The following is a 46336-nucleotide window of genomic DNA, read 5'->3' as shown; positions in this document are numbered from 1 at the left end:
AAGGCCGATTGCCTCTTCTTTAAATTCTTTCGTATAAGTTCGATATTGACGTTTTGTATTCATATTCACCTCGATTGATTATCGTATTATCCACAATCAAGGTGTCCAGATCGATTAGACCAGAATAACCGTTCAATATCTAATTAATCAAAATATTGCGGTGTGCGTAGCTTCCAATGGACCAACCGCGAAGATGCAACAATCTCTTGAACTGACCGGAATGTTTGATCTTTTTGAAAATAATATCTTCAGTGCATTTGATATTAATTGCTGGAAACCCGAACCCGATTTACTGCTGTATGCGGCCATGCAGATGGGCTTTAAACTCGAAGAGTGCTTATTTGTGGATGATACCGAAAACGGAGTAAAAGCGGGTATCAATGCAGGGATCCAGACTATTCATTTTACACCATTAGAAGCTAAAGTGATTCAGCACCCATTAGTGAGTCATATTGCGAATTTATCTGAACTGCAAAAATTACCGCTATTTCATCATTAGCTAATATTATAAATACTCAAACTAATCAGGAGATCTATCATAATAGATTTGTGAGGATTGAACAAAGGGTCGAGTGTGATGTTATATCGCCATATTTCACTACCTATAAACGACCGTTTTGATCGTTAATTATGTTTTATCATCTTTAATATTTAAAGCTTCACCATAATCACCAGCAACCTTTTTCGCAGGTTTATGTTCATCGGTTAGCTCCGTTGAGATTGCGGATTCAGTTGTTGTCGCCTTAGTCTCATCAATATCAGTTTTTACTTTTACTACTGGCGTTGTAATTGGAAGATCACCACGCTGTAATTTGGCTTTCTTCAAGGTTCGATGTAGTAATTGGGTGTAAATAGGTTGTCCACCGAGTAACTGCGCCATGATGGTCGCGCCCAAAGTGGTAATGATCAGTGGCAAGATCAAATGATAGTTATTAGTCATTTCAATAACCAGTAAAATACCGGTGATAGGGGCTCGAACTGTTGCTGCAAACAATGCCCCCATACCTGCAATCGCAAACATTCCAGGTTCAATGGGTAAGCTTGGGTCAATATAAAGGGCAAATTGACCAAAGAAGGTACCAAATAATGTTCCTAGTGCCAGCATCGGAGCAAAAATACCACCTGGAGCACCAGACCCAAAACAAATTAACGTTGTGGCAATACGCGCAAGAAATAGGATCATTAAGAAACTAATACTGTAGTCACCATTAGTTGCACCAGGAATAAGCTCAACCCCACCACCGGTTAATTCAGGTAAGTAAATCAGTAATAAACCAAATACACCACCAATAACAGTACCAGTGATCAAGTAGCGTTTACGTTCATTTCTATGGATCAGCGCGAACATATCTTGCGCCCAAGTAACCAAGCGGTTGAAGGTGACACCAAAAATACCAAACATCAGACCAAGAACTAAGAAAAGCCATAAAGTGTGTAATTCTGGAGGGTTGTATTGCGGCATGGTGATCACCGCATCTTGACCCTTTATGCTGCGAAATACTAAGGTCGACATTACAGAGGAAATAATAACGGCTTTAATTGACAATAAGTTGTATCGAAAGTGAGGACGCATTTCTTCAACCACAAACATGATACCCGCGAGAGGAGCATTGAATGCGGCAGTTAAGCCACCAGCGGCACCACAAGCTAATAAAGAGTGTTGTCCATCAGGGTCTTTTAAGCGAAAAATATCAGAAACCATACGTCCAATATTTCCGCCCATTTGTACTGTAGGACCTTCACGGCCTAATACCATCCCCGATCCAAGTGCACCTAGACCACCAAAGAATTTTACTGGTATAACACGCCACCAGCGAACGGGGCGAATATCATCCATCGCGCCTTCTATTTCAGGAATACCAGAACCGGAGGCTTCAGGAGCAAAACGGTTTACAAGGTAGTAACCGACAAAAGCGAGTGCAGCACTAACAAGGATGGCGGTTAACCACAAAGGCACAGCGGAACCAACTTCTTGCTTTAACCATTCAGTACGAGTCTCTGATACCCAAGTGACGGCTATTTCAAAAAAGGTGCCGACAAAACCAGCTAAAATACCAACGATGGCAGATAATAACAAAATCGAAACGGGGGTTTTATCCCGAGTTAAAATTACTCCGACAAATTTTTTCGATTTGTATTGAGTAAAAGATTTTTTAAACGCTTTTGTTTTAGCCATTAGGGTTTGAGATTCCTATGATGATGAGGAAGTGATAAAAATGAGATCTAGATTATAAAATATTATGAAATAATTACATCTAATTGTTACGAAAAGTAAGTTTACTCATAAAGTAGTAAAATAGCACAGATTTTATCAGAAAATATTATTTTGGATCAGCTTGTAATTTGAAAGTTATGAACCATACTTTTTATAGGTAGAAGACATACTTTACAGGGAGGGAATAGCTTCTGCAGGCGAAAGCCAAATCGACACAGTAATACGTTAACTGACATAGCGCGAAACACTTCAATGTTGTTAGATATTTAGATTTATCGTGACAAAGTAAAAAGAGATACCGCAACAAATACACAGTAAACGCTACACAGAAAGACGTGACAAAGGCTACATAGTAAAAGGCTACATAGTAAAAAGTGACAAAGTAATATGTACACCGCTACAAAATAGATACAAAGCAACAAAGCAACATAACAACAAAGATAAGCGCTAGAAACACATATGTTAAAGACACAAAACGTTTCAAGATACATGCTTTAAAGTAAAAAACACGTGTTAGTAACAAAGAGTACAATGTGGAAAGTGTAACGTAACAAACTGAGAAATCCTCGACCTATGGTCAACAGGATATATTACCTGATTGACTCGCATACTCACGATTGAGTCTCGAGGGGAAAGCGCACTGCAATTGGTGCGCTTTTTACTGTCTAGCATTCGATACAGAGTCATTAATTGTTGTTGAAATATAGATGTTAGGGTGTAACCCGACCAATGGATTAACGGGATGAATTGTGGAGGTTATAACCGAGCCCTCCATCAACTAATACTGCAAATTCAAACAATAAAAGTATATACTGCCGGCTCTCACAAGGAGCATCTATGTCACAGCGAGTCGCTACAAATATCATTACCGGTTTTTTAGGTGCGGGTAAAACCACCACCATCTTACATTTATTAAAGAATAAGCCTAAAGACGAAAATTGGGCGGTTTTAGTTAATGAATTTGGTGAAATTGGTATTGATGGTGCCTTGATGACCGAGCAAGGCGCGATGATCAAAGAGATCCCTGGTGGGTGTATGTGCTGTACCGCTGGTGTCCCAATGTCTGTGGGTATTAATGCGCTATTACGAACCAAGCCCGACCGTTTATTGATTGAACCAACGGGACTCGGTCATCCCAAAGAAGTGACTTCCAAATTACTCTCTGAGCAATTCGCTCCTTATGTTGATCTAAAAGCGACCATTGCTTTAGTTGATCCTCGTCATATCTCAGATGAAAAATATACGGCTAATCAAAATTTTAATGACCAACTTGACTCCGCTCAAATTATCATCGCCAATAAAGCGGATCAATCATCTGAACAAGATATCGATAATTTAATCCTTTGGTTTGAACAGTTTAAACTCAAGCATCCATTAGGCGCTGAACGATTACAGCTAGTGACAACGTCACAAGGTTCAATTGATTTAGTTTTACTTAAACAGGTAAGAGTCGCAGAAGCGTTAACGGCATCAGAACATTCAAGTCATAGCCATGGTCATTTAGATCCACAATTTGGCTTACAACCAGGACAAGAATACGTTCGTAAAGAAAATAAAGGACAAGGTTATTTTAGTTGTGGTTGGTTATTTGGTGCAGAGTTTATTTTCAATTTTGATCAACTATTTTCTATGTTGTCATCGCTCACTGCCGAGCGAGTCAAAGCGGTAATGAATACCGATCAGGGCTGCTATGCGTTTAATATGTCGAATGGTGTTGTATCAGTCAATCAAATGACACTGGAAGGTTATGAATCTCGAATTGAAGTGATCGATAGCGAGTTAATGCCATGGCAACAACTGGAAGATGTTTTATTATCTTTAATTATCAATAAATAGACCAATGAAAAAAACACTTTCAAATAGCGAATTACTTATCGGTTCGTTGCAAACTGAATATAAAACCTTGCAAGCAATGACTGGCATTTATTGTCGTGCCCATCATGCTACTAACTTGGGCGATAAAAATCATCAGGTGTTATGCCAAGAGTGCCAAAGTTTGTTAGATTACGCAGAAATGCGCTTAGATCGTTGCCCTTATGGTGAAACCAAACCAACCTGCAATAAATGCCCAATCCACTGTTATAAACCAGAACCAAAAGCTCAAATGCGTGAGGTGATGATTTATGCGGGTCCTCGCATGTTAATGCCACATCCGATCTTGGCGATCCGTCATTTAATTAAAGAGCGTAAAAAAGCGGCAGGGAAACCCGCCGCGAATCAATCAAACCGTGCTAAAAGAAAAGCAAACTGCGAGCGCTCAGGAAATAACTAGCGTTTATTACGCAGATAACGTTTACGGCGCTCTTCTTTTTTCTTAATTTGTGCTTCTTTTTTACGTTCAGCTTCAATTTCTACATCAATCAATTCTTGAGTGATCATTTCTGGTCGCTCAAGAGTGATTTTTCCTAATGTACCGCTGCGTAATTCATGCAATAAAATTTCAGACGATTTGTGTAAATCAATTCGGCCACCAGCGCGCAATGCACCACGTTTACGCCCAATCTCTTCCATCAACTCAATTTCTGTTTGTGGTAATTCTTCAATATTGTAGCGCTCTTTCAATAAGTCTGGGTATTCCTTGGCAAGGTATTCCACTGTATAAAAAGCCACTTCATCATATTCCATTGCCGTATCTTTAACCGCGCCAGTTGCGGCTAAACGAAAACCACTGTGCGGATTCTCAACTTTAGGCCATAAAATCCCAGGGGTATCCGACAATACTATGCCGTTTTGTAGATTAATACGCTGTTGGCGACGCGTTACCGCTGGCTGGTTACCCGTTTGTGCAATCATGCGACCGGCCAACGTATTGATAATCGTTGATTTTCCTACGTTCGGTATACCCATGATCATGGTGCGAATATCTTTACCAATATCACTACGATGTGGCGCTAACTTTCGACATAACTCCATGATTTTAAACACTTCTTGTGGATTTTCAGTGGTGATCGCCATGGCTTTAACGCCTTGCTCTTTTTCAAAGTGATCGATCCATAACTGGGTTAGCTCCGGATCGGATAAATCACGTTTGTTGAGCACTTTAATACAAGGTTTATCACCGCGCAGATGTGAAATTAACGGATTCTCACTAGAGAACGGAATACGCGCATCCAGCACTTCAATAATTACGTCGATTTTAGGGATAACTTCTTCTATTTCTTTACGAGCTTTGTGCATATGGCCCGGAAACCACTGGATACTGTTGTTAACCATTTGAATTTATTTACCTTTGTTTTTTGTAATGTGCATTGGGGGTATTTTTGGGGGACTTTTCGATTTTTTTATGACAGTTTGTCCGGCCACTTCGTTAAAAGCGTTAATAACCCTGAAATGAGATGCACATATATTAACATTGTTTATGTTGGAGAGGGAGATAAGCTTGCTGAAAGCCTAACACTTTGGGTTGGAGTACATCCTAGCTGTTCTTGCCCATACTGATAAAAATCAAATTAGAGCTGCTTACAATCGAACAGATTACTTAGATCGTCGACGAGTTCTGATGAGTTGGTGGAGTGAGGACATATCGAAAAGTCTAGCTACGGAAGTTACAGTGTAGCTGATGGTGTGAGATTGAAGCAAGTCATGTGAATTTTATTTATATTAAATAAAATTTCCTTAGTGTGTGTAAGTGAGATTTTCACTTACACATAGCTAAATTAAAAATGGGACGATGATAATTTACAGCCTCACCACTCTTACATGGTATTTTCAACTTTTATACTTATCATTGATATCTAATTTTTTATTTTATTTCTTCTGGTGGTATGTCTTTTAATCTTTCAAATTCCGCATCAATTAACATCTCTAAGATTTCATTTTTGTTGAAAATACGCTTGTTCCAAGGCTCTGAATTCCCACTGTTGGCACGTTCTTCCCATTGTGATTTTATAGTGTTTATTTTATTTCCAATATTTTCATGCATTATGTAGTTGTAGTTTTTTTTGTTTTTTTCATTTAGCTTGTTTCTGTGTTTTTGCTGCTGCCATGCTTTTTTTAATTTTGTTAGTGATTCTGATTTTTCATCATTTGATATGGATGAAACATCAAATAGTAGAATGATGACATCTTTATAATGTTTTGCTGGAAATGACGAGGGGAATAAGTGACTTATATCTTTATATTTTAAAATGGTATCTTTGATGTATTCTAACGCCCAAGTTTCATCTGTTTTATCTAACCATGAAAATGAGTCAATTTTATATGCGCTTAAATATAGTTGATGTATACATTCTAAAAATGCCACTTTCTTGTGTTTATCAATGTTTAATATACTCATAAAGGCTAATGTTTCTTCCCAGCAAGACTGAGGGGTTGGGCTTTGATTGAGTTCCATGTGTGTATTATATTCGTAACCAAAAATAATCTCAGGAATTCGTGAGATTATAATATTATCTGGTAAATATATTGGCGGATTATGGATAGCGGAGTCTCCCTGTAATGTGGGTACTAGAGAGACTGATGTGTTGTAGATTTTAGATGTTATTTGAATTTTAATGCAGTTATACCAAATGAAAAAACACATTCTGGTATTGGCTATATCGAACCAAGGAATGTCTGATTCTGTGATTATTTTGCTATTGATGAATGAGTTTAAATTTTGTGAAATTTCTGATTCAAGATACTTACGTTTAGATATGAATTTTTTATAATCCGCTTTTAATTCTTCAGTTGATTTTGCCCCAAACAGTGGTAGATAGGGGTAATTTCTCATGTCTTTTGAGTAGGAAAGCATTAACTTTAAGTGAGCTTGTAACTTTGATTGAAATGCGGATTTACTGGTTTTATACATAGAACGTACTCTATATTTTTGAATTTAAAGTAGATAAAAAGTAAAAATATAGCTAATTTAAAGGCTTGTCAAAGTTATTATGAAGCTGTTTTTAAGTTACTTTAAAGTGATTGTATTTTTGTTGATAACTATCTATATAGCTTTATAGCGTTAGTTTGGCCACTTTGTCAGAGTGCTTTTCTATTAATTATTTTCTTAAATTGTGAGGTATAAAATACCTGATACGAGTATGACCTATGTCGGTTATGTTAATACTAATCTTTAACCCTATAGCTGAATCACAAATCACCTACCAACTAACCATTCAAGTAATCATCCAATCTAGAACAACTCATCACCTCCTATGAATTAATCACGTAGGAGCCTCAAAATGAAAACCATTCCTTTAAACCAATACCCACAACTTTCCGATCACAATGGTTGGAGTATTCTTGATAAGTACCCGAGTAATCCAAAATATCTTGATGTCATACAGGCTGTCATGAAAAAGGCATTGAATAATCATTCAAGGACGCTGGTGGTGAGGGTAGATCTACACACCCCTATTTCAGCATCTATCGATAGCCGAGTGATCAGTCGGTTCTTTGACTCACTGAAAGCCAAAATAAAAGCTCGTGAAAGAAAAAATAAACGTAAAGGGATACGAGTCCATAAGTCAGAAATGGAATATGTTTGGTGCCGGGAGTTTGGTGTAAATAATAACGTTCATTATCACCTTGGTATATTTCTTAATGGTGATGCTTTTAATGGTCTGGGTAATTATAGAACAGTGGAAGATAATTTGGCTGGAATGATTTATTGCGCCTGGGCGAGTGCAATGAAGTGTGACATTGAAGATGTATTCACATTAGTTCATTTTCCAAAGAGTGAACCTTTCTATTTGTTAAAAATATGGCAGGAATCTTTTATTTATAAGTTTAATTGCGTTTTTAATCGCCTTAGTTACTTAGCAAAATTTGAATCAAAAATTTATGGTTCAGGTAAGCGTAATTTTGGTAGTAGTCAAAAATAAGCAACATTTAAAAACAACTTTACCACTTCTCATGAAAATAACCATTCGAGGAATAAATCATGAGATTAATTAGATTAAAAGAAGTAATCAATTTAACCGCATTAAGCCGTTCAAGTATTTATAAGAAAATGAATAGCGATGAATTTCCAAAATCCGTCAGCTTAGGTGATAGAGCCGTAGCATGGATTGAGAGTGATGTTATCGAATGGATTGAAAATATGATTGAGCAAAGTCGCACCTAATCAATATCCATTGCAGTTATGAAGTTCATGACGAATAGCACGATAGTATTAAATTTAAAATTAAGGAATAAAAAATGAACAATCGATATTATGACATGTTAGACACGACTAAATACGCCATCTTTGTGGATGGTGCAGCACCGAATAATCAAGGTGGTTGCATCAAGGGCGGGATAGGGATAGCCATTTATGATGAGATGAATACGCTTGTGCATACGGAAAGCATTACGGTCGATAGGCTAACGAACAATGCTGAACTTGAACTCATGGCGCTAGTAGAGGGGTTAGAGCTGGCAAGCGATGGCGATACGATTTATTCAGACAGTGATTTTTGTGTGAAAGGATTCAATGAATGGATTAACGGGTGGAAAGCGCGTGGCTGGCGAAAATCAAATAAAAAACCGGTCGCTTATCGACACTTATGGCTAATGATTGATGAACTACGCTCACGTAAGTTTGTTCATGTGGTGAAAGTGAGGGCGCATGCGAGGATAGAGGGCAATGCTAAGGCGGATGAATTAGCAGTGCGTGCAGCAATGTAATAGCTTCATTGAATGTATGTGAATTGCGTAATGGCGCTATTGCCCATTTTCATTGTTCAGCCTAACGGTTGCCCTTTGTGATTTTTATCACACTATCGATTCATTTTACCTGTTTTGCAAATAGTGCCATCGAGCTCCTTATCATGATGACAAATTTACACGATAAAGAGAGAGCAGTATGTCACTTACTATTATTACCATTCCAGATAAGAACTACGATAAAGACCTTAACCCTGTATTAGAAAATGCGTCTAACGATGATTTAAGCGTGTTGGTCGATTACTTGAAAAAGAAACTATCGGAAGATTTAACCTCTAGCGAAGTGTACAAGCGTTATTCCCCGTACCATCAAAAATACTATGGCGTGATTGCCAAAGAAATCCGAGATATGGGTGGTAACTCGTTTGCCAATGCCTGGCGTAAACAAGGCCCTACTTATCAAGAAATCGTTTATGACGTTGCGAAGAAACTGAAAGCGGATGTCAGTAAGAGCGATCCCGTTGTTGTCATGGAAAATGCCATTATGGAGAAGGTATTAAAGCAAGCGATAGGTAAGATGTCGGAAGAAGAGCAATTATCGCTCGTGAAAGAGTTAGGCTATGAAAGTCTATCGAAAGGTGGCACTGCGACCATGATAGCTATTCAAGCATTTAGGATGGGAGGATTTAAGTCGTACCAATTAACCTTGATAGTGGCAAACCAAATTGCTCGCTTAATTTTAGGTCGAGGTTTGATGCTGACCACCAATGCCGCTATTGCTCGTTGGGCTTCAATATTAACCGGTCCAATTGGTTGGGTTATTGGCGGGGCGTGGACGGCTGTCGATGTGGCTGGTCCTGCATATAGCGTCACTATTCCTTGTGTTATTCATATTGCGATGCTTAGAAAAAAACAAAGTATGAAAACTTGTTCTAATTGCCAAATCGAGCTTGGCGATGCCACGGTAAAGTTCTGTCCTGAATGTGGAGAGAAACAGTAACCGATAAAAGCTTGATTGAATTAGAGGTCATTATAAGGAGTTTTCACATGAGTATTTTTAAAAAGAATAAAACTAAGGTCACGAAAGTTAAGAGAAAAATTGTTTACGATGAGATATCTAGCAGCTTACTGGATAACATGATCCAAAATCGACAATCGTTTGAAGTCGTGGCGGTTGGCGGCAATATGATGAAAGTAGTGCAAATGCTAGAACATGCAATTGAGCGTAAAGGGCTACGTTGTCGAGTCTATACTGTCGGTCGGGTAGCCGCTTGTGGATTAAGTGTTTGGGGTGGGGTTACCGGCGCTGTTGGTGTGGTATCCATGGGAGCTATTGCAATGCATAACCTGAGTACGTTTAATCCAGATTATGAGATAGGCAGAGATCTTGTAGATAATCAATTGGTTGTGGATTTTAAAAAAGGATAATCCAGCGATTATAGATAGTCAGATATTTTTACTGACTATCGATTGACAACTCAATTTATATCTTTGAATCATGCCCAGCACGTCGGTCGTTAAAGAATATAAAATGGGGAAGTAGTCAATGAGTAAAAAATCATGGAACCCATATACCTGTGTCATTGTTTGCGGAGTCAAAAAAGGGGAGCTCACTGACGATGGTTCTGGGTGTCAGTATTTTAATACCTTATTTGATGCACAAGAGACATTCCCTGATCTTAATTTAACCTGTAGCTCAGCAAGATTTACGAGTGCAATGGGCAATCCTAAAAAAGACGTAATACGTTTTGAAAGTTGGCTAGCGGTTAAAAAGTACAGTGGTTGAGGTTTTTAGATGTACTGAGTTGCCTTAATTTAAACAAGAACTAGCGCAATTATCTTCCTTCGAGTCTGTGACTGCCTGGTGATATCTGGTTAAGTATTAACTTAGTTTTGCCCATTGTTTGTTATCACTAAAGCTAATTTACTTCTTTTGAATGAAAGTTTCCCTTACCTGTAGTTATCCGAGGGAGTGTCGCAGTATGCTTTTTAAAAATTATGATTCATTTTGCAATCTAATATCCATTACCTCTCATTAATCTATTGATTATCAATTGAAAAGTAATTATAAAGACTGGATAGTAGGAGTATGCAAAGCGGCTAAAAGCCGCATAGAAAGCGTTAGGCATATTGTAAGGAGAAGGTGGTGAGATTTAATCCATTTAGCGATAGGCTTCGAGCTTTAGAATCAAATATTTTGAAATATCGTTCATATGAAGTTCTTTTAGTAGTCTTCTATGTCGAGGAAATTAAAAATTTCGCTATGAGGACTATTCAGTCTAATGACCAACGTAAGTTGGGAGAGCCAAGAATAACCCCTAAAACAAAGAAGAAATATCAGAAGCTATGGGATATTCTTGTTTCCGAAGGTGTGCTAGAGCAAAGTGATAGGATATTGATAGAAGACCTGATTGAGTTCAGAAATAACTCAGCTCATTCACTCGCAGATTTATTTTCTGATCTAAACACTGATGATGTGTCAAAATTTGTTTCACAAAAGTTCTCATATAATCATGGTGCTGCAGTAAAAGCTGAAAAAGTATATGAACGATTAGTCGAAAATATGAATGGTAATTATATCCTCACAATTAGTACTGATAGTTATATTTTTAGGAATGCTGAAAGTTTATACAAAAAAGAAATGAAAAAATTGGCAGATAAAATAAACAAGTTGTATGAGGAAAGAAAATTAGAAATCGAGCGTTTAAATGCTGAGCAAGATAGGTTTTCCTCAGAACATATACACCTATTGAAGCCTATACATCCTGACAACAGAAAGCGTAACAATCAAATCACTCCAATAGGGAAAGCGACAATAAAAAAATTATTTGATTTAGGTTATAGCAACTTGTTTATATCTTATTCGATGAAAATAAGTTTGAGAACTGTCAATGCTTATCAAAAGAAACTATATGCCTAACAAAACGTTTAAGAGTGATTCCCAACGCTCGGCGGCTTCAGTTCAAAGTTTAGCTTAAGTGTTTATGGTACAATGACTTAAGTTTTGTGGTAGCGTTGCTCATACCTTAACGTGGCGTTATGTTTTAAGAGGTAAATGATCGATGGACGCAGTGTTTGATGTGCTAAAAGTAGTGACTCCACTATTAGCAATTTTAGCCTTATTTTCGGTTCATAGGCTAAATCGTAGACAAAATACAATAGAACAAGAAATAAACAGGAAGCATGATCGGCATGAAAAATACATCGATAGAAATCACTCTGAAATGTTAGCTGCTATCAATCATGCGAACTCTAAAGAAGCACATACGTCAAACCATATTTATACACGCAAAGCTGTCCATTTAGAGAAGGCTGGTGAATTGATTGGAGAGTTGAAGTTTTGGGCTGAAAAATGTGTAGTTTCCAGAACGCGAACAAACTTTGGTGCTAAACAAGATATTGCTAAAAAGATGTCTATGGCTTTTGAAGACCTATCAAAATTAATTATGCAGTATCCTTTTGCATTTTGGGAGATTAAAGGGCTCCACGAGCTACTTGGAAATTTAATGACTACAGTCAATCATATTGAAAACTTAGTCAATTCCGATGAATTTAATAGCAAATCTCATTCTTGGACTAAAGCGGTGGAAGAGTTTCAGCAGCAATTAAGTCCTCTAACTCATGCAATCCAAAGCCAAGTTATCAACATGATGCAAAAAACCTAACAATCAATTCAAGAGGAATTCACAACGCTTGGCATTTTTGCTTCTACTTCAAATTTAGTGGCTATGGCATAATGCTTTAGGCTTGGATGGAGGCGTTGTTCACCCTTAATTGGGCTAGGTAAATTGAGGAAATATGAGCGTATTAATTAAAAGAATTGATAAGAATGCAATGATGCTTTCTAGTATTGTGAATACCTACTTTTTAGCAGACCAGAATCAAAAGCTACTTTCTCATCTTATTGGTGACTCAGAGCACCTGAAACTGTGGGATGGTTCTTATGCTGCCAGTGGCGCAAATACTTTGCGTTTCTCATTGTATATGCACGTCCTGTCTGAGATGCGTGCAATTATGTTTGATACTCAGCCTAAAGTGACTAGCGTACATAATGTTATAAAAGCGTTAGAAGACACTAATTTTAAAAGCCAACTTAAAAAATGGTTTTCAGACACCAAGGATTTAAATATCGTCTCATTGAATGGTTCTGTTTCAGATGAATCTGTCGAGTATTTGCGTGTGGAAGAAGCAAATCGAAAAATGAGTGCCTTTGATAATTTGGCTGAAGTAGCGATTGAAAAATACCGAACTCTAGTTACTTCTGAGCTTGGAATTCGAGTAAATAATGCTCGTAACAAAATGATCTCGCATAAACAGTTTCAATCAACTGAATCCGCTGGTCGAAGAGCTTTTGAAGCTACAGATTTTGGCTTGGTCTATTCTGATGCTGCTGACATTGTTGAACAATCACATGACATTATATTTTCGTTGTATTCTTTGTTTACTAAAGCTCACTTTGATAGTCAGAGCTCTTTGAAGCATCATGAGTTTGTAGCAAATGAGTTTTGGTCGAAGTGATTTCCCATACAAACGTTTAAGGCTTCAAGATACTTTTTCTAATCCGATAGAAACCTTCCGGTTACTAGTCCTGACACGTTTTTGTCCAAAAACATCACAACCTGAATTTTTACGCGTGGCATTTTTTAGCTCAAAAATGCCCCGAAATCACTTAGAGTTAATACTCATTCACATAATGTTAATATGAATTGGCACTACAAAAAGTTATGTGAATCTCACACACCTAAAAGCTATGCAACTCATAGCGATTTAACTTCTCTATTTTATTGATAAGTTTTGATTTGTAATTGAGTCAGTAGGTAAATGACGGCATTATATCAGCGTAAAATTCGGCTGTTGGCCGTCTAATTAGCGTTATGCAGCAGGAGGATATTTTAAATATGGCGCAACTTATCGCCTTGATTTTATTACCACTGGTCATGGCTTTCGGCCTGATTTTTGTTTTTTTATCGAAGGGAAGCAATTTTGTAGAGCGCACCCGATTTGTTTTGACTCTTCATCCTGAGCTAGGGCTAATTAAACAAGGGTTACTTTGGTTGGTAATTCTAGCTCCGATTCTATATTTTCTTGGAACAGGTTTTTTAGCATGGCAAGACTATGACGTGCTTTTGAATGCTGAAGGCTTTAATACGTTCTTACACATTTCAGTATTGCCCTTGGCTTTACTTTCATTAGCTATTCCTTTATCCGTTCTTATTAGCCGATTACACTCAACTGAGCAATCTGCCAAGCAGATTGAAATTGTGTCGCATAAAAACAATCTAGATACTTATCGCTCACACCGGCAGGAATTGTTCTCGTACTTTGAGCAAATCGGTAAGACAGAATATCTTTCATGTATTGAAGTGAACTTTAAGGTCCATCCACGTCTGCATACAAATTTCTTCTTAGGCTCTCCAACGCAAGGGCTACCATCCCCAAATGTAGGCGTATTCAAGGATATTGAGTCTGAATTATCTACCGCTCAGATGAGGATTGATAAAACCTTGAGAGACGTAAACAAGCCAATGACGCTGTCTTCTTACCTTTATGCTTGTAGTGCAATATTTAGTCTGTCTGAGAAGCTGGGTATCCCAGAAATTTACATCGAATTAGCTGAAAAAGGCGTACTCGTACCAGCAAAAATTGAAAAACAACCTGAATTAGAATCAATATTAACTGTCGGCACAACTACGGATGAATTAGTGGCGGCATATCGCATTGCAAGATCTTTTTATCTAAATCTGTGTGATTTTGCTTGTATCACGCCTAGTATCAATACTCCTGAGAAAAGAAAGTATATCGATACTGGTGGTCGTTACGCCAAAGTGATTGACTATTTGTCCGTCGAGCGTTTACATGAAACTGAGATAAAAAAAGCCTTAGAAAAGTCGGGAAAAGCTACATAACAAACGACGAGCAATATTTGCCTTATTCGTCGTGCCTAGAGTTCTAACTTTGTCCTCAACTTTCTAACTCACTAGACCACTAGACCACTAGAGACTGAACTTCAATCACAACCACGCACGAATACGTTGTTTAAGTGTTTCTAAGCTATTGAATATTCGATAACTAAATGGAAGTTCTTCAGTGATAACGAGCCTTGAATAGGAAGAAATGTGTGTTTGCACGGTTTGCACCTGAAAAATCGGATTCATACTGTATTATATGCTTATTTTTCAGTTGGTTAAGCAATGAATTTTGGGGGCTGAAAGTGTGAGCTCGTGCCTAACGATATTAAAATGTTATAAGAAAAGGCAAACAATGGGCGAAATTAAAAAAATTCACTGTAACAGCTGTAATCGAACAACGAATCACACAGCTAAGAGTTCTCATACAAAAATCGTATATTTTGATGAAGATGATGGTTGCGTTGATGAAAGTTCACCTTTAGAGGAATCTGAATATACGTTTTGGGTTTGTATGGGTTGTGATTCTGCTTGCTTAGAAGATAAATATACATGCGCTGGTATGAATGATGGGGTTGAGCAAGTGTATGTGTCTACCTTTTATCCAGAACATACTTTTAGCCATCGCAACCCTAAAAACTTTTGTTACATCAAAGATGAACTGCAGGATTTATATCGAGATATTGTTACTTCGTTTAAGTACGGTCTAGCAATCCCTACTGCAACAGCCATACGAACACTGCTCGAAGCGATATGCATAGACCAAGGTATCACTGATAGTGTAGCGTGGAAGTTTCATATAAAAATAGAAAAATTAAACGATATCGTAGGGATGCCAAAAAGTATTACCGAAGGGCTGTTAACTCTAAAATTCATGGGTGATAGTGCTGCACATAAATTGATTTCGCCCCAAAGAAAGGACTTGTCTTTAGCAATAGACTTGCTAGAAGCATTAATGCTTCATTTGTATGAAGCAAAATTTGATCTTGAAAGTAAATCAACTCAAATGCATAAGTCCTATAAGTGATTTTTCTTATAACAGATAAGGATTAAGCGTTGCGCAGCCAACGTTAAATCCCGAGTGTTGAACAAGCCCGAAGCATCTTTATTAAGTAAATTATTCGATGATGATCGAGGGGCATTGCGCCTTGAACTGGTCTATTCACGCATGGCACCGAGTTAGTGGTTTTCCATGCCTGTAGTTATTCATGAATTGCTAATTTAGCAAGGTTACTGACACAGAAATGCCCCAAAGTTTCTTAGAGTATTAATTCTCCTGTTTTTACCCACTTTAGTTAGCCAAGTTCAGCTAATCATTGTTTCATGTTTACTTGGTGGATACTTATTACTGTCTCTGTGCAGACATTTCGTGTCCTCACCTCTCCTGAGTTATACGCTTTGGTCTAAATAGGCAAGTATTCGCAATATCATTCAATCTATGTAAGTGGTGATTACAATCTGTTCTAACAATTATAATTCCTTATTAATGAATGACTGTTTTTATAATTTGCGGGCATTTGTGTTTAATAGTCCACAATATCAGTCACAAATCGGTCAATAACGGGCTTGATGGCGATTTCGTCACAGTTTTGCCATTTTTTCGTTGGTAAATTAATAATCAAGCAAGCGGGAGACCATTATGAGAAGCCTACAAATTGTTGAGCTAATAAATGATCAAAGAAGTGCAACCGTCGAAGAAATAGCAGAAGCCTTTAATGTTTCTGTGGAAACCATTCGTCGAGATTTAAAAAAGCTTGATGAATCGGGCGCCCTTAAAAGAGTTCATGGTGGGGCTATTAGTGTTCAAGAAATTGATGAAGGTCTTTCTTTTCATGCGCGTTCTAAGGACTATATAGAAGAAAAGGAATTACTGGTAAGCAAAGCGTTAGATTATATTAAAGAAGACATGGTAATAGGTTTAGACGCAAGTTCATCGAGTTGGTGTCTCGCTCGAGAGATTCCAAATATCAGTTGCACTATTATTACCAATTCTCTTCAGAATGTTATTGCCCTTGAAGGTAAAAGTAATATTAATATAATTTGTACTGGTGGCAGTTATTCCGAGAAGTACAGTAGTTTCTATGGTCCACTAGCAGTGGAGACACTGGCTAATATGTCTTTGGACGTCTGCTTCTTTTCCTGCGTTGGGTTTGATTATGACTCAGGAGTTTGGGATTCAAATGAATATAACTATCAAATAAAAAGAAGTTTTATCGATATATCTGATCAAGTTATTCTAATTGCCGATAAATCTAAATACAAAAAAAGAAGTCTTCTTAAAATATGTGATAACGAATCGGTAGATGTAGTAATAACTGATTTGTAATAACGTGAAACAAAACAAAATTTAAAATAAAATAAATAATTTAATTAATAATAAGGATATCTTATGAGTGATACTCTCAATATAAGTTCGTCTGAAACACAGAGGAATAATAAAGTAGAGGTAATACCAAAGGAAATTAAATTTGCTTTTTGGCTACTATGTTGTTGTTTTGCCATGTGGGGTTTGGCAAATAATATGACTGATGTACTTATTGCACAGTTTCGAAAAGTATTTACTTTAACCGATATGCAATCCGGTTTGGTACAAACGGCTTTCTATGGCGCTTATTTTTGTTTGGCTCTTCCCGCTGCGCTTTTCATACAGCGATACAGTTATAAAGCCGGAGTGCTTTTGGGCCTTGGATTGTTTGCAACCGGCGCACTGCTATTTTATCCCGCCGCGCAAGCAATGGAATATTTACCTTTCTTGCTGGCATTATTTGTTCTAGCTGGCGGTCTCTCCATTCTAGAAACAAGTGCCAACCCATACATATTAGCGATGGGTCCTGAAGAAACCGCAACTCGACGTCTAAATATTGCTCAAGCTTGTAACCCTATTGGTTCGATCACTGGGGTGTTAATTGGCAAATTTTACATCTTATCGCAACTAAACCCTGCAACGGATAGTGAACGTGCGGCCATGGCTGCTGACGAACTAGCGAAAATTCAATCTGACGAACTGTACGCAGTAATGATGCCCTATATGGGCGTAGCAGTTGTTATTGCTTTAATTTGGCTATTGATTCTTAAAACTAAGATGCCGGCCGCAAAGGACACAAGTACTACCGGTGAGTCTACATTTGGTCAGGCGTACCGCCGTATTGTCAAGCGAAGCCACTTCACCAAAGGCGTGTTAGCTCAGTTTTTCTATGTCGGTGCGCAAATTGGTTGTTGGTCATGGACTATTCGTTACGTGATGCAAGAAGTCGGCGGTACAGAAGCAGAAGCATCAACATACCTACTGACATCTATTGTGATTTTCTCTGTCATGCGCTGGGTTTGTGTCGCGCTAATGAAACACATTGAACCACAAAAACTACTTGCTGCTTTGGCTGCGATCGCTGCGATTTTAGTTGCTGTAATCATAGTAGTTGGTGGGTTAGCAGGAGCTTATGCACTAGTCGGTGTGTCTGCATGTATGTCTCTGATGTTCCCAACTATTTTTGGACTATCACTGAGAGATTTAGGGTCTGATTCAAAGTTTGGTGGAAGCTTCCTAATCATGGCAATCCTGGGTGGTGCACTGCTAACAGCCATCATGGGGCAAATCTCAGATGCAGCAGGCATTGGCGCCGCATTTGTTATCCCATTCATTGGCTTCGTTTACCTAGTGTACTACGGCGCAAAAGGTTACCAAGTTAAGTAAAGAATTATCCACAGGGGCAGCATTAACCTGCCCCCTGAATTAAAGAAATAATAAGGAGCATCAATGATGTCACAGTTAGTTAAAATCGGTATTCGTCCTACCATCGACGGTCGTCAAATGGGTGTACGCGAATCTCTTGAAGATCAAACTATGGGAATGGCTCAGCGCGCAGCTCATTTTATTCAAGAGAATATTCGCCATGCTAGCGGAGAGAAAGTGGAGTGTGTCCTTGCCGACTCTTGTATTGGTGGTGTAGCAGAATCTGCTGCGACGGCTGACAAATTTAAACGTGAAAATGTGGGCCTTGTACTGACAGTAACACCGTGTTGGTGTTATGGCACAGAAACCATTGATATGGACCCGCATACACCAAAAGCCATCTGGGGCTTCAATGGTACTGAGCGTCCAGGTGCAGTATACCTAGCCGCTGCGATGGCAGGCCACTCACAAGTGGGTTTACCGGCATTCTCAATTTACGGCAAAGAAGTGCAAGACGCAGGAGACGAGTCAATCCCAAGTGACGTACAGGACAAGATTCTTCGCTTCTGCCGTGCAGGTTTAGCCGTCGCGTCAATGCGCGGTAAATCTTATCTCTCGATGGGCTCTGTATCTATGGGCATCGCGGGCTCTGTGGTTAACCCTGAGTTCTTCCAGAAGTATCTGGACATGCGTAATGAATATGTCGATATGACAGAAATCAAACGCCGTTTGGATCGAGAAGTCTATGACAAGAAAGAGTTTGAACTGGCGCGAGCTTGGGTACGAGACTGGTGTAAAGAAGGTAAAGATTATAACGGCACCCCTTTCACCGAAGAGCGTAAAGCAGAGGATTGGGATACCGTCATTAAGATGACCATGATCATGCGCGATTTGATGCAAGGCAACCCAAAACTTGCAGATCTAGGCTTTGGTGAAGAATCGCTAGGACACAATGCTATTCTGGCTGGCTTCCAAGGTCAGCGTCATTGGACCGATCATTTGCCCAATGGCGATTTTTCAGAGGCCATCTTGAACTCCTCATTTGATTGGAACGGCATTCGTGAACCAATCTGTGTGGCAACAGAAAACGACGCGTTGAACGGCGTAAATATGATGTTTGGTAAGCTACTGACGGGTGAGGCTCAGGTTTTCCATGATGTTCGTACCTACTGGTCTGAAGATGCGGTAGAGCGTGTGACAGGGACCCGCCCAGATTCCGGTTTCTTGCACCTAGTTAACTCTGGCTCAGCAGCGCTCGATGGGGCAGGTAAAGCGAAAACAGCTGATGGTAAGCCGGCGATGAAACCGCACTGGGAACTGACACAGGCTGACGTTGAAGCGTCTCTAAATGCAACGAAATGGTGCCCAGCCATTGAAGAATACTTCCGTGGGGGCGGCTTCTCGTCTCAGTTCCTAACTGAAGGTGGCATGCCATTTACCATGCATAGAATCAACATTATCGCGGGTATTGGCCCAGTGCTGCAAATTGCTGAGGGGCACTCTATCGAACTGCCAGAAGATGTTCATAACACCCTAAATGAGCGCACTAACGCGACTTGGCCAACGACCTGGTTCGTCCCTCGCTTGACTGGCCAAGGAGCATTTAAATCGGTTTATGAAGTTATGGCAAACTGGGGCGCTAACCACTGTGTTATCACTTCAGGCCACGTTGGCGGCGATTTAATCTCTCTCGCTGCAATGCTGCGTATTCCGGTATCGATGCATAACGTGGATAGCCCAGACATCTTTCGTCCGCATACTTGGTCTGCATTTGGTCAGGATGTTGAGGGACAGGACTATCGCGCTTGTCAGAACTTCGGCCCTATCTATAAGTAATTCAATAGGTAACTAATTTTGCCTGCCCCAACTTGGGGTAGGCCTTAAAGGGGTGAGTTATGTCGATTGCTATTATTCTTGATTGCGGAGCCACCAACGTCCGCTCTATTGCGATTAACCAACAAGGTGAAATTGTTGCGTCGCACTATATTGCTAATGAAACGCTACAGAATGGCACTAAACATGTTTGGGATTTTCAACAGATTTGGAAAAAGCTTGTTGAGTGTTCAAAGCAGGTAACTGCTCAAATTAATTCGACGGATATTGTTGCCGTTTCTGTCACTACCTTTGGAGTGGACGGGGCGCCCTTCGATAAAGATGGAAAGCAGATCTATCCCATTATTTCTTGGAAATGTGCTCGTACCGCGCCTGTGATGAGCCAGGTCTCGCAAGATATTGACCGCGATGAACTGTATTTGACCAACGGCATCGGGGACTATTCGTTCAATACCTTATTCAAGCTTAAGTGGTTGAAAGACAACGAACCAAAAGTCTATAGCAATATGGATAAGTGGGTGTTTATTTCGTCGATGTTGACACAAAAGCTGACGGGCGAATTAACAACCGATCGAACCATGGCTGGCACGTCGATGATGACGGACCTAGACAGCGGTGACTGGAATGAAGGGTTATTACAGTACCTAGAGCTGACGAAGGCGCACTTTCCTCCCATGGTTGAAGCGGGCGAAATAGTGGGTTGTTTAAAAGACGATGTCGCCTTCCTGCTTGGCATTCCAAACAGAGTTCCAGTGATTTCAGCAGGTCACGACACTCAGTTTGCTTTGTTCGGCTCTGGTGCCAAAGAGAATCAGTCTTTCTTAAGCTCAGGGACTTGGGAGATCTTGATGGCTCGTTCGCCACGTCCTCAGTTAAAACCTGACTATCTCAAAGAGGGCATGACAACAGAGCTTGATGCTAAAAATGGTTTGTTTAACCCAGCAATCCAATGGCTCTCTAGTGCAGTAATGGAATGGGTCGCCAACACCTACTTTACGGATATTGCCGAGAGCAGCAGTAAATACGCGGTGATGGTTTCGGAAGGGGAAGCGGCCCCTATCGGCGCAAATGACGTTAGGTTCGATCCATCCTTTTTACTTGGTGGTGACGGTAAAGGAAATGGTGCGATTACTGGCCTGTCCATTAATACCACAAGGGGCGAGATATACCGCGCCGCTCTAGAAGGACTGGCCTTCAAACTCAAGAGCAGTCTGCACTATCTTTCCACGACTTGTCACTTAAATACCGAGTGTTTAATGGTGGTGGGTGGTGGGTCTAAAAATAGACTGTGGAACCAAATAAGAGCTGACGTTGTTGGCATCCCTATCCATGTGATTGAACAGCCTGAAGCCACAGTGACGGGGGCAGCGATGTATGCCTTTGCAGGGGCTGGGGTATTTATTGATGCCAATCATGCCCAAGAAAATATGAAGCCTGCTTACCAAGTCATCACCCCGTCTGAGAGCCGTGAACAATACGCCCAGTTATTGGAGGAAATACACAATGCTTAAAGGAATCCATCCGGCAATAAGCCCAGAACTGCTTGCCGTATTAAGTCGAATGGGGCATGGCGATGAAATTCTGTTTGCCGACGCCCATTTTCCTGCGGAGACGTTTGGATCGCATGTGGTGCTAAGAGCCGATGGCGTGAATATCGATACGCTGTTAGAGGGCACAATACCGCTATTTGAGCTCGACGCGTACTGCCAAAGCCCGCTGATCATGATGCAAGCAGTAGAGGGTGACCGGCTCGACCCAACAGTTGAATCGAAATACATGGCGGCAATCACAAAGACCACGAAAGACAAGCCTGCATTAGAACACATGGATCGTTTTGATTTTTACGACCGCGCCGAAAAATGCTTTGCAGTTGTACTGACGGGCGAAACCGCTAAATACGGAAACATCATTTTAAAGAAAGGCGTAACGCCAGCTTAAGGAAGTAATACGATGACAATAACAAGAAATGAACTAGCACAAGACATTATCGATACATGCTTAGAGATGACTAAGCTGGGATTGAACCAAGGCACCGCAGGTAATGTCTCGGTGCGCTATGAAGATGGTTTATTGATCACTCCAACGGGTATTGAATATGAGAATCTGACACCGGAAAAGATCGTTTTTGTCAGCGAATCCGGAGAATTTGAGGAAGGCAAAATTCCATCAAGCGAATGGGCTTTCCACCTAACCTGCTACCAAGCGAGAGAGGATTGCCATGCCGTTGTTCACAACCACGCCATTAACGCGACAGCAGTGTCTATACTCAATCGTCCAATCCAGGCGATCCACTATATGGTTGCAGCATCGGGCGCGGCAGAAATACCTTGTGTACCTTATGCTACCTTTGGCTCTCCTAAGTTGGCTGATTATGTAGATGCTGGCATTCGTCAAAGTAAATCTATTCTTCTTCAACATCATGGCATGATCACCGTTGGTGAAAATCTGAAGAAAGCATTGTGGTTAGCACATGAAACCGAGGTATTGGCTGAGCTTTATCTCAAATGTGCAGCGATTCAGCCAGACGTTCCAGTGCTTCCAAACCAAGAGATGGATCATGTACTCGATAAGTTCAAGACGTATGGATTGCGAGTTGAGAAGTAATTGATATCGGCCCGATCCGTCGGGCTCTTACCGTAAAGGAATGACTATGGTGTTTGCATTAAATTTACCAAAACTATCATTATCCGGCGTAGGTGCGGTGGCAGAATCTGTTGCAGTGTTGGACTGTCGACCCGTAAAAAAAGCAATGATAGTGACAGATAAAAACCTGATTGAATTGGGGATATTAGATTCTCTTTATCGTGCACTCGATGATAAAGGGTTCGACTATGTCACCTTTGATAAGGTCAGCCCTAACCCGACCGTTAGTTTGGTTAATCAAGGTGCTGAGTTTTACCAACAGAGCGGGTGCGATTGTTTGATTGCGGTTGGTGGCGGTAGCCCTATTGATTGTGCGAAAGCGATTCGTATTGTCACATCAAATGACGGCGAAATCACCGATTATAATGGGGTCGGCCTGGTTAAGAATAGCGGTGCGTTCTTTATTGCCATTAATACAACGGCGGGAACAGCGGCGGAGATGACGTCCAATTCGGTGATTACCGATGAGAAGAATCTCGTTAAGATGGTGATCGTCGACACCAAACAGATTCCAGATGTTGCGGTTAACGACCCATCATTGATGGTTGGTTTGCCTGCCTCTGTTACCGCTGCAACGGGTATGGATGCGCTGACCCATGCCATTGAGTCGGTTGTGACTCCTGGCGCCCATCGTTTAACACTTCCGACCGCACTTGAGGCGGTTAAGCTAATTGCCAAATGGCTGCCTATGGCAGTAAAGGATGGAGCGAACATAGAAGCTCGGTCGGCACTTGCTGATGCGCAATTTTTAGCGGGGATGTCGTTCAACTCAGCCGGATTAGGCGCGGTTCATGCGTTGTCACATCAGCCTTCGGCAACACACAACCTAGCGCATGGCGTTTGTAATGCTATCTTGCTGCCTGTGGTGAGCGCATTCAATGCTCAAACGGTTCCAAGTGCGTTTAGGGAAGTAGCTGAAGCGATGGGTGGGGATACGTCTCAGTTAGACGACACTAATGCAGCCCTATTAGCGGTGGACCTGATTTGCACGTTGTCTCGTGAAGTGGGTATCCCTTCTGGGCTAGCTCACCTTGGGGTTAAGCATGCAGATATTGATGGTTGGGTTCAAAAAGCCATGGATGATGTTTGTATGGGAGGCAACCCAAGAACGTTGACCAGTGAAGACGTTTATCACCTTTACGAGTTGGCGTTATAGCAACAGTGTAGTGGTACTGTAGTGGCTGAGTGAATTTGGCCACTTGATTGGAGGTTTGCAATACTTGAAGTGATTCATAAATCACTAATTTAGGAAACTCGCTGACACGTTTCTGTCCAAAAACATCACAACCTGAATTTTTACGCGTGGCATTTTTTAGCTCAAAAATGCCCCAAAGTGTGCCAGAGTAGGATGAACCTAACGTCAAATTCCGCAATTTAAGTTACTTTTACTCATGTAAAAACTCTAACTCGGTGGCCAAATTTGATAATCCACAACAGTTGCTGGTAGGTTTAATTTGTCATTGCGTGACACAGAGCAGTTAGCTGATAAATTTCTAGCCGTACTTAGTAGTGCTGACAAGTCGATGAACCCGTACTTATTACTGATTCTATTTACCTTGCGAGATAAGCACTACCAAGTGTACGAGAGTTGGCTAGCACATGAGGGAGACACTGAGCATAATGGTTTCAAAAATCTACAAGAAAAAATGAAAGAGGTTAAAATCGATAAGAACACTATCCCGTTCCATAGGGGGAGTAGTGGCTTTATTGTAGCAATTGACGGAGATGGTACATCTAATTTAACGCTACTTGATTTTCTCGAAAATATGAATAGGTTCCTTACTATGGAGTCCACTGTAAAGCTGCCTGAAACAATAAGAAGTATGCGCGACGGATTGAAACATGATGACCCCGCAGAGGACTTGAGGAAAAAGTTTTTAATAGATGTTGCAGGGCTTAAAGCCAAGAAAAGTGACTACGTTGATTGGGTAGAGTTCGCAATTTCTTTCGACGAATAGATAGCATAGGGCGTGCTGTAATGGCACGCTCAGAGTTTCGCCAGTCGCTTGTTAATATAGGCACAATTTAGTTTGTGCCTATATTTAAGTTGTAGGTGCTGTAACTATTATGCTGCTTCTGCAAGTCTCAAACTTTCATAGTAATCTTCAGCCATAGCGGTCATCTTAAATTCTGCCTCTACGCCTGCAATTTTTTCAACAGCTTCCTTAATATCATCTAAATCAACACTAAAAAATTCTTTACGAAGGTTAACGGCATTAACACGCTGAGAGCTGAATTCTCGGTGTAATGCTGTTTCTAATGCAGGAGCATCGTCAGTATAGATCATGGCGTGTACGTCAAATGGGAATGGCACGCTAGCATCACCAAGTTCTTTAACCCTATCCATTGGCTCCAATCTACGTGTCAGACCAATCTTGTAAACATCCTCACCAAATGAACCGATATTACTTATCACGTAAACATGCCCTTTACGGGTTTGCTCAGCCATGCTCTTAGCTCGTTTTTCTTTGGCTTCTGCTTCAGCTAACTGCTGCTCTAGTAGGGCAATTTTCTGCTCCATTTCACTGCGTTCTTGATCGGTAGCCTTAGCGAGTTCTTCCTGGGCTTTATCGAGAAGATTTCTATACATCTTTTCTTCTTTCTCGGCATCAGCAACTGCTTTTTCAAACTCTTTTATTGCTCGCTGCTCTTCTCGGATCTGCTCTTTGATCAGCTTCTGCTCTGCAACCTCTTCCTGCTTCTTCAGTGTGTATTGATACTGAAGCTTGCACTCTTCGAATTTGAGTTCGATGTATTCAATGTCAAAGCCACATTCTAAGGTCGCTGCTGACTTCTCTAAGGTGTTAGCTAATTTTTCGATTCGCTCTAGCGTTCGACCAAATGAACTAGGTGATACCTTACCAATCAGCATGTCACATTCAATATTGAATGCAGTGAGCATTAGCTTAACTTGACCATTAAGAATCTTCTTATTGAACGCTTTATCGTTCGAAATAACCGTTGTTTCTGGGAAGGTGATAGCAGCCTTATCTTTGATCATGTCTTTCTGTTGCTGTCTGATATCTTTAATTTCTTCAGCATATCGAACAGATGTTTCGTATAGGTATTTGGGCATTTCAAAGTGACCGTGAGCAGTGTACTCATCAAGTCGTGAATAAAGATCGATGCCACCCATCAGTTCATTCAGGTCAAACTCACCCTTTTCAATCTTGCCATTCAGATCATTTAGATTACCCTTAATAGCTTCAAGGGATACTTGCTGCTCTTGGATGCTAAGCTGAAGATACTCATCTTGACCTTTTAAAGCCTGTAGCTCAGCCGTCTCAGTATTAACGGCAGAAAGCTCTTGTTTAGCGACCTTAGTGGATTGCTTTACAGATTCATTAGTTTTCGTCAGTGCTTCAAGTTCTTCTTTCGCTTTTGTTAATGCTTCATCGAGAGACTCATACTCACCAATTTTTTTGTCTGCTGTTCGTTTCGTGAATATATAGGTGAGCAGAATTGCCACCAGAGAGATACCAGCCAATATCAGTATATTATTATCCATTGTTATTTTAAGACCTCTTGTATAAATTGCTTTCTAAGGGCTGCTCGATCTTCGCAACGCTCTAGGTATTCATCATTTGCGCCTACCAACGCATCTTTAAAAGCTTGTTTTGCTGCTGATTTCTGTAACTTCACTTGCTTTTTCAGTTCTCGCTCAGCTTCACGCACAGATCGTTCATGCTCTCTAACGGCTTGGGCTTCAGCACGTTGCCGAGCTTTATCTCTACGCTGAGCATCACGAGCTGCTTGTTTGTTGGCACGATCTATTGCTTTAGCAACCTTCACTACTGTTCTTAAGCCACTACCTCGTCTAGCCAATGCCTGCCTCCTTTGAGTAAGTTAATACCGAACTGGCAATGGTAACATGATCAGCGTGGATAAATTTTTACTTATATCAAATAGGTGGAATATCTTATTGTGGTTGTGAAGTGTTGTGGATGAGTAATTTTGGACACCTGATTAGATGTTTGCTATACCTCAAATAATCCGTTAAATGCTAATTTAGCAATGTATATAACACGGAATTGTCCAAAAATTAGTTAGCTCCCATTACCTTAAATTCAAAAAATCACAACGCTATATTCTCTTAATGAACCTGCCCGTGAGCCTTGTTCTTGCGGGCTTTTTTCATTCTAGGAGAATGCAATATGAAGCAATCATTAACGATACCAACCGAGAAGACAAAACCTGTTTACTATCATTTCCCAAAGCCCATTACCGCACTGGAGTTACTAGAAAAAGCTGCTGAGGTGATTGGCGAGTCTTTAGTGGGGACGGACGTGTACAGCAATCCAACCGCCACTATGGAGTTTTTAAGTTGCAAGCTGGCTAAACAAGAACGTGAGATATTTGCAGTGATGTTTTTAGATAACCAACATCACTTGATTGAGTACCAACCGCTGTTTTACGGCACGGTGAATGCGGCATCAGTCTATCCACGTGAAGTCGTCAAAGCGGCGCTTGCGCTCAATGCCTCGGCTATTATTGTCGCGCATAATCATCCATCCGGTGAAGCGGAACCTTCACGAGCTGATATCAACATTACCGAAAAGTTGAAACAAGCCTGCGAGCTGGTGGATGTTCGTCTGCTTGACCACATTGTGGTGGGTCACGCTTGCGTATCGCTCGCACAAAGGGGGTTGGTATGAGTCAGTTTGTCATTGAGTCTGATTTATTGCCGGTGTCGCCTCAATTAACTCAGGTGTTAGGTGAGGTGCTATTACGTCAACTGACGGTACAGGAAGTGGATAGCCAACATACCGTTGAGCTGCCTTATGCCAAGACATTAACGTTTCACTTTCGAGATGAAAATTACAGTACCTCTCATGGTGGTTTCCATCCTGTAGAAATCATGCTTAACCGCGCCTCAACGCACTCCCTAAAATGGCAATTGGCCTATGTCACCACCTTTGCCTATATCGGCAATGTCTATCCCGAGCTTGAGCGTAACTTAGACTTTGATTGCCAATCCGGTCGCTGTTTGGTGCATCCCTATATCCAATGGGCGCCGATAAAAGATAATCGTGATGCACTTGAGCTTTATCAGTTATGGGAGAGCAACTTTTTGCAATACCTCGACATGGACAGCTATAGCACAAAGCGTGTCAGCCTCAGTTAATCATCAATCCGTTAATCACCAATAAAAAACAGGAGAAAAACCACATGAATTGTTTTAAGCCAAACGCCATTGATTGGAATGGCACATTAGCCAGTATGGTGGCCAATACCACCACCATTGCCGGACTGTTAACCGCCGCGCCCATTTATGGTCCAATGGGGAGATTAAATGGTAAAGGCATTGTCGTTTCTGTTGCAGTTGGCGCCACCTTGGCACTCATGGGCAACCGCCAATCCATTGAGCCCAAACTTTGTTATGGCGAGTATCCTCGCACGCCAGATAACAGAGCGCTGAGCGTGCATCGAGAGGATGAAGAGTAAAGCTAGCACAAGGTCGCACGATGCGGCCTTGTGTTGTTTTATCGTCATAATGGTCAATATGAAAAGGAGGGGTTATGCGTCAATTTGAATCGATGTTAGCGCTGTATCATTTGTTGCCTGCACGCTCATGGTCAAGTCTGCAATCGCTGCATGCGCAATGTGAGTCGGTCGGCATTGAATGCTCCAGTCACACCTTGCGCCGTTGGTTAAAGGCATGGGTTGCCGTGGGGTTTGTTGAAGAGCGGGAGGGCCGTCGAGAATATCAATATCGGCAATCCGCCCATCAACCGTTTATTAGCTTAAATCAAGATGCGGTGTTATTGCATTGGTTGTCGCGATATTTTGCGCCACTGCTGCCGGAGACGCTCAGGCGATTACTAGAATCACGCTTAATGCTCTCAGAAACTAAGGCTTATCAATCCACCGCCCTACGGCAATACGTAAACCATATTCAGATAGACTTACCGTTACTGCCCGCGCATTACCTGCCCAATCTCACCTTACTGAAACAAGCACTGACAAAACCGCAAGCCCTGTTATGCGTGTTTATCGGGCAATCTATTTTCTTGCAACCTCAAGCCATTATGCTCAATAGCCAGGGTTGGTGGTTACGCTACCTTGCAAAAAGGACCGTCGAAAATCAAACCGAGGATGAAGACACTCACCTTCAAACTCATTCATTGCTGTGTTTGTTATGGATTGAAGAATAAGTCCGTTATTGATAGTGCTATCAAAATGTGAGCTGGTTCAATATCCATAAACTTAATGGGAGAATAAAGTTTGCTTTGCATCATATGCAAAGCGCATGCGTAAGCTGTTTTATCACTTAATTAACTAAGAGATAAGACATTGAGTGATAGCCATTTTTTCAAGACCATTGAAACCCTCTTAACCATTGCTGATGTGATCCCTTATCCACCAGCACCCCCGCTGACGTATCAAGAAATCACGGACCGAGTAATAAGCCGTGGCACGACAACTAACTACTCCAGTGTACGCCGGATGTTACAAAACCAACGCTTACAAACTCTGCTGGACTTTATGGTCAACACACAGACAAGCCCTCACACCGTCCAATATCTTGGTGGTTATTTCGACCAATTTAGTCATGGTGGTTTGGTGGCGTATTTGTCGATGAAATACTTAGGAAACTTACTGCCGCTGCAAGTGCGTGAGCGCTTTAAACGAATGGTGGCTAACTATCTCGACCGCTATCAAAACCTCGATATTGCTTATCCGGATAAAGGCTGGGAAAGCAAACTTATCATTCAACGAGACGCATTAGGAGGCTGGTTACTCGAAGACTTACCAATACAGATTGATGAAATTTTTAGTGCTTTATATTTTGGCCGTCAATTAGAGCTGGAAGCATTAAGCGCCAAACGAGGCAATGAAAAACAAACGATGATCATCACTCCCATTCGGCTATCAATTGATACCCGTGAATGTCGATTAATTTATCGAGAGGACACTAATCCTACCAATCAAGAGAAAAGCCTTCTGAATACGGAACAATCCATATCAATTGAGCAAATTGTTCGAGCCAGGATGCTAGATGAACGTTATTAAAACAATGCATATCTGCTTATTAAATATGGAATACACACTTTAACAACAGGAGAAGATATGAAAACACAACGACTCACACTCACCATCGCAATAGTGCTTGCACTCTCTGGCTGTGGTGGCAGTGATGACGACAATGCCGCGCCCGATAATGGTGGAGGGGATAAACCCGATAATCTTATCGAACAGTGTGAAAACTCAGGATGCACTATTGATGATGCAGTGACTACTTCAAGCCTCACGGTCACCAATGCACCGATTACCTTAACCGATAACGCTTCTATAACTTTGGATTAAAAATACGATGAACATGATGAAATATATTCCAGCTATCGCAATAGCCTCACTGGCTTCGACTTCAATGATGGCCAATGCCAGTGTGATTTTACAAGCGGACAGTGATGGTTCGTTATTGCTTAATGGGCATCCTGCTCAGCTACTCGCTCAAGTTTATGATGCCAACGGCGAAGTGCAAAAGAATATTCAAATCATCAATGATGATGGTTCGGAAATTAAGGCTTTGGTGACCATTGATGGAAAAGCCGGTTTATTTGAAATTCGTGCTTATGGTTATCACCAAGGTGAAGGCGATTATGGCGCAGGAGATATTTATAACGCCAGCTGTGAAAAGATTGGCGCTCAAAAGGGGAGCTTTCATGAGTTAGGCTACCTCGCTCAAGGTGCTCGTAATGTTGGAGAATCGAGCCAGTATGAAGTATACGCTATCGGTGGCAATGTATCGGGTTATACCGTGGATGGGTTAAACCTGAATTATGACTCCGAGGGCAACATTACCCCTGGTCAGGATTGCAGTCAGGGCGTACCGACGACGGGGTATGCCTTGCAATATGATGCCGGTTTAACGGATTCAGTAAACACGTACTTCAACCAGTTAGCTTTTCCGCTTTCTATTCAATAAGGAATATCCCGATGAATACAACAATCAAAACACTGTCATTACTTGCTCTAGCAATGTCGATTAGCTTACCAAGTTTTGCTGGTGGCACCATGGGCGGCTCAACCATTGAAATGTGTCAAAGTGGTGCGATTAACTGTAAATCGTTTGAGGCTCGTAAAGAACCAATAGCGTCAGAGAAAACCAAAACAAAAGAACAATCAAACAAGTTAAACATGGAAAAGGATACGACGAGCAAATCTAAATAGTTAAGACTATATAACCATTCCATACATAACCCACAACGAGCCGCCCATCAGAGGCGGCTTTTTTGTATCTGCGATATATCAACATAAAGGTTTCAATATGAAAAAACGTATCCCGAAAACCGTATTTGTACACGGCTCAGAGTCTCGTCAATTTCAAACGGGTGACATCTGGGATTTTGAAGATTTTGAGCAAAAGGCACTAGAAGTTGCCCTGGATAACCCCGAAGGTGGCTATGATAAAACTTTTATCACTGTGACTTTTCATGATGGCAGTGAGCATCAATGCCGTTTGGACTTAGGCTGTAACGTCAATGATTTAGGCTTTAGTGACCATTGTTTATCGGTGTATGACTACCATCAACAGAATCACGATAAGCCTGAAATGGCATGGATGCGTGAAGACCACCAGCTTGAGTTGATAGGGCTAATAGAACACTACCAACTTGACCGAGTTCAAGTGCAGCAAGCAAGAGCTAAGGCTAGCGAAGTGATAAAAGAGGTCAAACGAAAACAAGAAAAGGAACAGCGTCAACAAATAAAGGAAAGAGAAGAGCGCATTCGAGTACACCAGGAAAAGGAACAAACCTTCCAAGAAAACCTAAACATTCCTGAATGGGCACAGGCAGTCATCATTGCCACCAAGACGGAATATGACAGTGAAAACAGTTGTCCGCATACAGGCGTTTATGAATCCAAGATAATTAAAACCATCATCTTAGCTTGGTCTAAACATACACAGCAACGCTTTCCTGAGATGCGTAAGGCTTGTCTTAACCATCCGGATACGGCGTTCTTGAATGATAAGACTCAAAGTAAGGAACAGCGGGAAAACTATTCCATGGGTGCGGGCAATTATCTCACTGAGAATAACTACCTGTATCACGGGTGGAAGGTTTATAAACAATGCTTTTGGGATGAAACTAATAAGGCGAAAAGTGTTCCACTGGGGGAGTTGGTTGTTGATTAAACATGATTGTAAGGGAGTGGATCCTCCCTTCTGTCATTTTTTTGTGGCCGATCATCAATAATTTATTGATAACCATGTAATATGCCGTTTTGTTTATATTAATGACTCTATCAATAAGTGGTTTCATGGCACATTTAAAATCTAATTTTTTTTCTAAGTTAGGTGGTTCACCCTCAACAACCATCAATTTTGATCAAAGTGGTTTGACCGTTAACCAAGGAGTAGATACCTACCGTTTTGCTTGGAATGAATTAGAGAGTCCTGCTTGCTTCTCAATGACATTATTCGGTGGAGTCATATCATTTAAAGCCAACGGGAAAAATCACGAATATAAACAATTACAGTACTTTTTCAATTCGAAAGCATCTTTGTTTTCACTTTGGGCAAATGTGAATGCTGAAAAGTTACAGCCGTTTTTAGATGAGACTAACAAGCATTATTTATCACAATTTTTAAGGTGCTCCGATATTGAACGTTTTCAGCTGAAGGCGATTCAGGAGGTCAAAAGATGGAAGGGCTGGAAAAATGCACAGGGTTTGTCCGATTTTGCTCAAAAGACAATACAACAAATTGAAAAAATTGCACAACTTGATGATCGTCAAATCAGCAGTATTCGACAACGTTATATTCATCGTCAGTTAGAGCAGTTTGCTTTCTATTTTGACACCGTTGAATCGAATCCCCTCACAGAAAAACAACGAATTGCCTGCATTACTGATAATGATAACAATCTTTTATTAGCAGGGGCTGGTACGGGTAAAACTAGTGTCATGGTAGGACGTTCTGGTTATCTCATTCGAAGTGGCTTGTCTGAGCCAGAAGATATTCTGCTTTTGGCTTATGGGAAGATTGCTGCAAAAGAGATGGATGAGCGGATCAAGGATAAACTCGGAATAGAGACGATCCGCGCGAGTACTTTTCACAGTCTAGGCATGAAGATTATTGCTGAAGTGGAAAATACAAAACCGACACTCTCTCCCTTTGAGGATGATTCGAAAGCCAAATTTAAATGGATGAGTGACACTCTTGAGGCGTTCATGCTGGATGCCGGTTATCGTGACCGATTATTAGAATATTTTAGTTCCTATTATTTCGTCGATAAAAATCCCTTTGATTTTAAATCTGAAGGCGCTTATTTACAGTATTTGAATGATAACGAAATTTGCTCGATGAAAGGGGACAGAGTTAAAAGTTATGGCGAAGTCGTGATTGCGAATTGGCTATACCGCAATGGTATCAATTACCAATATGAAGCACCGTACCGCTTTGATGTAAGTACTAAAGAGTACCGTCAATATTGTCCAGATTTTTATTTACCAGATCATGATATCTATATTGAATATTATGGCACGGATGAACATGGTAATACGGCACCATGGATAGATAAAGATCGCTATCAAGAATCCATAGAATGGAAGCGGCAAACGCATGGCAAGTATCAAACGGGTTATATTGAGGTGTTTTATCACCAACATAAACGGGGTGAATTGTTGTCAAACCTCGCAGCAAAGCTGGTTGAGAAAGATGTGCAAGTTGCTCTCTTATCTGATGACGCGTTATTGTCTCAACTGAAAGAGCTAGGTCAAGTGACCGAATTAGCTAAACTGTTTTGCTTTTTGGTCGATATGTATAAAGCAGCATGTCTTGATGATGTATCAGAACAACGAATTATCCAAGAATCAATCGATCCAAACCAAACAGAGAAAGCGCTTGAACTTTTATATCCGCTTTATCATCAATATCAAGAGTTTCTACGTGAGAAGCAATGGATTGATTTTAATGACATGATTGGTAAAGCTATTCGCTATGTTCAATCGGGTCAATTTGTATCGAAGTGGAAATATATCCTAGTTGATGAATTTCAAGATATTTCAGAGCCTAGAGCTCGATTAGTTAAACTGTTGAGAGATTCACTGGCTGGAAGTTCACTGTTTTGCGTCGGAGATGACTGGCAAGCGATTTATCGTTTTAGTGGTGCCGATGTCAAACTCACAACGGATTTTTGTGCTTATTTTGGCCCTACGTCTAAAACAACATTAGATCTGACGTTTCGATTTAATAATGCAATAGGGCAAGTTGCGACGCAATTCGTGACTCAAAATCCCGTGCAAATTAAAAAAGATATTCAATCTTTAGTGCAAGTGAATCATCCCGCGGTATCTATTCTTAGACAAGGAAAAAATGAAAATAGTGTAACACCGTTAGAAAAAGCTCTTAATGCAATTGTTAATCGAGTGGCGAATTCAAACAAACCAAAACAAAATAAGGTCTATCTTCTAGCAAGATTTTGGCATCAACTACCGAACTTGAATGAATTGAGATCACTAAAGTATCAGTTTTCTAATTTACAGATCGAAGTGCAATCCTTTCATGCCTCGAAAGGTAAAGAGGCCGATTATGTGGTGATAATGGGGTTAACGTCAGGTAAGCATGGCTTCCCGTCTGAAAAAGTGACGCCGCCTTTAGTGGATGCCTTGCTACCAAGTGGTGATGATTTTGAATTTTCTGAAGAAAGACGCTTGTTCTACGTAGCGCTGACTCGCGCAAAACACCGAGCGTATTTATTAGCAGATATGACGGATGTCAGTGAATTTGTCGTTGAGCTATTGAAGAAAAAATACGCGGTTGATACTAACGAGTTTGAAGCCAGTTTTGTGCAGACACTCTTTGAGCAAATCTCTTGCCGTCGCTGTAAAGTGGGGGTTTTAAAAGAGAGACAAGGTCGATACGGTGATTTCTTATCATGTTCTTTTTATCCTCGTTGTAAGCATAAAGAAACGCCATGTGATGATTGTGGCAACCCTATGAGTAGCACACTTCAAGAAGGTGTGCAGATTTGTATTAACCCTGGGTGTGCCAAAGTACGTCCTTTATGTCGACGTTGTGGTAGTGAGATGCGTTTACGTAATGGTAGAAATGGTCAATTTTGGGGATGTGCTAATTACAGGAAGAATGCCGATAAAAATTGTCAGTTTACGATGAATGTTCACGACCTAGAAAATACACATTGACCATCATTTATTCCGTGAGAATTGAGAAAATAGACGCTAATTTAAACGTTTGAATTAAAACTCAAATGACGCGAGTATAGCCTTATTATTACCTCTGGTTTTTATGGTAGAATTTGAATCAATTTTTAAGGTTTGTTTTTACTAAAGGCAGACTGTATTCATAAAACAACTCATCCTATTAATGCACCAAAAGCAGGAATCAACCTATGACTAGTTTACAACAACGTGCCGAGCTTCAGCGAAAAATATGGGCAATTGCCAATGATGTTCGAGGTTCTGTTGATGGGTGGGATTTTAAACAATACGTACTGGGTACTCTGTTCTACCGTTTCATTAGTGAAAATTTCGTTGATTATATTACCGGTGGTGATGATAGCATTGATTATGCAGAAATGTCGGATGATGATGAAAACATCACGTTAGCGAAAGAGGATGCGATTAAAACCAAAGGCTATTTTCTTTACCCTAGCCAACTATTTAGTAATGTCGTAGCAAACGCGAAAAACAACGAAAATTTAAACACCGATTTAGCTGCTATTTTTGCCGCGATTGAAAACTCAGCCAATGGCTATGATTCAGAAAAAGATATTAAAGGCTTGTTCGCGGATTTTGACACCACCAGCAATCGTCTGGGTAACACGGTAGATGCGAAGAACAAACGTCTTCGAGATGTATTAAACGGAGTTGCCGGATTAAACATTACTCAATTTGAAGATAACCAAAATGACCTATTTGGTGATGCTTACGAGTTCCTGATTTCAAACTATGCCGCTAATGCGGGTAAATCCGGTGGTGAATTTTTCACCCCTCAGCACGTTTCAAAATTGATCGCGCAGCTCGCCATGCACGGTCAGACCAGCGTGAATAAAATTTATGACCCTGCGGCAGGTTCCGGCTCGTTGCTCTTGCAAGCCAAAAAGCACTTTGATGCTCATATCATTGAAGAAGGATTCTTTGGGCAAGAACTTAACCACACCACCTACAACTTGGCGCGTATGAATATGTTTTTGCACAACATTAACTACGACAAGTTCAATATTCAGTTGGGTGATACCTTAATCGAACCGCACTTTTTAGACGACAAGCCGTTTGATGCCATTGTCTCTAACCCGCCTTATTCAGTGAAATGGATTGGTAGCGACGACCCAACCCTAATCAACGATGACCGCTTTGCGCCCGCTGGCGTACTTGCACCGAAATCGAAAGCTGATTTTGCTTTTGTATTACATGCGCTGAATTATTTATCAAGTAAAGGTCGTGCTGCGATTGTTTGTTTTCCGGGGATTTTCTATCGTGGTGGCGCAGAGCAAAAAATTCGCCAGTACCTTGTTGATAACAATTACGTTGAAACCGTGATTTCACTGGCACCTAACCTGTTTTTTGGCACCACCATTGCGGTGAATGTTTTGGTACTGTCTAAACATAAAACCGACACCACCACCCAGTTTATTGATGCCAGCGGCCTGTTTAAAAAAGAAACCAATAACAACACCCTAAGCAATGAGCACATTGAGCAGATCATCAAGGTGTTTGCCAGCAAAGAGAATGTGGAGCACTTTGCTAAATCCGTTGATTTGGATGTTATCTCAGCCAATAGCTACAACCTTTCGGTAAGTAGTTATGTGGAAGCTAAAGACAACCGCGAGCGAGTGGACATTACAGAGCTTAATGCCGAGCTAAAAACCACCGTTGCTAAAATTGATGCGCTTCGCAGTGATATTGACGCCATTGTAGCGGAAATTGAAGGTGGGGAGATTGAGGTATGATCGGCTTAAGTTTTATAGAGAAACTACTTGATGGTGCATCTGTATCACATTTGCCCCTTGAAAAAATTGCAAAAATTAAACATGGCAAAGATTGGAAGAAGCTAGCTTCGGGTGACATACCGGTTTATGGGTCAGGCGGTATCATGGGGTATGTTGATACATATTCGTATGACAAGCCCACGGTATTGATTCCTCGTAAAGGCACTATCACAAATCTGTTCTATGTGGATTCAGCATTTTGGAATGTAGATACAATATATTACACAGAGATAGATGGAACTAAAATTCTGCCCAAATATCTATATTACGTTATTAAAACAATAGATTTGATGTCACTTGACACAGGTTCTGGTAGGCCAAGCTTGACTCAAGCTATTTTAAATAAGCTTTTGATCCCCATCCCATGCCCAGATAACCCAGAAAAATCGCTGGCAATACAAGCTGAAATAGTACGTATTCTGGACGCATTTACCGCCATGACCGCTGAGCTGACCGCTGAGCTTAGCATGCGGAAAAAACAATACAACTATTACCGCGACAAGTTGTTAAGTTTTGAAGAGGGTGACGTTGAGTGGAAGACGTTAGGCTGGATTGGTGAAGTTCGTATGTGCAAACGCATAATGAAGAACGAGACTTCTGACATCGGTGACATTCCATTTTTTAAGATAGGAACATTTGGCAAAGAGCCTAATGCCTATATTTCACGAGATACTTTTGAAGAATACAAGAGTAAATATAATTATCCAAGAGTGGGTGAGATTCTTATATCAGCTAGTGGAACTATTGGTAGAGCAGTAATTTTTAATGGTGAAGATGCCTATTTTCAAGACAGTAATATTGTTTGGCTTGAAAATGATGAAAGTAAAGTGCTAAACAAATACCTATTTTATTTTTATCAAATAGCAAACTGGAACGTTTCTGACGGTGGTGTAATTAAGCGATTGTACAATGACAATATCAAAAAAACGCTAATTCCTGTGCCATACCCCGACGATCCTGAGAGGTCGCTGGCCAAGCAGGCTCGGATTGTAGCTATATTGGATAAATTCGATACGCTAACGAACTCTATATCAGAAGGTCTACCCCGCGAAATCGAACTACGCCAAAAGCAATACGAGTATTATCGTGACATGTTGTTGAGCTTCCCCAAACCTATGGAGGAAACAGCGTAAATGAGCGGTCAAATGTACAACCTGATCATGGCAAGCGTGCCTAGCTTTTACTCAGGCGTTCAAGGGGAATTCACGATTCCGAAAGACAGGTTTCTTGAATATACGGAAGCCGCTCTCAAAGGGCAATTTCAATCATTAGATCAGGATGCAATAAATAAGCTCAAGAATCTGCCAACCATGTTTGCGGTCGAGAATGAAGTCGCTGATGCAAGAATTGGGAGAATTACCGATATTAAAGTTAATTCTAATAATTTACGCATTAAGTATAGATTTGACAAAGACTACTACCCTTTAACCAGAGGCCTTCTAAAGGAAAAACAACAAAAATTAGATATCGATGATTTTGAGTTTCACCGGGGGCATTGGGCCGTTAAGAAATGTGATATTTCTGAATTTTATGGGGAGTATTTAAAATCACTTACAGGGATTACCCATAAATTAAAGAATACTGATAAAAAAGTGCAGTTAATCTATGCCTTTAATGGTACAGGTAAAACACGTTTGTCTCGTGAATTTAAAAAGATCACAGCGCCGAAAGACGATGCGCAAGATGCAGAGCAAGCGCCTTTGTCGCGCCACAAGATTTTGTATTACAACGCGTTTACGGAAGACTTGTTTTACTGGGATAACGACTTAGATGCTGATGCAGAGCCGAAGCTAAAAATCCAACCTAATACGTTTACCGATTGGATTTTGCAAGAGCAAGGGCAAGACATGAACGTGATCAGCACGTTCCAGCGCTATGCCAACGATAAACTAACGCCACGCTTTAATCCGCAATACACGGCTAAAGACAAAGACGGAAAAGATGTTACCGTGAAAGCCTTTTCTGAGGTGACGTTTTCACATCAAGGTGGCGATGACGAACCAGATAGAAAAATTAAAATATCAAAGGGTGAAGAAAGTAACTTTATTTGGAGTATTTTTTATTCATTGCTCGAACAAGTGATTAGCATCTTAAATGTACCTGAAGATGCTGGCCGCGAAACTGACCAATTTAACCAATTACAATATGTGTTTATTGATGACCCAGTGAGCTCGTTAGATGACAACCATCTAATAGAGTTGGCTGTTGATTTAGCTCGTTTAATTAAGTCGAGTGACTTCGCTATTTCTGGTCTTAAGTTCATCATCACCACTCATAATCCGCTTTTTTACAATGTTTTGCATAACGAGTTTAATCGAGCACCCAAGTTCGTTTTGCGCAAGCTCGATGATGGCAAGCATGACCTGATTGAGCAAGAAAATGATTCGCCCTTCTCGTATCACCTGCATTTAAAGAATGAGTTAATGAAAGCGGCAGACTCAGGCGATATCCACAAATACCACTTTAATTTTTTGCGAAATGTTCTCGAAAAAACCTCAACGTTTTTGGGGTACGAAGAGTGGGGTGAGTTGTTGCCCGGTGTCAAAGGTAATAGGGCTACCGGGCAAGTAAACCCCTATGCACGGGTGATTAATTTATATAACCATGCAAAACACGCAGGCCATGAAGTGGCCGAAGTCGAAGAAGATCATAAGCGCGTCTTTAAGTTTCTAGTGAAAGAGATAGACAATATTTATAAAGGGATACGCGCTCCACAAGGGACACAGGCTTAGGAATAGATATGGCAGAATACAAAGCAATCGCAGAGTCTAAAAATTACATTGTTTTAGATAAATACACGCGCCAAGACCAAATTGCTGAGGGCTATCAAAGCGAAGGTGATTTAGAACGTGAGCTTATTCAGGATCTAAGCAACCAAGGTTATGAGTATTTATCGGCGCTAACGACACCCGATGCCATGATGGCGAATGTGCGCAAGCAGTTACAAGTTCTTAATAAGGTCGAGTTTACCGATACCGAGTGGGCTCGATTTTGCGAACAATACTTGAACACACCAAGCGACAATATTCTCGACAAAACCCGCAAGGTGCACAGTGACTATATTTTCGATTTTGTTTTCGATGATGGCCATATCGAAAACATCTACCTGTTCGACAAGAAAACTATTGCTCGTAACAAAGTACAGGTGATTAAGCAGTTTGAACAAACGGGAAGCCATGCCAACCGTTATGACGTGACGATTTTGGTCAATGGTTTGCCTTTGGTACAAATTGAACTGAAAAAGCGTGGTGTAGCAATCCGTGAGGCGTTTAACCAAATACATCGCTACAGCAAAGAAAGCTTTAATGCAGAGAACTCATTGTACAAGTTCTTGCAGCTGTTTGTGATCTCTAATGGCACCGACACGCGCTATTTTGCCAATACCACGAAGCGCGACAAAAACAGCTTCGACTTTACGATGAACTGGGCAAAATCTGACAATACGCTGATCAAAGATTTAAAAGACTTTACCGCCACTTTTTTGCAGAAGGAGACGTTGCTTGAAGTGATTTTGCGTTACTCGGTATTCGATGTCAGCAATACTTTGCTAGTGATGCGCCCCTATCAGATTGCCGCTACAGAACGCATTTTATGGAAAATAAAAAGTGCTTTTAACGGCAAAGACTGGGCTAAGCCTGAGAGCGGAGGCTATATTTGGCACACCACAGGTTCAGGAAAAACACTCACTAGCTTTAAAGCAGCACGTTTGGCCACCGATTTAGACTGTATAGATAAAGTCTTTTTTGTTGTGGACAGAAAAGACCTCGACTATCAGACCATGAAAGAGTATCAGCGTTTCTCACCTGATAGTGTGAACGGTTCAGACAGTACCGCAGGGCTTAAGAGTAACCTGGATAAAGACGATAACAAGATTGTCGTCACCACAATCCAAAAGCTCAACAATTTAATCAAAAGTGAGAGCGATTTATCTATCTACAACAAGCAAGTCGTCTTTATTTTTGATGAGTGTCATCGAAGCCAATTCGGTGAAGCGCAGAAAAACCTGAAGAAGAAATTCAAAAAGTACTATCAGTTTGGCTTTACCGGCACGCCAATTTTTCCTGAAAACGCATTGGGTGCTGAAACCACGGGCAGCGTGTTTGGCCAGCAGTTACACACGTATGTGATAACCGATGCCATTCGTGATGAGAAAGTACTCAAGTTCAAAGTGGACTATAACGATGTTCGCCCGCAATTTAAGAGCATTGAGACTGAGCAAAATGATAAAAAGCTCAGTGCCGCCGAGAACAAGAAAGCGTTCTTACACCCGATGCGAATTCGTGAAATCTCGCAGTATATTCTGAGCCATTTTAACCAGAAAACGCATCGAGCCTATTCTGGTGCGAAAGGGTTTAACGCTATGTTTGCGGTAAGTAGTGTTGATGCGGCGAAAGCGTACTATGAAACCTTCAAAACATTGCAGGCGGAGGCTGAGAATGGACCCACTAGTAAACCTCTGCGCATTGCGACTATCTTCTCATTTTCGGCCAATGAAGAGCAGGATGCCATTGGTGATATTTTAGATGAGAGCTTTGAAGTAAGTAGCCTAAACAGCAGCGCGAAAGAGTTTTTGAACGCCGCAATCACTGATTATAACGCCATGTTTAAATCTAACTATGGCGTGGACAGTAATGGCTTTCAGAACTACTACCGTGACCTTGCCCAGCGCGTGAAGAATCAAGAAATTGATCTGCTTATCGTGGTCGGTATGTTTTTAACGGGCTTTGATGCGCCTACGCTTAATACCTTGTTTGTTGATAAGAATTTGCGCTATCACGGCTTGATGCAGGCGTTTTCTCGCACTAACCGCATTTATGATGCGACGAAAACCTTTGGCAATATTGTTACCTTCAGGGACTTAGATAAGGCAACCATTGATGCCATCACCTTGTTTGGTGACAAAAACACCAAAAACGTGGTGTTGGAGAAGAGCTACAAAGAATACATGGAAGGCTTTAACGATATTGCTACTGGCCAAGCGCGTCGAGGCTTTGTTGATATCGTCAAAGAGCTGCAAGATCGTTTTCCTAATCCAGAATGCATTGAAAAAGAACAAGATAAAAAAGAGTTTGCCAAGCTGTTTGGTGAATACCTAAAAGCCGAAAATATTTTACAAAACTACGATGAGTTTGCTGGATTAAAAGCGCTGCAAAGCTTAGATACCAGTGATGAACAAGCTGTTGAAGAGTTTAAGTCAAAGTACTATCTGGACGATGCTGACATCGAGGCAATGCAAACCATTGATATGCCGAGCGAACGTGCTATCCAAGATTATCGCTCTACCTACAACGATACCCGTGACTGGTTACGACGCGATAAAGAAGGCCAGGACAAAGATAAGTCAACGGTAGACTGGGACGATGTGGTCTTTGAAATTGATTTGCTTAAATCGCAAGAAATCAACCTCGATTATATTCTTGAACTGATTTTTGATCACAATAAGAAGAACAAGAGCAAAGAAGGCTTGATTGAAGAAGTTCGTCGTATGATCCGCGGTAGCCTTGGCAATAGAGCGAAAGAGAGCTTAGTGGTTGATTTTATTAACCAGACAAACCTGGATGAGATCAATGACAAAGCCTGCATTATCGACGCTTTCTTCAAATTCGCCCAGACGGAACAGAAGCGCGAAGCCGATGCCATTATTGCCTCTGAAAAGCTCAATATCGATGCTGCCAAACGTTATATTGCGTCATCACTTAAACGTGAATACGCCTCTGAAAATGGCACTGCACTTAATGAGGCGCTACCCAAACTTAGCCCATTGAACCCACAGTACCGAACCCAGAAGCAAACGGTTTTTCAGAAAATCGCCGCTTTTGTTGAGAAGTTTAAAGGGGTTGGTGGGCAACTTTAGGTGATGGATGTGATAGATTCACTGGTGAACTAGATAAATTAAGAAGATACCAGAGTTAATATTGGTTTAGGAAAAGACAAAGAACTATTCGCCAAGGTGTATGGTTATATTGAGGAGCATTATTGATGAATGACTTAAATGAAAGAGAAGTTATTGAGTCAGATGAAGACACCGTAGAAGACTATACAAGTGACGACGGTGGTATTTACCCATACTCAGAGAATGTAGACTTATCAACAATAGAGATTAATTTACGAGAAGACAAAATATCTGTATTTGAAATTATCCGATGGACAAATAAAGGTAAATTTGTTTTAGACCCTGAGTTTCAAAGAAGCCCTAATGCATGGAATGAAATGAAAAAATCTATGTTTATTGAGTCTTTGATTCTGAATCTGCCATTACCACATTTTTACTTTAATAAAGACTCTTCGGGTCGGTTAGTGGTAATTGATGGTCTTCAAAGATTAACAGCAGTGCTTGACTTTTATAATGATGATTTTTGTTTGGTGGGGTTAAAAGCTCTTCCATGGCTTAATGGATTTAGTAAGTCAAAATTAGAAGAAAAACACGATGAAGTATGGTCGAAGATTGAAGATAAAAACATACCCTATTACTCAATAATGCCATCAGTTCCAATGGCTGTAACGTACGATATCTTTAGGCGAATAAATACAGGTGGAACCAGACTAGAACGTCAAGAAATACGGAACTGTATATATTTGGGAAAATCAACAAAGTTATTGAAGAAAATGTCAGAACTTAACGAGTTTTCTTACATTACAGATTCAGGGATTTCTCCGAAAAGAATGAAGGATCGTGAAGCTGTTTTAAGGTGTCTAGCTTTTTCCGATGATAAGTTTCATAGAAATTATAATGGTGATTTAGATGATTTCCTTGGAGATGTTATGAAGAAGATAAACCTTATGGATGATGATGAAATTTGTCATTTAGAAGAGAAGTTTATAACTAACCTTAAAAAAGTTGAGAGTGTTTTTGGAAAAAATGCATTCAGAATCATGAATGAGGAAACAAGGGGAAGAATTAATTTAGCAGTTATGGAAAGTATATACAGTGCATTTAATGCGATGAGTGCGCAATATGTCCATGAAAGTAAAGAAAGACTGCTTAATAAATATCAAGCTCTTATTTTAAATGAAGAGTACCTAAACTCTGTTAAAACCTCAACGAACCAGATAAAGAAAGTGTCTACAAGACTACGGCTCGCTTCTGAATATCTTGGAGGTGATTTATGTTAACGGAAATTAAAGTCGAAAATTTCAAGTGCTTCAAAGAGGAAACTATTTTCCCAATTGAAAAGTTGACCTTACTAACCGGTGTAAATGGCAAAGGGAAGTCAACCACTATCCAAAGTTTACTTCTACCTTCACAAAGCGTCTTAGAGAATCAAAATTCTAACATACTGGTACTCAATAGTGATTGGGTAAAACTTGGATCATTCGATGATATTAGATCTACGGGTAGTTCTGCTCGTTCGGAGATAGGGCTTTCCTATTGTTTTGAAAATAGAGAAAAAAATAAGTACTTAACACTAAAAACGAAGTTCTCCAGAAAGTATGTTGATGATGACGAAGATGTTGAGGATGAAGGAAATCTACGATTGAAGAGCGTAGAAATTGAGTCAAATGAGCCAGGGACATTTAGAACTGATAGCTTTGACATAATCAGGGGGCTTGATGAATCTACTTTGAGCTGTGTTGAGAATTATTTACTTGACTTTTCAAGAGTAAGTTTTATCTCAGCAGAGCGTATAGGTCCTAGGTCGTTCCATGAGTCAGCATCGAATCGAACATTTGGTGTGGGCAAGTTTGGTGAGCACACTGCTTTAGAAATTTATCGAAATAGAGAGAAAGATGTAAGAGAAAAGCTCATACACACTGATGGTGAAACCTCTAAATTACCAGAACAAATCTCAGCTTGGATTTCTTATATATTTAGCTCGGGTTCAGTTAGTGTTAGTTCTATTAGTGAATCCTTAAAGAAAATAGAGATCAGTCCTGATGGAAGCGTGAATAATTATAAACCGGAGAATGTTGGTTATGGATTCAGTTACTGCCTACCAATTATTGTAGCGGGTTTAGTCGCAAAAGAAGGAGATGTAATTATTATTGAAAACCCCGAGGCACACTTGCATCCAAGCGCACAAAATAGAATTACGAATTTTTTGTGTAAAGTTGCAGCATCCAATGTTACGACAATAATCGAGACACATAGTCCCAGTATTTTGAATGGAGTTAGGCTATCAGTGAAGGATGGTGTTCTGAATAATGAAGATTCTTCAGTTTTATTCTTTGGTGAAAGTTCTGAAACTCCTTTATCTAGAGTAGTAATAGATAAAAATGGTAAGATAAGTCATTGGCCTAAAGGTTTTTTTGATCAGGACGAAATCGATTTGGATAGGTTACATGACTTATGATGTGAATGTTTACATTGACGAAAGCTCTATATGCAAGATTGAGAAGAAACATGACTTTTTTGAAGCAATATACGATCTTCTAAAGTTATCATCAGCTTTTAGGGGCGATCTTCTTAATGGGGTTACGGTACGGTTTCTATTATGGAAGTGTCGTGAATTAGATGGAAAAAATTTGTGCATTGATCAAATAAATATTACTTTTTTATCAGCAGTAAATAAATTACTTGAAACGGATACTAAACGCCTTTTTAAGAAAGTATTTTACGATAAGTTCAGTAAAGTTTGGAATGATGAGCAAGTGCATAGTGACGATATTTGCTATGAGATGCTTAATGGAGATTGTGTTACAGGAGATACATTGGCAGAAGCTGCCGAGTTAACATTGTGTAGCAAGAAACATCCTATCGTTTTTGTTAACAATAAAGTTATAAATGCCAAAGTAGCAACGGTAATAAAAGGGTGGGAAAACGAAAATAGGGAGTATATCACTATAGAGTTGTCTGATATTGAGGTGAATCCCAATACTTGGTTAGACGAAAAATATAGTGTAGCTGATTTTTGCTATGATATTACATCTCATGACCCTCCAACTGATGCACAAAGTTATCTTCGAGATAGTAGCAAGTACTCAAAGACTGCATTTATTAACCAGGGAAGAGCTGTATACTCTTGTAACATCAAACGAACTTATCATGTCATCGACAACCTGCATCATGGTGAGTGTGCTCACGTTGAAGTATGGGATCGATTTGGTAATCATTTGGGGGAAGATAGCTTGAGTGGAATCCGCCTCCAAAGTGGAGATAGAAGCAAAAATAATCCTAGTTGGTTGAGCTGATTTTTGTCATTTATCAACAGTATTATCAAATATAATAAAGTGAAATTATTAACTGATTGTTTCGCAATTCTCAGATATCTGGATCTTTTAGTAAAGGCTAATTGTTTACTATTTGAGTTGAAGTATAGATATTGCTTGAGTTGGCATTTAAGCCAGAGCTAACTATACAAGTTTAATTAATGGAATTTACTGATGGACATCAGCAGTGCTTTTCTTTTGCTCTTGAAGAGCGAAGTATAGAAAATCGTTGGGAATTTATCGGACGTAAAGCTACTGATGACGTTAGGAAACGAGCTATTGTCAATTCTGGTGTATGAGTTCTTTTGCATGCTCTGTTTGATCTGGCATTACTTTTTCACCATCTTTAAACTTAATACCGCTTACAACATCAGCAAGTAATTTAAACCCCTTTAATCGA

Annotated in this window: 44 protein-coding genes and 1 pseudogene; 40 read left to right on the top strand and 5 right to left on the bottom strand. The window is 40.4% G+C overall.

The genetic code is table 11. The features are described 5' to 3' along the window. Positions 1-124: 124 nt before the first annotated feature. Positions 125-499 (top strand): HAD-IA family hydrolase, encoded by a 375-nt coding sequence (locus HC723_RS10905; protein ID WP_190339090.1) that lies wholly within the window; start codon positions 125-127, stop codon positions 497-499. Between the two features lie 129 nt (positions 500-628). On the opposite strand, the gene clcA is transcribed toward HC723_RS10905, so the two are convergent. Further along, on the bottom strand, positions 629-2176 hold the full coding sequence (clcA, locus tag HC723_RS10900) for a H(+)/Cl(-) exchange transporter ClcA (protein ID WP_190339086.1): 1548 nt from the start codon (positions 2174-2176) through the stop codon (positions 629-631). 876 nt (positions 2177-3052) lie between these two features. On the opposite strand from clcA, the gene HC723_RS10895 reads away from it, so the two are divergent. Both HC723_RS10895 and HC723_RS10890 read left to right on the top strand, forming a co-directional pair. After that, the gene (locus HC723_RS10895; protein WP_190339085.1) at positions 3053-4051 is read left to right on the top strand and encodes a CobW family GTP-binding protein; all 999 of its coding nucleotides are present in this window, start codon (positions 3053-3055) and stop codon (positions 4049-4051) included. 4 nt (positions 4052-4055) lie between these two features. Beyond that, on the top strand, positions 4056-4487 hold the full coding sequence (locus tag HC723_RS10890; RefSeq protein ID WP_190339084.1) for a nitrous oxide-stimulated promoter family protein: 432 nt from the start codon (positions 4056-4058) through the stop codon (positions 4485-4487). Here the strand turns inward: HC723_RS10890 and ylqF are convergent. Then, entirely contained in the window at positions 4484-5428 is a 945-nt protein-coding gene (gene ylqF, locus HC723_RS10885) for a ribosome biogenesis GTPase YlqF (protein WP_190339083.1), read from the bottom strand. The two genes, HC723_RS10890 and ylqF, sit on opposite strands and share 4 nt — an antisense overlap. A gap of 199 nt (positions 5429-5627) precedes the next feature. On the opposite strand from ylqF, the pseudogene HC723_RS10880 reads away from it, so the two are divergent. Continuing rightward, positions 5628-5803 (top strand): annotated as a pseudogene (locus HC723_RS10880) (integrase); the annotation flags it as partial. A 154-nt stretch (positions 5804-5957) separates the two neighbouring features. Here the strand turns inward: HC723_RS10880 and HC723_RS10875 are convergent. Then, complete coding sequence (locus tag HC723_RS10875; RefSeq protein ID WP_190339082.1) at positions 5958-7004, bottom strand: hypothetical protein; 1047 nt, start codon at positions 7002-7004, stop codon at positions 5958-5960. 370 nt (positions 7005-7374) lie between these two features. Between HC723_RS10875 and HC723_RS10870 the strand changes: the two genes are divergently transcribed. The 19 genes from HC723_RS10870 (at position 7375) to HC723_RS10780 (ending at position 24789) form a co-directional block, all read left to right on the top strand. Continuing rightward, positions 7375-8016 carry an inovirus Gp2 family protein gene (locus tag HC723_RS10870; protein WP_190339081.1) on the top strand — a complete coding sequence of 214 codons (642 nt, stop codon included), beginning with the start codon at positions 7375-7377 and terminating at the stop codon, positions 8014-8016. Between the two features lie 59 nt (positions 8017-8075). Beyond that, the gene (locus tag HC723_RS10865) at positions 8076-8258 is read left to right on the top strand and encodes a helix-turn-helix transcriptional regulator (RefSeq protein WP_190339080.1); all 183 of its coding nucleotides are present in this window, start codon (positions 8076-8078) and stop codon (positions 8256-8258) included. Between the two features lie 74 nt (positions 8259-8332). Continuing rightward, the gene (locus HC723_RS10860; protein WP_238925459.1) at positions 8333-8800 is read left to right on the top strand and encodes an RNase H family protein; all 468 of its coding nucleotides are present in this window, start codon (positions 8333-8335) and stop codon (positions 8798-8800) included. Positions 8801-8978: 178 nt separating this feature from the next. After that, complete coding sequence (locus tag HC723_RS10855; RefSeq protein WP_190339079.1) at positions 8979-9779, top strand: ubiquinol-cytochrome C chaperone family protein; 801 nt, start codon at positions 8979-8981, stop codon at positions 9777-9779. Positions 9780-9826: 47 nt separating this feature from the next. After that, positions 9827-10207, top strand: a complete 381-nt coding sequence (locus HC723_RS10850) for a hypothetical protein (protein ID WP_190339078.1) — start codon at positions 9827-9829, stop codon at positions 10205-10207. A gap of 118 nt (positions 10208-10325) precedes the next feature. Beyond that, positions 10326-10565, top strand: coding sequence for a hypothetical protein (locus HC723_RS10845; RefSeq protein WP_190339077.1), 240 nt, complete (start codon positions 10326-10328; stop codon positions 10563-10565). Positions 10566-10925: 360 nt separating this feature from the next. After that, positions 10926-11699 carry a hypothetical protein gene (locus HC723_RS10840; RefSeq protein WP_190339076.1) on the top strand — a complete coding sequence of 258 codons (774 nt, stop codon included), beginning with the start codon at positions 10926-10928 and terminating at the stop codon, positions 11697-11699. A 142-nt stretch (positions 11700-11841) separates the two neighbouring features. After that, a complete protein-coding gene (locus HC723_RS10835; protein ID WP_190339075.1) occupies positions 11842-12444 on the top strand; it encodes a hypothetical protein in 603 nt (200 codons plus the stop codon). 133 nt (positions 12445-12577) lie between these two features. Further along, entirely contained in the window at positions 12578-13297 is a 720-nt protein-coding gene (locus tag HC723_RS10830; protein ID WP_190339074.1) for an AbiU2 domain-containing protein, read from the top strand. A gap of 380 nt (positions 13298-13677) precedes the next feature. After that, entirely contained in the window at positions 13678-14685 is a 1008-nt protein-coding gene (locus tag HC723_RS10825) for a hypothetical protein (protein ID WP_190339073.1), read from the top strand. A 355-nt stretch (positions 14686-15040) separates the two neighbouring features. After that, a complete protein-coding gene (locus HC723_RS10820; RefSeq protein ID WP_190339072.1) occupies positions 15041-15712 on the top strand; it encodes a DUF4145 domain-containing protein in 672 nt (223 codons plus the stop codon). A 612-nt stretch (positions 15713-16324) separates the two neighbouring features. Then, positions 16325-17011, top strand: a complete 687-nt coding sequence (locus HC723_RS10815; RefSeq protein ID WP_190339071.1) for a DeoR/GlpR family DNA-binding transcription regulator — start codon at positions 16325-16327, stop codon at positions 17009-17011. 195 nt (positions 17012-17206) lie between these two features. Continuing rightward, positions 17207-18376 (top strand): L-fucose:H+ symporter permease, encoded by a 1170-nt coding sequence (gene fucP / locus HC723_RS10810; RefSeq protein ID WP_238925458.1) that lies wholly within the window; start codon positions 17207-17209, stop codon positions 18374-18376. Between the two features lie 66 nt (positions 18377-18442). After that, on the top strand, positions 18443-20191 hold the full coding sequence (locus HC723_RS10805; protein WP_190339088.1) for an L-fucose isomerase: 1749 nt from the start codon (positions 18443-18445) through the stop codon (positions 20189-20191). Between the two features lie 59 nt (positions 20192-20250). Further along, complete coding sequence (gene fucK / locus HC723_RS10800) at positions 20251-21699, top strand: L-fuculokinase (RefSeq protein ID WP_190339069.1); 1449 nt, start codon at positions 20251-20253, stop codon at positions 21697-21699. Then, positions 21692-22126 (top strand): L-fucose mutarotase, encoded by a 435-nt coding sequence (fucU, locus tag HC723_RS10795; protein ID WP_190339068.1) that lies wholly within the window; start codon positions 21692-21694, stop codon positions 22124-22126. The genes fucK and fucU overlap by 8 nt, the downstream gene beginning before the upstream one ends. An 18-nt stretch (positions 22127-22144) precedes the next feature. After that, positions 22145-22792, top strand: coding sequence for an L-fuculose-phosphate aldolase (locus HC723_RS10790; RefSeq protein WP_048662223.1), 648 nt, complete (start codon positions 22145-22147; stop codon positions 22790-22792). A gap of 46 nt (positions 22793-22838) precedes the next feature. Continuing rightward, the gene (locus HC723_RS10785; protein WP_190339067.1) at positions 22839-23987 is read left to right on the top strand and encodes an iron-containing alcohol dehydrogenase; all 1149 of its coding nucleotides are present in this window, start codon (positions 22839-22841) and stop codon (positions 23985-23987) included. A gap of 298 nt (positions 23988-24285) precedes the next feature. Continuing rightward, positions 24286-24789: a hypothetical protein gene (locus tag HC723_RS10780; protein WP_190339066.1), complete on the top strand. Its 504-nt coding sequence runs from the start codon at positions 24286-24288 to the stop codon at positions 24787-24789. Between the two features lie 107 nt (positions 24790-24896). On the opposite strand, the gene HC723_RS10775 is transcribed toward HC723_RS10780, so the two are convergent. Continuing rightward, entirely contained in the window at positions 24897-26339 is a 1443-nt protein-coding gene (locus HC723_RS10775) for a DUF4041 domain-containing protein (protein ID WP_190339065.1), read from the bottom strand. Between the two features lie 2 nt (positions 26340-26341). After that, a complete protein-coding gene (locus HC723_RS10770) occupies positions 26342-26656 on the bottom strand; it encodes a hypothetical protein (RefSeq protein ID WP_046209199.1) in 315 nt (104 codons plus the stop codon). 329 nt (positions 26657-26985) lie between these two features. Here HC723_RS10770 and radC point away from each other — a divergent pair, with 329 nt between their 5' ends. The 17 genes from radC (at position 26986) to HC723_RS10685 (ending at position 45918) form a co-directional block, all read left to right on the top strand. Continuing rightward, entirely contained in the window at positions 26986-27486 is a 501-nt protein-coding gene (gene radC / locus HC723_RS10765) for a RadC family protein (RefSeq protein ID WP_190339064.1), read from the top strand. Beyond that, positions 27483-27956, top strand: coding sequence for a DUF2787 family protein (locus HC723_RS10760; protein WP_190339063.1), 474 nt, complete (start codon positions 27483-27485; stop codon positions 27954-27956). Before radC ends, HC723_RS10760 begins: the two co-directional genes overlap by 4 nt. A gap of 44 nt (positions 27957-28000) precedes the next feature. Further along, a complete protein-coding gene (locus tag HC723_RS10755) occupies positions 28001-28276 on the top strand; it encodes a hypothetical protein (protein ID WP_190339062.1) in 276 nt (91 codons plus the stop codon). A gap of 74 nt (positions 28277-28350) precedes the next feature. After that, a complete protein-coding gene (locus HC723_RS10750; protein WP_190339061.1) occupies positions 28351-28986 on the top strand; it encodes a hypothetical protein in 636 nt (211 codons plus the stop codon). 139 nt (positions 28987-29125) lie between these two features. Continuing rightward, the gene (locus HC723_RS10745; RefSeq protein ID WP_190339060.1) at positions 29126-29845 is read left to right on the top strand and encodes a hypothetical protein; all 720 of its coding nucleotides are present in this window, start codon (positions 29126-29128) and stop codon (positions 29843-29845) included. Positions 29846-29902: 57 nt separating this feature from the next. After that, positions 29903-30139 carry a hypothetical protein gene (locus HC723_RS10740; RefSeq protein WP_190339059.1) on the top strand — a complete coding sequence of 79 codons (237 nt, stop codon included), beginning with the start codon at positions 29903-29905 and terminating at the stop codon, positions 30137-30139. Between the two features lie 13 nt (positions 30140-30152). After that, positions 30153-30761 carry a hypothetical protein gene (locus tag HC723_RS10735; RefSeq protein ID WP_190339058.1) on the top strand — a complete coding sequence of 203 codons (609 nt, stop codon included), beginning with the start codon at positions 30153-30155 and terminating at the stop codon, positions 30759-30761. An 11-nt stretch (positions 30762-30772) separates the two neighbouring features. Continuing rightward, positions 30773-31006 (top strand): hypothetical protein, encoded by a 234-nt coding sequence (locus HC723_RS10730; RefSeq protein ID WP_190339057.1) that lies wholly within the window; start codon positions 30773-30775, stop codon positions 31004-31006. A 97-nt stretch (positions 31007-31103) separates the two neighbouring features. Continuing rightward, positions 31104-31973, top strand: a complete 870-nt coding sequence (locus tag HC723_RS10725) for an LPD25 domain-containing protein (RefSeq protein ID WP_190339056.1) — start codon at positions 31104-31106, stop codon at positions 31971-31973. 125 nt (positions 31974-32098) lie between these two features. After that, on the top strand, positions 32099-34984 hold the full coding sequence (locus HC723_RS10720; protein WP_190339055.1) for a UvrD-helicase domain-containing protein: 2886 nt from the start codon (positions 32099-32101) through the stop codon (positions 34982-34984). Positions 34985-35190: 206 nt separating this feature from the next. After that, the gene (locus HC723_RS10715; protein WP_190339054.1) at positions 35191-36750 is read left to right on the top strand and encodes a type I restriction-modification system subunit M; all 1560 of its coding nucleotides are present in this window, start codon (positions 35191-35193) and stop codon (positions 36748-36750) included. Next, positions 36747-37922, top strand: a complete 1176-nt coding sequence (locus HC723_RS10710) for a restriction endonuclease subunit S (protein ID WP_190339053.1) — start codon at positions 36747-36749, stop codon at positions 37920-37922. The genes HC723_RS10715 and HC723_RS10710 overlap by 4 nt, the downstream gene beginning before the upstream one ends. After that, a complete protein-coding gene (locus HC723_RS10705) occupies positions 37923-39521 on the top strand; it encodes an AAA family ATPase (RefSeq protein WP_238925457.1) in 1599 nt (532 codons plus the stop codon). Positions 39522-39529: 8 nt separating this feature from the next. Next, the gene (locus HC723_RS10700) at positions 39530-42643 is read left to right on the top strand and encodes an HsdR family type I site-specific deoxyribonuclease (RefSeq protein ID WP_190339052.1); all 3114 of its coding nucleotides are present in this window, start codon (positions 39530-39532) and stop codon (positions 42641-42643) included. 125 nt (positions 42644-42768) lie between these two features. Further along, complete coding sequence (locus tag HC723_RS10695; RefSeq protein WP_190339051.1) at positions 42769-43902, top strand: DUF262 domain-containing protein; 1134 nt, start codon at positions 42769-42771, stop codon at positions 43900-43902. Further along, entirely contained in the window at positions 43896-45080 is a 1185-nt protein-coding gene (locus HC723_RS10690; protein ID WP_190339050.1) for a DUF3696 domain-containing protein, read from the top strand. Before HC723_RS10695 ends, HC723_RS10690 begins: the two co-directional genes overlap by 7 nt. Continuing rightward, positions 45070-45918: a hypothetical protein gene (locus tag HC723_RS10685; protein ID WP_190339049.1), complete on the top strand. Its 849-nt coding sequence runs from the start codon at positions 45070-45072 to the stop codon at positions 45916-45918. Before HC723_RS10690 ends, HC723_RS10685 begins: the two co-directional genes overlap by 11 nt. Positions 45919-46336 lie beyond the last annotated feature (418 nt).

This window comes from Vibrio sp. S11_S32, assembly GCF_014694465.1.
GTDB lineage: Bacteria > Pseudomonadota > Gammaproteobacteria > Enterobacterales > Vibrionaceae > Vibrio > Vibrio algicola.
The sequence above is the reverse complement of the archived record's forward strand: the minus strand, read 5'-3'. Positions and strand labels throughout refer to the sequence as shown.

Coding starts and splice junctions, on each gene's coding strand:
- clcA (WP_190339086.1), bottom strand. CDS start 2,176: ATGGCTAAAACAAAAGCGTTTAAAAAATCTTTTACTCAATACAAATCG.
- HC723_RS10895 (WP_190339085.1), top strand. CDS start 3,053: ATGTCACAGCGAGTCGCTACAAATATCATTACCGGTTTTTTAGGTGCG.
- HC723_RS10890 (WP_190339084.1), top strand. CDS start 4,056: ATGAAAAAAACACTTTCAAATAGCGAATTACTTATCGGTTCGTTGCAA.
- ylqF (WP_190339083.1), bottom strand. CDS start 5,428: ATGGTTAACAACAGTATCCAGTGGTTTCCGGGCCATATGCACAAAGCT.
- HC723_RS10875 (WP_190339082.1), bottom strand. CDS start 7,004: ATGTATAAAACCAGTAAATCCGCATTTCAATCAAAGTTACAAGCTCAC.
- HC723_RS10870 (WP_190339081.1), top strand. CDS start 7,375: ATGAAAACCATTCCTTTAAACCAATACCCACAACTTTCCGATCACAAT.
- HC723_RS10865 (WP_190339080.1), top strand. CDS start 8,076: ATGAGATTAATTAGATTAAAAGAAGTAATCAATTTAACCGCATTAAGC.
- HC723_RS10860 (WP_238925459.1), top strand. CDS start 8,333: ATGAACAATCGATATTATGACATGTTAGACACGACTAAATACGCCATC.
- HC723_RS10855 (WP_190339079.1), top strand. CDS start 8,979: ATGTCACTTACTATTATTACCATTCCAGATAAGAACTACGATAAAGAC.
- HC723_RS10850 (WP_190339078.1), top strand. CDS start 9,827: ATGAGTATTTTTAAAAAGAATAAAACTAAGGTCACGAAAGTTAAGAGA.
- HC723_RS10845 (WP_190339077.1), top strand. CDS start 10,326: ATGAGTAAAAAATCATGGAACCCATATACCTGTGTCATTGTTTGCGGA.
- HC723_RS10835 (WP_190339075.1), top strand. CDS start 11,842: ATGGACGCAGTGTTTGATGTGCTAAAAGTAGTGACTCCACTATTAGCA.
- HC723_RS10830 (WP_190339074.1), top strand. CDS start 12,578: ATGAGCGTATTAATTAAAAGAATTGATAAGAATGCAATGATGCTTTCT.
- HC723_RS10825 (WP_190339073.1), top strand. CDS start 13,678: ATGGCGCAACTTATCGCCTTGATTTTATTACCACTGGTCATGGCTTTC.
- HC723_RS10820 (WP_190339072.1), top strand. CDS start 15,041: ATGGGCGAAATTAAAAAAATTCACTGTAACAGCTGTAATCGAACAACG.
- HC723_RS10815 (WP_190339071.1), top strand. CDS start 16,325: ATGAGAAGCCTACAAATTGTTGAGCTAATAAATGATCAAAGAAGTGCA.
- fucP (WP_238925458.1), top strand. CDS start 17,207: ATGACTGATGTACTTATTGCACAGTTTCGAAAAGTATTTACTTTAACC.
- HC723_RS10805 (WP_190339088.1), top strand. CDS start 18,443: ATGTCACAGTTAGTTAAAATCGGTATTCGTCCTACCATCGACGGTCGT.
- fucK (WP_190339069.1), top strand. CDS start 20,251: ATGTCGATTGCTATTATTCTTGATTGCGGAGCCACCAACGTCCGCTCT.
- fucU (WP_190339068.1), top strand. CDS start 21,692: ATGCTTAAAGGAATCCATCCGGCAATAAGCCCAGAACTGCTTGCCGTA.
- HC723_RS10785 (WP_190339067.1), top strand. CDS start 22,839: ATGGTGTTTGCATTAAATTTACCAAAACTATCATTATCCGGCGTAGGT.
- HC723_RS10775 (WP_190339065.1), bottom strand. CDS start 26,339: ATGGATAATAATATACTGATATTGGCTGGTATCTCTCTGGTGGCAATT.
- radC (WP_190339064.1), top strand. CDS start 26,986: ATGAAGCAATCATTAACGATACCAACCGAGAAGACAAAACCTGTTTAC.
- HC723_RS10760 (WP_190339063.1), top strand. CDS start 27,483: ATGAGTCAGTTTGTCATTGAGTCTGATTTATTGCCGGTGTCGCCTCAA.
- HC723_RS10755 (WP_190339062.1), top strand. CDS start 28,001: ATGAATTGTTTTAAGCCAAACGCCATTGATTGGAATGGCACATTAGCC.
- HC723_RS10750 (WP_190339061.1), top strand. CDS start 28,351: ATGCGTCAATTTGAATCGATGTTAGCGCTGTATCATTTGTTGCCTGCA.
- HC723_RS10740 (WP_190339059.1), top strand. CDS start 29,903: ATGAAAACACAACGACTCACACTCACCATCGCAATAGTGCTTGCACTC.
- HC723_RS10735 (WP_190339058.1), top strand. CDS start 30,153: ATGATGAAATATATTCCAGCTATCGCAATAGCCTCACTGGCTTCGACT.
- HC723_RS10730 (WP_190339057.1), top strand. CDS start 30,773: ATGAATACAACAATCAAAACACTGTCATTACTTGCTCTAGCAATGTCG.
- HC723_RS10725 (WP_190339056.1), top strand. CDS start 31,104: ATGAAAAAACGTATCCCGAAAACCGTATTTGTACACGGCTCAGAGTCT.
- HC723_RS10720 (WP_190339055.1), top strand. CDS start 32,099: ATGGCACATTTAAAATCTAATTTTTTTTCTAAGTTAGGTGGTTCACCC.
- HC723_RS10715 (WP_190339054.1), top strand. CDS start 35,191: ATGACTAGTTTACAACAACGTGCCGAGCTTCAGCGAAAAATATGGGCA.
- HC723_RS10710 (WP_190339053.1), top strand. CDS start 36,747: ATGATCGGCTTAAGTTTTATAGAGAAACTACTTGATGGTGCATCTGTA.
- HC723_RS10705 (WP_238925457.1), top strand. CDS start 37,923: ATGAGCGGTCAAATGTACAACCTGATCATGGCAAGCGTGCCTAGCTTT.
- HC723_RS10700 (WP_190339052.1), top strand. CDS start 39,530: ATGGCAGAATACAAAGCAATCGCAGAGTCTAAAAATTACATTGTTTTA.
- HC723_RS10695 (WP_190339051.1), top strand. CDS start 42,769: ATGAATGACTTAAATGAAAGAGAAGTTATTGAGTCAGATGAAGACACC.
- HC723_RS10690 (WP_190339050.1), top strand. CDS start 43,896: ATGTTAACGGAAATTAAAGTCGAAAATTTCAAGTGCTTCAAAGAGGAA.
- HC723_RS10685 (WP_190339049.1), top strand. CDS start 45,070: ATGACTTATGATGTGAATGTTTACATTGACGAAAGCTCTATATGCAAG.